Consider the following 57671-nt stretch of genomic DNA (forward strand, 5'->3'; position numbering starts at 1 on the left):
AGCCCCAGCCCCCGTGGCGGCCCCCGCCGTCGCCGTACCGGAGGCGCTGCCCGCCTCGCAGCCGATCGCCGAGCCGGCTGGGCCGGTCGACGTGTTCGAGCCCGTCGCCGAGACGATCGAGGTGTCCGGGCCGATGGAGGTGTCCGAGCCGATCGCCGCATGGCAGCCCGCCACCAGCGCTCTCGAGCCGGAGTCCGTCCCGTTACCGGAAGACGCCACCCACTTCGCCGTGGATTCGATTGGGCCGGAATCACTTTCGGCCAGTGTCGGGGTACCCCACCTGCCCGCCGCGGCGCCGGCCGCCGGACCCGTCGAGGCGCCGGTGACGGTCACCCCCCAGCCCGTCACCGCGCCGCAGCCGCTGCCGCCGCCGCTGTCCAACGTTTTCGGCGCCCTGCCCTGACCGCCACCCGGCCCGCTCGGATGGGGTAGTTCTACTCATCCGCGGGGCGCTGCCGCCGAGGCATGCTTGCCGTATGCCAACAACCCCACCCGGGCGCGACCGCGCCGTGGACGTCGCCCGGCTCGCCGCGCTGGTGGTCGTGATGTTCGGGCACTGCGCGCTGCTGCTCGCCACCATCGACAGCGGCGGTCTCCGCATCGGAAACCTGATCGGCCAGGTCCCCGCCGTCGCCGCGATCACGTGGATCGTGCAGGTGATGCCGCTGTTCTTCCTCGCGGGCGGGGCCGCCGGAGCCTACGGGCACCACGCGGGAGTGCCGTGGGGGTCGTGGTTGTTCGCCCGCGCGCAGCGGCTGTGCCGCCCGGTGTTCTGGTATCTCGCCGCCTGGTCCGTGGGCCTGGTCGTGGTGGCCCTGACGCTCGGCCCCGAATCTGCCGCCGGCCTCGGACGGGAGAGCGTGGCGCTGCTGTGGTTCCTCGGCGTCTACCTCGTCGCGCTGGCCTTCGTCCCGCCCCTCACGCGCCTGAGTTCCGGCCGGGCCGTCGCGATCCTGCTCGGCTGCCTTGTCGTCGCCGCCGCGGCGATCGACGGCATCCGCTTCGCCGTGGGCACACCCGGGGCGGGCGTCGCGAACTTCGTCGTCGTCTGGCTGATCCCCGTGGCGATCGGGGTCGCCTACGCACGCCGCCTGATCGCGGCCCGCGCCGCCCTCGCCGTCGCGGTGTCGGCGTTCGTCGCACAGGTGATACTCGTCGCGGCCGGCCCCTACGAGGTCTCGCTCGTCGTCACCGGCGCCGAACGGATCTCCAACGTCTCTCCGCCCACCCTGGTGCTGGCGCTGCACTGCACCTGGATGTCGTGTGCCTTCGTCCTGGCCGCAGGCGCGATCCGCAGATGGGCCCAGCGGCCGCGGGTCTGGCGCGTCGTCGCGACGGGCAACGGGGGAGCGATGACGCTCTACCTGTGGCACATCCCGGGATCGCGATCGCCGCGTTCAGCCTGCACGCCGTCGGGCTGGACGCCTACGACGTGCACGCCGCCGACTTCCGGGCCCTGCTCGCGCTCCGCGCGGTCGTCTTCGCGGTGGTGATGCTGGCCCTGTTCCACGCGCTCGCACCGCTGGAGCATCGGCCGTTGCCGTGGTGGGACGGCCCAGTCGGGTCCACCGGGTCCCGCACGACCGCTGCCGGTGTGCTCGTCTGCGCCGCCGGTGTCGCGCTGGTGATGACGGCGAAGTCCGGGCTCGGCGACGCACCCGGATGGTGCATCGCTCGGCTGCTTCCTCGGGGCGGCCGCCGCGGCGCGGCTCTGCGCGCATGCCCCCGCGGCCGCCCGGCGGGAACGCGCCGCGGTCTGCGCCGCGCAGCCCTGAAGGTCTGTTCGCCATCCTGACCGACTATCCACGAAACGAAGCGTGCTCTGCTGAACGGCAACATTTTTCGCCAGAAATCTTGATCATCTCCAGAAAGCGGGCCAGGATCGAGAAGATGGCCGACAACCCCGACTACGCGGACGCGCTGAAGTCAGCTGCCCTGCGCGTCACGCGGCCCCGCATGGCGGTGATGCACGCCGTCGAGCAGCATCCGCACGCCGACACGGAAATGATCATCGACGCTGCGCGCCAACGCCTTCCCGACGTTTCCCGCCAGACCGTCTACGACGCGCTCAACGCCCTCACCGGAGCCGGCCTGGTGCGCCGCATCCAGCCTGCCGGCTCGCTGGCGCGCTACGAATCCCGCGTGGGCGACAACCACCATCACATCGTGTGCCGCTCCTGCGGGGTCATCGCCGACGTCGACTGCGCCGTCGGCGAGGCGCCGTGCCTGACCGCCTCCGACGAGCAGGGACTGCTGGACGGCTTCGAGATCGACGAGGCCGAGGTCATCTACTGGGGCCTGTGCCCCGACTGCTCGATCCAGCACGCTTCCAGGTCGCACCCGTGACCACCGCCCAACCACCAAATGATGAATGAAATCCAGGAAGGTAACACCGTGTCCTCCGATACATCCGACAGCCGCCCACCCACCCCGGACGCCTCGACCGCCAGCAACAGCGAGAGCGAGAACCCGGTCATCGATTCCCCCAAGCCGAAGGCCAGCGCGCCGCTGACCAACCGCGACTGGTGGCCCGAGCAGGTCGACGTGTCTGTGCTGCACCGGCAGAACGAGAAGGGCAACCCGCTCGGCGGGGACTTCGACTACGCCGAGGAGTTCAAGAAGCTCGATCTCGAGGCGTTCAAGGCCGACGTCCAAGCGGTGGTCAGCACCTCCCAGGACTGGTGGCCCGCCGACTACGGCAGCTACGCCGGCCTGTTCATCCGGATGAGCTGGCACGCCGCGGGCACCTACCGCATCTTCGACGGCCGCGGCGGCGCGGGTCAGGGTGCCCAGCGCTTCGCCCCGCTCAACAGCTGGCCCGACAACGCGAACCTGGACAAGGCGCGCCGACTGCTGTGGCCGCTCAAACGCAAGTACGGCAACAAGATCTCCTGGGCCGACCTGATCGCGTACGCCGGAAACGCCGCCCTGGAATCCGCGGGCTTCAAGACGTTCGGCTTCGCGTTCGGCCGTGCGGACATCTGGGAGCCCGAGGAGATGCTGTGGGGCCAGGAGGACACCTGGCTGGGCACCGACGCGCGCTACGGCGGGACCAACGACAAGGACCGGAAGCTGGCAGAGCCCTTCGGCGCCACCACGATGGGCCTCATCTACGTCAACCCCGAAGGGCCCGAAGGCAAGCCGGATCCGCTGGCCGCCGCGCACGACATCCGCGAGACGTTCGGCCGGATGGCGATGAACGACGAGGAGACCGCCGCGCTGATCGTCGGCGGCCACACCCTCGGCAAGACGCACGGTGCCGGACCGGACGAGGGTATGGGGCCCGAGCCCGAGGGCGCTCCGATCGAGCAGCAGGGTCTCGGCTGGAAGTGCCCCTTCGGCTCCGGCAAGGCCGGCGACACTATCACCAGCGGCCTCGAGGTGGTCTGGACTGGCACGCCGACGCAGTGGAGCAACGGCTACCTGGAGATCCTCTACGGCAACGAGTGGGAGCTGACGAAGAGCCCGAGCGGCGCATGGCAGTTCGAGGCCAAGGACGCCGAGGCGAGCATCCCCGACCCGTTCGGCGGACCGCCTCGCAAGCCCACGATGCTCGTCACCGACGTCTCGATGCGGGTGGATCCGATCTACGGCCCGATCACCCGGCGCTGGCTCGATCACCCCGAGGAGATGAACGAGGCGTTCGCCAAGGCCTGGTTCAAGCTGATGCACCGCGACATGGGGCCGATCAGCCGCTACCTCGGCCCGTGGGTTCCGGAGCCCCAGCTGTGGCAGGACCCCGTTCCCGCCGTGGATCACGAGCTGATCGACGACCAGGACGCCGCACAGCTCAAGGCGAAGCTGCTGGACTCCGGCCTGACCGTGCAGCAGTTGGTGAAGACGGCCTGGTCGTCGGCGTCGAGCTTCCGCGGCACCGACAAGAGGGGCGGCGCCAACGGCGCGCGGGTTCGGCTGGAGCCGCAGCGCAACTGGGAGGCCAACGAGCCGTCCGAACTGGCTCAGGTGCTGCCGGTGCTCGAGCGCGTCCAGCAGGATTTCAACGCCTCCGCCTCGGGCGGCAAGAAGGTCTCGCTGGCCGACGTGATCGTGCTGGCCGGTTCCGCGGCGGTCGAAAAGGCCGCCCGCGACGCCGGTTTCGAGATCAACGTGCACTTCGCGCCGGGCCGCACCGACGCCTCCCAAGAGGACACCGATGCGGAGTCGTTCGCGGTGCTCGAACCGCGCGCGGACGGGTTCCGCAACTTCGTGCGCCCGGGTGAGAAGAATCCGCTGGAGCAGTTGCTGGTCGAGCGGGCCTACATGTTGGATCTGACCGCTCCCGAGATGACGGCCCTGATCGGCGGTCTGCGGGCGCTGAACGTCAACCACGGCGGCAGCAAGCACGGTGTTTTCACCGAAAAGCCGGGCGTGTTGAGCAACGACTTCTTCGTCAACCTGCTCGACATGAACACGGAGTGGAAGCCGTCGGAGTCGGCCGAGAACGTCTACGAGGGCCGTGACCGGTCGTCGGGCGCACTCAAGTGGACGGCGACCGCCAACGACCTGGTGTTCGGGTCGAACTCGGTGCTCCGTGGCATCGCCGAGGTGTACGCGCAGGACGACAGCAAGGACAGGTTCGTCGAGGACTTCGTCGCCGCGTGGGTCAAGGTGATGAACAACGACCGGTTCGAGCTGCGTTAGGCACCGCGCCGCCGGCCGGTTCACCGTCGACGGCGGTGCACCGGCCGGGGTGCGCGAATCCCGAGCGCCGCGGCCGTGTCAGGGCGATGTGTGTCGCACCCGTTCGGTAGGGTCCTGCGCGTGAAATCCGGCGCCGCTGCAAAGTCTGTGAATGCCCGTCTCGCCGAGGAACTGGCTGTCGGGGAAGGCCAGGTCGCCGCGGCGGTGCGGATGCTCGACGACGGCGCCACGGTGCCGTTCATCGCCCGCTACCGCAAGGAGGCGACCGGCAGCCTCGACGACGGCCAGCTCCGCACCCTGGAGGAGCGCCTCGGATACCTACGCGAACTCGACGACCGGCGGAACGCCGTCCTGACGTCGATCAAGGAGCAGGGCAAGCTCACCGCCGAGCTCACCGCGGCGTTGCTGGCCGCCGACACCAAGGCCCGGGTCGAAGACATCTACCTGCCCTACAAGCCCAAGCGGCGGACCAAGGCGCAGATCGCCAGGGAAGCCGGCCTTGAGCCGTTGGCCGACCGGCTGCTCGCGGACGCCGGGCTGGACCCGGTCGACGCGGCGTCCGGGTTCGTCGGGGAGAAGGTCGAGGACGCCGCCGCTGCGCTGGAGGGTGCGCGCCACATCGTCGTCGAACGTGCGGCCGAGGACGCCGAGCTCGTCGGCGCGCTTCGAGAACGGTTCTGGCAGAACGGTTCGCTGCGTTCCCGGCTGCACCCCGACCTGCCCGACAGCGGCCAGGCGGCGCAGAAGGCGCAGAAGTTTCGCGACTACTTCGACTTCTCCGAGTCGCTGGCCACGATGCCGTCGCACCGCGTGCTGGCCGTGCTGCGCGGCGAGAAGGAACAGGTTCTGGCGCTCGGCCTCGACGGCGGGGAAGACGCCGGGTACCAGGCCATGATCGCCGGCGCGCTCGGCATCGACCTGTCCGCGGCCGGTGCCGCGACGCCGTGGCTCACCGCCGCCGTGGGCTTCGCGTGGCGCACCAGGCTGTCGATCTCGGCGTCGGTGGACGCGCGCGTCCGGCTGCGGCTGCGCGCCGAGGAGGATGCCGTGGCGGTGTTCGCCAAGAACCTCAGGGATCTGCTGCTCGCCGCCCCCGCGGGAAACCGCGCCACCCTCGGCCTCGATCCCGGCTTCCGGACCGGCGTCAAGGTCGCCGTCGTCGACGGCACCGGCAAGGTGGTGGACACCTGCGCGGTCTTCCCGCATCAACCGCAGAAGCAGTGGGATTCGGCGAAGGCGACGCTGGCCGCGCTGGTGGCCCGGCACGGGGTCGAGCTGATCGCCGTCGGCAACGGCACCGCCTCCCGCGAGACCGACGCGCTGGCCGCCGAACTCATCGCGGACATCCGCGCGGCCGGGGCGAAGCCGCCGGCCAAGGCGATGGTGAGCGAGGCCGGCGCGTCGGTGTACTCCGCGTCGGCCTACGCGGCCCACGAACTGCCCGACCTCGACGTGACACTGCGCGGGGCCGTGTCGATCGCGCGGCGGCTGCAGGACCCGCTGGCGGAGTTGGTCAAGATCGAGCCGAAGTCGATCGGGGTGGGGCAGTACCAGCACGACGTGTCGCCGGGAATCCTGGCCCGCAGCCTCGGCGCGGTCGTCGAGGACGCGGTCAACGCCGTCGGCGTGGATCTCAACACCGCCTCGGTGCCGCTGCTGGCGCGTGTCTCGGGAATCACCGAGTCGCTGGCCGAGGCCATCGTCGCGCACCGGGACCGCGCCGGACGGTTCCAGAGCCGCCGCGCGCTGCTCGAGGTTCCGCGGTTGGGCTCCAAGGCTTTCGAACAGTGCGCTGGTTTCCTGCGGATCCGCGACGGTGACGATCCGCTCGATGCGTCCGGAGTCCACCCCGAGGCCTACCCGGTGGTCCGGCGCATCCTCGACCGCGCCGGGGTCACGCTCGCCGAGATCATCGGCGACGGGCGTGCGCTGCGGACGCTGCGTCCGTCCGAGTTCGCCGACGACCGCTTCGGCGTCCCGACGGTGACCGACATCCTGGCCGAACTCGAGAAGCCGGGGCGTGATCCGCGCCCGGCGTTCACGACGGCGACATTCGCCGCCGGGGTCGAGAAGGTGGCGGACCTCGAGGTCGGCATGGTGCTCGAGGGCGTGGTGACCAACGTGGCGGCGTTCGGCGCCTTCGTCGATGTCGGCGTGCATCAGGACGGCCTCGTCCATGTCTCGGCGATGGCGGACCGCTTCGTGTCCGATCCGCACGAGGTGGTGCGGTCCGGCCAGGTGGTGAAGGTGAAGGTCGTCGACGTCGATGTCGAGCGCCAGCGGATCGGGCTGACCCTGCGCCTGAACGACACCCCGCCCCGCGAGGCCGGTACCCGGCGACCGGAACGCTCGCGGGGACCGCGTCCCAATGCCAAGAAGGACCGGAAGCCGTTGCGTGGCAACAACTCCGGCCCGCGGCCAACGAACGCAACGGGAGGCTCGATGGCGCAGGCGCTGCGGGAGGCGGGCTTCGGAAGGTGAGCACGGCGGTGCGGCATCGTCCGATCACGGCGGCGGTCGTGACCGGTGTGGCCGTCGTGGTGGCCACCGGTTGCACGCAGACCGTCGAGGACGCGACCCCCACACCCGCCGCGCTGGCCGCCCCGATCACGGCGCTGCAGGTCGTCGATCTGCTGAGCCCCAAAGTCCTCGGCGAGGACGGCAATCTGTTCGTCACCGCCGAGCCGGAATCGTGCAGCGGGCTGGCGCGCGAGGTGGATCCGCCGTTCATCGACGCCCATCACCCACTGGCCACCGACGGCGGTCACTGGACCACCGCGGACGGCGCCGTGTACGTCGAGGAGATGGTGGCCGTCTACCGATTCGACTTCGATCCCGCCGCGGCGCTGGCCGACGCGCGAGCGGCCATCGAGTCCTGCCGCGGCACCCAGTTGACCGTCACCACGATGGGTGAGCGCACGTACCTGTTCGACGTGCTGCCTCCAGCCGGCGGCGGCCCACAGGGCAGCGTCGTGTGGTCGCTGCGCGCGGTCGACTGGAATTGCGACAACACGTTCGTCGCCGCGCACAACGCGGCGATCGAGATCACCGCCTGCGGTGCTGCCGGCGGATTCGACGTGGCGGCGCTGGCCGAGGACGCGCTGCGCCGCATCGATGCGCTGGCCAACACCACCGCGTAGCCGTTCCTCAGGCGGTGATCGGTTCGGGTCCTCCGGCGAGTTCCGCGCGGGAGGTGTCCTTGAGGTCCACCCCGGAGCGGCCCAACCGACGGGCCCCGGCAACCAGGGAAGCCGTGATGTGCGCCGCCCGCTGGTACCCGAGACCGTCGGGCGGGTGGATGTTGGAGATGCAGTTGCGGTCGGCGTCGGAGCGACCCGGTCGCGGCAGGTGGGTCAGGTAGATGCCCAGGCTGTCCGCCACCGACAACCCCGGGCGTTCTCCGATGATCACGATGAGGGTCGCGACGTCCAGTGCCGCACCGATGTGATCGCCGAGAGCCACCCGCGCCTGCGTGGCGATCACCGGCGGCGCCAGCCGGTAGTGGCCGGTGAACTCGGCCGCCAAGGCGGCCAGCAGCCCGGTTCCGTGGTCGGTCAGCGCGCGCGGCGAAAGCCCGTCGGCCAGCACGATCCCGATGTCGGCGCCGGAGCGTGGCAGCCCCGCCAGGTCCGCGGGGGTGCGGCCGAGGTCGGGTCGCCGCAGGTACTCGCTGCGGTCCGACGCCTGGCTGCGCACGTACAGCGGAACGCCGAGGCCCACGGTTTCCACGGCCCGGCCGAACCCGTCGGCGTCCAGCGGCTCGTGGACGGCGTCACGCGCGGCGGAGTGCGCGGCCTTGAACTCCAGAACCCGTTGCGACGGCAGCGAGTTGCCCGCCCGGCCCAGGCCGATGCGGGCCCGCGTGGTGCGGCGCAGCGGCGCCCACACGTCCTCCGCCGGCGACCTGTCCTGGGCGGTCACTGCCCGGCCGCCAATCCGAGCAGCGGCGAGCCTGCCGGGTCGACCGGCAGGACACGTCCGGCGTCGTCGGCCATCCCCAGCTGTGCCAGCCACGCCTCGAACTCCGGTGCGGGCCGCAGCTGTAATGCCTGGCGGACATACAGCGCATCGTGGAACGACAGGCTCTGATAGCCGAGCATCACGTCGTCCGCGCCGGGCACGGTGATGACGAACGCCGCCCCCGCGACGCCGAGCAGCGTCAGCAGGGTGTCCATGTCGTCCTGGTCGGCTTCGGCGTGATTGGTGTAGCAGACGTCGACACCCATCGGCAGGCCGAGCAGCTTGCCGCAGAAGTGGTCCTCCAGCCCCGCCCTGATGATCTGCTTGCCGTCGTAGAGATACTCCGGGCCGATGAAGCCGACCACGGTGTTGACCAGCAGCGGGTCCAGCGCACGCGCCACCGCGTAGGCCCGTGTCTCCAGCGTCTGCTGGTCCACCGGCCTGCCGCCGACGCCGAGATGGGCATGCGCCGACAACGCCGAACCCTGCCCGGTCTCGAGGTACATCACGTTGTCTCCGACGGTGCCGCGGCCCAGCGACCGCCCGGCCTCGTTGGCTTCCGCGAGCATCGGCAGGGTGATGCCGAAACTCGTGTTCGCACCCTGGGTGCCCGCGATCGACTGGAACACCAGATCGACCGGTGCGCCCCGCTCGATCAACTCCATCGTCGTCGTGACATGGCTGAGGACACACGACTGCATCGGGATGTCGAAGCGCTGCCTGATGTCGTCGAGCAGGTTCAGCAGGTCCGACGTGTGCTGCGGGGAATCGGTGGCCGGGTTGATGCCGATCACCGCGTCGCCGCAGCCCATCAGCAGCCCGTCGAGCGTGGCCGCGGCGATACCGCGCGGATCGTCGGTCGGATGGTTGGGCTGAAGCCGGGTCGCCAGGGTTCCCGGGATCCCGATCGAGGTGCGGAAGGCGGCGCTGACCGTGGTGGCCGCCGCCACCGCGATCAGATCCTGGTTGCGCATGATCTTCGACACCGCCGCAACCATTTCCGGCGTCAGGCCCGGCACCACCGCCGCGATGGCCTGCGCGGCGTGTGGCTGCGAAGACGCGTCGAGCAGCCAGTCGCGGAACCCGCCGACGGTCAGGTGCGAGACAGCCGCGAACGCGTCACGGTCGTGGGTGTCGATGATCAGGCGGGTGACGTCGTCGGTCTCGTACGGCACCACCACCTCGGTGAGGAACGTCGACAGCGGCAGGTCGGCCAGCACCCAAGCGGCGGCGGCCCGTTCGGCGTCGGAGGCCGCTGCGCAGCCGGCGAGCTCGTCACCGGAACGCAGCGGGGTCGCCTTCGCCATCAGTTCGACGAGCCCGTCGAACTGATAGGTGTGGCCCGAAACCTGCTGGCTGTACGTCATCTCATTTCATCTCAGCTCGTCCTCGGCGGCGGCCAGCGCGGCGAACTCCTCGTCGGGCGAATTGGCCACCAGACGGTGCCTGCTGTACAGCCCGAAGTAGGCCATGAACGCGGCGAAGACGATCAGGCAGCTCAACGCGGCGACGCTGTCGACCAGGAAGGTCGCGATGACCGCCAGCACCGCGATGACGAGGGCGAAGCCGGTTGTGACGACGCCTCCAGGGGTGCGGTACGGCCGGTGCATCTCAGGTGCGCGCCGGCGCAGCACGATGTGGCTGACCATCATCAGCACGTAGCTCAGTGCGGCCCCGAACACCGCCATGTTCAGCAACAGGGCGCCCTGACCGGTCAGCGACAGGATGAAGCCGATGACGCCGGGCACCACCAGCGCCAGGGTCGGCGCCTTGCGCGAATTCGTCACCGACAACAACGTCGGTAGGTAGCCGGCACGCGACAGCGCGAACAACTGCCGCGAGTAGGCGTAGATGATCGAGAAGAAGCTCGCGATCAGGCCTGCCAGCCCGATGTAGTTGACGACCTTGGCCATCGTGCCGTCGCCCAGCGCCTCGACCAGCGGGTTGCCCGACTCCGACATCGCGGCCGCGCCGCCGGCGCCGGTGGTCAGCACGAGGACCGTGACGCAGGTGCACAGCAGGACGGCCATCCCGGCGATGATGCCCCGCGGCACGTTGCGTTCCGGGTTGGCGGCCTCCTCGGCCGCCAGCGGGACCCCCTCGATCGCCAGGAAGAACCAGATCGCGAACGGGATCGCGGCCCAGATGCCGATGAAGCCGTAGGGCAGGAACGAAGAAGCTCCGGCGGCGTCGGTCACGGCGATGTCGGTCAGGTTGTTCGCGTCGAACTGGCCGATCGCGGCGATCGCGAAGATGACCAGGCCCACCAGCGCGATGCCGGTGATCACGAACATGACCTTGAGCGCCTCACCGACACCGGCGAGGTGGATGCCGATGAACACGGCGTACACGGCGAGGTAGACCCACCAGCCGTCGGTGATCCCGAAGATGTTCAGCGATTCGACGTAGGCGCCGATGAAGGTGGCGATGGCGGCGGGCGCGATCGCGTATTCGATGAGGATCGCGGTGCCGGTCGCGAACCCGCCCCACGGGCCCAGCGCGCGGCGCGCGAAGGTGTAGCCGCCGCCTGCCGCGGGAAGTGCCGACGACATCTCGGCCATGCCGAGCACCAGCGCCAGGTACATGCAGGCGATGATGACGGCGGCGATCGCGAGGCCGCCGAAACCGCCTTCGCCCAGTCCGAAGTTCCAGCCGGAGTAGTCACCGGAGATGACGTAACCGACGCCGAGACTGGCCAACAGCAACCAGCCTGCGGTTCCTCGCTTCAGTTGGCGCTTCTGCAGATACTCGTCCGATTCCCGATGTTCTTCGACACCGCGCCCGGTGTGGATGGGATGACTGTCGCTACTCATGACATGAGACTCCATTCGATGGTGTGAGCTAACACACTATGCCCCACATGGTTGCGTCGACGTTGCATAATCACACCAAAAGCATTGGCGCGCAACGTAATTTAAGTAGCAAAACGGACAGCACGGCCCGGCGCGACGACGTCGTCGCGGTCGGCGGCGCGCGCGACGCGCGACTCGGCGTTACGCTCCTGCCGATCTGCCGAGCACCCGGGCCAGGGTTTAAAGGTCTCCGTACCAACCTTTAAAGCGGGAGCTTATGGGCTGGTCCGAGCGTTGTCCAGTCCTCACTTCTGTAACAGCACCGCAGGCGCGCTCGATAGATCGCACACACCGGTTCGAGGGAAGGGATCGCCGTGAGCGCAGTGCTGGGCCTGTCCCTGACCGCCGACGATGTCGTCTGGGCGCTCGTGGACGCCGACGGCGCGCTGCTCGACCACGACGCACTCGACGTGGACCCCGCAGGCGAGACCGCCTGCGCAGCGGCGCGCGGCGCCTGCGCCATCGCCCGGGCGATCGGTGTGGAGATCGGGGGCGTCCGGCTGACGTGGAAGACCGACGCCGCGCACGACGGTCTCGGGCTGCGAACGCGATTGGAGCATCTCGGCTTCGACCACGTCGAGGCGGTGCCCACGGCGGCTGCGATGGCGGCCCCCGTTCACCCCGACGCGATGGACATGGCACCGCGGCTGGCATTGGCCTATGGCGCCGCACGAGCCGAGGTCGATCCCGGCGACACGCAGACGGTGGCGGTTCCGGAGCCGCGACGAGGACGAGCGCGGCGCCGGGTCGTCACCGCCGTGCTCAGCGCGGCCGTCGCGGCGGGCCTGGGAGTGCTGCTGCTCTCCGCGGAACCGGCGCCACGGATCGAGCCGGCCACGGCGATCGTCACCGCCGAACAGGCCACGCCGGCCGATCCCGGTTGGGTGGCCGTCGCGGCCCCGTCGGCCACCGCGGCGACGGACCGCAAGGTCGTCGTCACCCCGGTCCCGGTCCAGGAGCCGGCCGTCGTCTCGCCACAGTTCTACGAGCCCGTGCAGCAACCGGTCGCCGCGATCGGCGCCGACCCGGCCCCCGAAGTCGCCGCCGTCGCTGCCGAACCTGCGCCCGCCGCGCTCCTCGAGGCGGCCCCCGACCCGGGCCAGGCATCGAGCCCGGCGTCGGCCGAACTGCCGCACCTGCCCGAAACTCACCTGTCAGAAACGCATCTGGCGGCCGCCACCGACCCCGCGGCGGCGCCGCTGCCCGGACCCGACATGACAGAAATGGTGAATGTGTTCACTGCGTTGCCCTGACCGCGTACGGTCGACCCGTGACGCCGGTATCCCAGGTTGCCCACGCCCCTGACCACGTCGTCGGACTGGCCCGCGAGATGCGCGATCTGGTCTTCGCCGAGGCTGCCGAATCCGAACGAAACCGCACGCTGACGGCGGCGATCGTCGAATCGATGTGGTCCACCGGCCTGATGTCCGCCTTCAACCCTTCCGCCGCGGGGGGGATGGAGCCCTCGTTCGCGGAGATGATCGAGACCTGGATCGAAATGGCTTGGCAGGACGGGTCATTCGGCTGGGTGGGGATCGCCAACCTGCCGTCGGCATTCGCCGCGGCAACGTATCTGCCCGACGACGGCTTCGTCGAGGTGTTCACCGCGAACGAAAACCACGTCACGATGGGCGGGCAGTTCTTCCCCAACGGTCAGGGTACCGCCGTCGACGGCGGTTACCGGCTGACCGGATCGTGGAGCTTCGGGTCGGGCACCGGCCACGCCGAGTACGTGGCGGCGGGGTTCCTGCCGATGGTCGACGGCGAGATCCGCTGGATCAGCGAGGGCGTGCCCGACATGCAGGTGGCCGTGGTGCCGCGTGACGAGGTCGAGTTCAAGGACGGCTGGCATGTGCAGGGGCTCAAGGGAACCGGCTCCTACGACTACGCCCTCGACGACGTGTTCGTCCCGCACCGCCGCACCTTCGCGCTGTTCAGCCGCGAGCCCCGGCGGGGGAGTTCACCGGCCACCCGGATGGGGATGATGCCGGTGACCGCTGCGGGCCATGCCGCGTGGGCGCTCGGGGTCGCCAAGAGCATGCTCGACGACGTGGCCGAACTGGCGGCGACGAAGTTCCGGATGAGCGACATGGCGGCGCTGGCCAGCCGACCCACGTTCCAGAAGGGCCTGGCCCACCACGTGGCGGCCTGGCGGGCGGCGCGTCTGCTGGTGCTCGACGCGTTCGGCACCGCGGAGGCGGCCGTCGCCGCCGGTGGCGAGCTCACGCCGACGCTGCGCGCCGACATGCGGGTGGCCGCGGTGTTCGCCACCGACACCGCCCGCGGGTGCGCGGAATGGGCGCACCTGGTGGCCGGCACCAGCGCGATCCGGGAGGGCAGCCGCCTCGAGCGGGCGTTCCGCGATGTCTACACCGGGACCCAGCACGCCTTCATCAGTGAGAAGGTGGCCATCGACGCGGCGCAGGTGTGGTTGGGCGTCATCGAGGACCAGTTCGGTCTCTGATCAACGCTGGACGGCGGCCTGGGGATCCACCACGATTCCCCGGATGAACAGTCGGCTCGCGACCAGGTAGCTCGCGATCGCCGCCAGGTGCATCACCGGCACGACGACCAGCAGGGCGCGTTGCAGTGACATGTTGCCCAGGTCGGCCTTGAGGGCGTCGCTGATCAGCCCGGTGACGAACGGCCCCGCGGAACCGACGATGGCGCTGAAGAACAGGAAGATCGCCGAGGCTGTCGCGCGCTGCTCGGCGGGCACCAACCGCTGGATCGCGGCGATCGACGGCGCCATGTAGGCCGTGCCGACGACATAGCTCAACGCGATGAAACAGACCGCGAGCCCGCTGCTTCCCACCACGAACCCCAGCGTGGAGAACGGCAGCAGCGCGGCCGTCATCGCGGCGACCAGCCACAGCAGCCAGCGTGGGTCGACACCCGACAACCGGTCGGCCACCCGCCCGACGACGAGCAGGCCGAGGATGCCGGTGACGCCGCTGGCGATGCCGTACTGCAGGCCCACCTCGCCCAGCGACATACCGCGGGCCCGCATCAGGAAGGCCGGCGCGAACGTCGTCAACGCGTAACCGGCCACCGAGACGCACGCCGCCCCGGTGACGATCGCCAGATAGCTCGGCTTGCGCAGGATCTCCCACCACGGCCCGGCCTGTCGGGGTGAAGGGGACGGGTCGGGGAGGGGGCTCTGCCGCCGGCCCATCACCGCCAGCACGACCGGGACGAACGCCACGCTGAGTGCGCCCATCACCACGAAAGCGGTGCGCCAGCCCAGCGCCTGGGCCAGGAGCCCGCCGCCGATAAGGCTGGCCGCGCTGGCCAGCGGGATGGCCAGCGTGATGACCGCCAGTGGCGCGGCGCGACGCTCGGGCGCGAAGTTGCGGGCCACGTAGGCGTGCGCGGCGGGCGTCGACCCGGCTTCGCCGATGGCGACCCCCACGCGGGTCAGCGCGAGTTGGAGGCCGGACTGCACGGCTCCGCCCAGCATCGTCATCACGCCCCACAACGACAGGCACCCCGAGATCACCAGCCCGTACGCACCCCGGTCGGAGATGCGGGCGATGGGTATGCCGACCAACGCGTAGACGGCGAGGAACCCGAACCCGTTGATGACACCGATGGCGGTGTCGGACAACGAGAGATCTTCCCTGATGGGTTCGGCCAGGACCGCGGGCAGGAAGCGGTCGGCGTAGTTCAGTGTGCCGACGACCGCCAGGGCAGACACGGCCGCCCACGCCCGGCGGGGACGGTGGGTCCCATCCGCGGGGTCGGCGGTGTGTACCGGCGACGGTGTGGACATCCCGGACTCCTTCGCGACAGACGCCGTCGAGCGTTACAGACGACGATCAGAATGTCACGCGTTCGAGGGTGTCGCGGCCGAATGACACGGCTTCGCCGAAGACACCGAATCGAACCCGGGCGGTGACGCAGTTATCGCGCGACGGGCCAGTGCCACACCGACATGTCGCCGCGCGGATAGTTCATGCACACGTCGGTGGCGTGGGCCACGACGCCCTTGTTGTTGAAGAAGATCTTCGCCCAGTTGCCCCAGCGCGTGGCCACCTGCTCGTAGAAGACGTTGGTCGCGGTGTTCTCGGAGTACTGGCGGCGTCCCACCGCATCGAGAGAGAAGAACCAGTGGATACGGTCGAACGCGGCCTGCTGGACGTCGGCGGGCCGGTTGGCCCGGTCCATCATGTACCGCTCGTAGTACACCGGGCTGGTGTCCCGCACCGCCGCCAGATACTGCTCGACGTCGCAGGTCGTGTGGATGATCCGCCTCGGGATCGGATAGTCCTCGGTGGAATCGGCGGCCGCCGGGCCGGTGAGGCTCAGACAGACCGCCGCCGCTCCGAGGAAACCGAGACCCACCCGCGCGACGCGACTCACCAGTCCAGTCATCATTCCTCCTGCCTCATCGTTCGGTTGGCGATGCCTCATCGGATCAGCCGCCGCCCGTCACCGGATTCGACGTCAGTGAGATGAAGCCGCCGTTGATCCACACGCCCCACCGTCCACCCCAGGCCGAGTTCCACACGACGGGTTGGCCATTCCAGTGCTCGGCGGGCTTCGGCGGCGCCCAGGCGGGTGGCTGCTCACCCTGGACGGGCGCCGGCGGCGGAGGTGGTTGTGCGCTCGCCACGCCCGAATGCAGGCTGCCGACGGCCAGCCCGCACGCGACCGCTGCGGCACACGCCGCGGACTTGATCGAGGTCATCGCGTCCCGCGTCACTGTCGCGGTGCTTGATCGAGGACGTAGAGCTTGTCCGGGCAGTACGTGCGCAACCCCGCGGCCAGGAACTGCCATGCCTGCTCGGTGGTGGCGTCCTTGTCCAGCTGGTTGTGCACGAAGTGCGCCGCCTCGAAGGCGTTCGCGTCGAGGTTGGTGGCCAGGCGCTTGCACGTGATCTTGCCGATCCAGGCGTTGTAGTCCTTCTGACCGTAGATGCCGTAGGTGTGCAGTTCGTTGGAGAAGGCGGTGTCGGGGTCGGCCGCCGCGGGCGCGGCGAACCCGAGCCCCACGGCCAGCGCGGCGATTCCTACCAGGACCCGCTTCATGGCCTCACTCCCTCTGCTGGATCTGTCTGCAGCCGTTCAGGTTTCGGCCAGGGCGAGGGGACCGGTCTGGTGCGCACCCGTTGCGGCCACCAGAACCACGGTCCCATCAACGCGGCAATGGCCGGGGTCATGAACGCGCGGATCACGAGTGTGTCGAACAGCAGACCCAGACCGATCGTCGTACCGACCTGGGCGATCACGGTCAACTCGCTGACCGCCATCGACATCATTGTAAAGGCGAAGACGAGTCCGGCGGCGGTTACCACCGTGCCGCTGCCACCCATCGCGCGGATGATGCCCGTGCCGACCCCGGCGTGAATCTCCTCCTTGAGGCGCGAGACCAGCAGCAGGTTGTAGTCGGCGCCCACGCCCAACAGGATGATCACGGCCATGGCGAACACCATCCAGTGCAGTTCGATGCCCAGGATGTGCTGCCAGAACAGGATCGACAGCCCGAACGACGCGGCGAGGGACACCACGACCGTGCCGACGATGACCGCGGCGGCGACCACGGCGCGCGTGATGATCAGCATGATGATGAAGATCAGGCCCAGCGCCGAGATGCCGGCGATCAACAGGTCGTAGTTGTTGCCGTCCTGCATGTCCTTGAAGGTTGCCGCCGAACCGCCGAGGTAGACCTTCGACCCCTCCAGCGGAGTGCCCTTGATGGCCTCCTTCGCAGCGGTCTTGATCGCGTCGATCTTCCTGATGCCCTCGGGGGTCAACGGATCACCCTCGTGGGCGATGATGAAACGCACCGCGTGGCCGTCGGGGGACAGGAACTGCTCCAGCCCGCGCTGGAAGTCCTTGTTCTCGAAGATCTCCGGCGGCAGGTAGAACGAGTCATCGTTCATCGAGTCGTCGAACGCCTCGCCCATGGCATCGGCGTCCTCGGACATCGCCGCCATCTGATCCTGCATTCCCTTCTGGGACTGGTACATCGTCAGCATCATCGTACGCATGGTCTTCATCGTCTCGATCATCTCGGGCATGAGCGCGACCATCTGCGGCATCAACGTGTCCAGGCGCTTCATGTCGGGCAGGATCTCCCGGAAGTCATCGGTCATCACGTTGATGCCGTCGAGGGTGTCGAACACCGACCTCATCGCCCAGCACACCGGGATGTTATAGCAGTGCGGTTCCCAGTAGAAGTAGTTGCGGATCGGGCGGAAGAAGTCATCGAAGTTCGCGATGCTGTCGCGCAGATCCTCGATGTCGGTCAGCATGTTCTCCATCTTCGAGACCATGCTGTGGGTGATCTCGGACATCTGCTGGGTCAGGTCCGACATCTTCTCCATCGTGGCGATGGTGTTGCTCATCTCGTCGGCCTGCACCAGCATGTCGGCCATCCGGTCCTGCATGTACTTCTCGTTGAGCCGCTGGGTCGTGCCCTGCATGCTCATCTGGAACGGAATCGACGTGTGCTTGATCGGTTTGCCGTCCGGGCGGGTGATCGCCTGAACCCGGGCGATGCCCTCGACCCGAAAGAGCGCTTTGGCAATCTTGTCGATCACCAGGAAATCGGCCGAGTTGCGCAGATCGTGGTCACTTTCGACCATCAGCAGTTCAGGGTTCATCCGGGCCTGCGAGAAGTGGCGGTCTGCGGCAGCGTAGCCCTCGTTGGCGGGCAGATCGGCAGGCAGATAATTGCGGTCGTTGTAGTTGGTCTCGTAGCCGGGCAGGGCGAGCAGTCCGACCAGCGACAGCGCGACCGTCGCCACGAGGATCGGGCCCGGCCAGCGGACCACCGCCGCACCGATCTTGCGCCACCCCCGAACCCGCATCGTGCGCTTGGGCTCCAGAATCCTGCCGAAGCGGGTGACGACGCTGATGATGGCGGTCATCAGCACGACGCCGGCCATCACCACCACGAACATGCCGATCGCCAACGGAATGCCCATGGTCTGGAAGTACGGCAACCGAGTGAAGCTCAGGCAGAACGTCGCACCGGCGATGGTCAGACCCGAGCCGAGAACCACGTGCGCGGTGGTGTCGAACATCGTGTAGAAGGCGGTCTCTTTGTCTTCGCCGGCCTCGCGCGCTTCCTGATAGCGCCCTGTCAGGAAGATGGCGTAGTCGGTCGCCGCGGCTATCGCGAGCGTCACCAACAGGTTCGTCGCGAACGTCGACAGGCCGATGATCTCGTGATAACCGAGGAACGCCACCACCCCGCGCGCGGTGGTCAACGACAGCACGACCATCACCAGCGTGATCAGCACGGTGACGATCGACCGATAAACCAGCAGCAACATGATGATGATGACGGTGAACGTCGTCGCCTCGATCAACCGCATGCTGCGGTCGCCGGCGATGTGCTGATCGGCGGCCAGCGCCGCAGGGCCGGTGACATAGGCCTTCACGCCCGGCGGCGGTTCGAGGCTGTCCACGATGTTCTGGACAGCCTCCACCGATTCGTTGGCCAGCGCCTCGCCCTGGTTACCGGCCAGCTTCACCTGGACGTAGGCGGCCTTGCCGTCGGTGCTCTGCGAGCCCGAGGCGGTCAGCGGGTCGCTCCAGAAATCCTGCACGGACTGCACGTGGGCGGTGTCCGCTTCGAGCCGGTCGACCATCTCGTCGTACCAGGCGTGCGCCTCGTCGCCCAGGGGTTCCTGGCCCTCGAACACGATCATCACCGAGCTGTCCGAGTCGCCTTCCTCGAACAGCTCGCCGACCTTCTTCATCGAGATCATCGACGGCGCATCGCCGGGGCTCATCGAGACGGCCTGCATCTGGCCGACCGTCTCCAGCTGGGGCACAACGACATTGACCACGACGATGAGCGCGATCCAGCCCAGGACGATGGGCACGGCGAACGCGCGGATCATCCGGGGAATGAACGGGCGCGACGGCTTACGGGCGGGCGGGAACGCGTCGGTCGGCGTGTCGGTGACCGGAGTGCTCATGCGGACTTCACAAAGCAGAAGGTCTGGGCGTTCAAGCCGTCCGTCGTCCTCTCGTCCTTGAGTTCATCGTCGACGAAGATGCGGCAGGTGATGGTGCTGCCGTCACCCTGGGCGACGATGTTGGGCGCGGCCGACGGTTCGGTGGTGCTCAGCATGAGCGACCACGGCAACGCCGCGCCGTCGACGCGCTGCGGTTTGGCGTCGAGATCCAGATAGTTGATGTCGGCGTAGGACCCGCTCCCGGAGATCTCGTAGCGGACCTCTTTGGGGTCGTAGGGCTCGGGCAGATCGGCGAAGTTGCGCGGCGTCTCGATGATGCCCTCGGAGCCGAAGAACGTCCGGATACGCGAGACGGTGAGGCCGGCGACCACCACCACGAACACGATGAGCAACGGAAGCCACACCCGCTTGGCGATGCCGATCACGTCGCCTGACCCTGACCCTTGCCGCGCAATTCTCAACCCTCTGATTTCGTTCCGGATGTTCTGCCGATCGTAACTTAGCCCGTATAAGTTCTCATCCGACCCGCAGATTGGCCAAGTAACTGTGTCGCTGCTAACTGCTTACACGTCGGTGCGGGCCAGGTCACCCCGCGCGGGCCCGGTCGCCGTGCGATCCGCGCCGATTCGGCCCTTGACCGCCGGTCGAGCCCGCTGCTAGACATAGCCACAGCAGAATGCTGAGCGATCGCCCAACAGCGCTTGTGCGGTTGCCGCCGAGGAGGAGCGTGCCGATGGCGGACCCGAGGGGAGCCACGACCGCGCCCGCAGACTCGGCGACAGTTTATTACGACCCGTACGACGTGCGGATCACCGCCGACCCGTATCCCACCTATGCGCGTCTCCGCGACGAAGCGCCGCTGTACTACAACGAGCGCTACGACTTCTGGGCGCTGTCGCGGCACGCCGACGTCGAGAAAGCGCTCTCGGATTGGGAGACGTTCTCCAACAGCCGCAGCGACATCCTGGAGCTGGTCAAATCGCAATTCGACATGCCCAAGGGCGTGATGATGTTCGAGGACCCGCCCGAGCACACGATGCTGCGCGGTCTGATGTCGCGGGTGTTCACGCCGCGGCGGATGGCCGAGATCGAAGACCAGATCCGCCGGTACTGCGTGAGATGTCTCGACCCGCTGGTGGGCTCCGACGGGTTCGACATCATCGCCGAACTGGCCTCGATGATGCCGATGCGGGTGATCGGCATGCTGCTGGGAATCCCCGAGTCCGAGCAGGTCTCGGTCCGCGACGCCAACGACGCCAACCTGCGCACCAAACCGGGTGCGCCGATGAAGGTGATGAACGCCGACAAGATCGCCGACGGCAGCATCTACGCCGACTACGTCGAATGGCGATCGGACAACCCTTCCGACGACCTGATGACCGCCCTGCTCAACGTCGAGTTCGACGACGAACACGGCGTGCGGCGAAAACTGACCCGCAAAGAGGTACTGCACTACACGCAGGTGGTCGCCGGGGCGGGGAACGAGACGACCGGCCGGCTGATCGGTTGGCTGGCCAAGGTGCTCGCCGAGCACCCCGACCAGCGCCGCGAGATCGTCGCCGACCGGTCGCTGTTGCTGCGCGCTGTCGACGAGACGTTGCGATTCGAGCCCACCGGTCCGCACGTGGCCCGCTACATGGCGCGGGATTTCCAGTGCTACGGGCAGACCGTTCCGGCCGGGTCGGCCATGCTGCTGTTGTTCGGCGCGGCCAACCGCGACGAGCGCCGATACCGGCAGCCCGACACCTTCGACATCCACCGGGACAACATCAGCCACCTCACCTTCGGCAAGGGTGTGCACTACTGCCTAGGTGCCAACCTCGCCCGACTGGAAGGCCGGGTGGCGCTCGACGAGTTGCTCAACCGCTGGCCCGAGTGGGACATCGACTACGGCACCGCGAGGCTGGCGCCCACCTCGACGGTCCGCGGCTGGGAGCACCTGCGTGTGGTGGTGGCCTGACCGGCAGGTCAAACCTAGTCTCCCGGTGACTCCACGCCCTCGGTGGCCTCGGGTCCGTCGGTGGGACCGTCGAGGACGCTGACCGCGATGCCGTAGGGCAGGAACCGGACCCGCCGGGTGGGGTCGGTGTTGTTCTTGTTCGCCCTCAGGGCATCCAATTCGGTGGGATACACCTGCTCGATGTGGGCGCCGCCGCCGTCGTCGACGGTGTAGATGGCCCACACCCCGTCGCCGGTCTCGCCGGTGGTCTCCGGCCGGGTGCGGGCTCGGGTGCCGCGGGTGAACTCGTCGAACAACACCGACCATCCCGCGCGCTCACCCGAGGTGTTCACGAACCGGCCAAGACCGTCGAACGCCTCACGCAGCCCTTCGCCCGCCTCCCGCACGACGCGGTCGAAATCCTCGGGGTCGAAGCCGAACGGCCCCCCGGAAGAACTGTTGCCCATGGTGGTCCTCCTGACGGCTGTGCCCGCAGCACAGCGGATAGTGACCAGTGTGCCCGCGTCAGCACAACTAGTCGACTGTCGCGAGACGGAAGTGGTAGGCAACCTATATGCCCATGACACGAGCGGACCTGCTGGCCACTGCGCAGCGGTCGCTGACCGCGGCCGCAGCACACGACCGCGAGGGCTGGATCGGCCTGTTCACCGCCGACGGCAGGGTCGAGGATCCGGTGGGCTCCCGGCCGCACCGGGGGCGCGTGGCCATCGGTCACTTCTATGACACGTTCATCGGCCCGCGTGCCATCACCCACCATCCGGGCGTGGACCTCGTCGTCGGCACCACGGTGCTTCGCGACCTCGAACTCGAGATCCAGATGGCGTCGGCGCTGACGATGCGGGTGCCCACCTTCATTCGCTATGACCTCAAGACCGAGAACGACGAGCTGCGAGTCGCCGCGCTGTCGGCCTACTGGGAGCTGCCCGCGATGATCGGGCAGTTCGCGCGCGGCGGGCTCGCCGCCGTGCCCGCCGGGATGTCGCTCGGCAGAACCATGTTCGCCAACCAGGGGCTGTCCGGCAGCCTCGGGTTCCTCAGCGGATTCCAGGGCCTCGGCACAGGTGGCAAGGGATTGTTCGCGCGGTTCCTCGACGAGGCGTGCGGCGGGGACGAGATAGGCGTGCGCCGGCTGGCCGCCGACGGCCCGATCACCCTCGGCGACACCGAGGCGTTGACCACCTCCGACTTGGTCAAGCACCTCTCCGGCGGGACCTGGGGCAAACTGATCCGGTCGGGGCGTGCCGTGGCTGCGCGGATCGACCGCGACGGCCGCCGCAGCGTGCTCATCGCCGACCTCGGCGCCGACCGGGTGGCCCTGTCCCGGATCCGGCTGTTCGGCGAGATGCGGTGATCGTGTCGAATCGGCCACGTCGCTTCGATCGGCGCCGCGGACGTGAGAACGTAGCAACACCATGACAGACGGCTTACCCACCGATTACGTCACCTACGAGGAGTTCGGCCGCCGGTTCTTCGAGATCGCCGTGACCGAAGACCGCGTGGGCGGCGCGATCGCCGCGATTGCCGGAGACGCGTTCGAGATCGGGCCCATCGCCCAGGGGCCGGGCAAGATCGCCAAGGTGACGGCAAAGGTGCAGATCCTGGAACCCCGGGTCCGCCGCCACGTCGGCGATGCGATCACCTTCGCCATCCGCATTCCGCTGGAGATCGACATGGTCGTCGACCTGCGGATCGACAAGCCGAAGTTCATGGTGTTCGGCGAGATCTCGTTGCGCGCCACCGCGAAAGCCGCAGAACCGCTGCTGCTGATCCTCGACGTCGAGAAGCCGCGGCCCTCCGACATCGCCATCCACGTGACGTCCAAGTCGTTGCGTGCCGAGGTGGTGCGCATCGTCGGCGGGGTGGACGCCGAGATCAGACGCTTCATCGCCGCACACGTCGCAGGTGAGATCGACAGCCCGGAGTCGGTGCAGGCCAAGATCATCGACGTCGCCGAACAGGTCGCCGAATCCTGGGGCACCTAGTCCGTCAACTGCTGCAGCGCCGGTCGCCGCGGAGCCCGGCCCTCACCGCTCGACCGGCCGCGCAGGTGTCGCCACAGCCACGGCATCAGCATGTTCCGCGTCCACAGCACCTGCGAGTAGGTGCGTGACCGCAACGAGGGTGGCGCCGCGGCGGGATCGGGTCGCGCCCAGTCGTGACTGCTGCCGGGCAGCCCGAGCGCCTCGGCGGCGGCGGCGAACAGCATGTGGCCCCTGGCCGAACCGTGCACCCTGTCGGGACTCCAGGTGTCGGGCTGGGTCATCGACGGTGCGTGATAGAGGTCGACGAGGCGGAAGCCGTGCCGGTGCGCGGCGCCGCGGATCTGGTCGTTGATCCGCACCACGCGCGTGGCCAGGACCCGCCCGATGGGCAGGATCCTGGTCAGGTCGGGAAACGTCGTCGTCACCACCGTCGCGCCCGTCCCGGCCAGGTGCTCGTAGAGTTCGTCGAGTTGGGTCAGCGCGTCGTCGAAGCCGGGGCCGGGCCGCGTCACGTCGTTCATCCCGATGCACACCGTGATCAGGTCCGCCCGCATCGCGACCGCCAGCGGTAGTTGCTCGGAGAGCACATCGCGGATCTGTTTGCCCCGCACCGCCAGGTTCGCGTACCGCAGTCCCGGATGGTGGGTGTCCACCAGCGCGGCCAGCCGGTCGGCGAAACCGGTCAGCCCGGCCGCGTCGTCGCCGTCCCACAGTCCCTCGGTCTGACTGTCGCCCAACGCGACATATCGGGTGTAGCCGAGCACAGAGGGGACTCTAGGACACCGCGTCACCGCAGCAGGCCCAGCCTGGTCAGATTGAGCGCGACGCCTGCGACGCCGAGTTGGGTGACGATGTCCTCCAAGCGTTTCCGTGGCAGCTCGGTGCGCCACTGCGGCAGGGTCCCCGTCAGCCGCACCACACCTGGGGCGAAGGTGATGCCGGTCAGCGCCAGCCCGTGGGTGAACTCGGGCAGGCGCACCGGATAGGCCGGAGTCCGCGCGGGCAATCGCCAGCGCGAACCGCCGATCGTCACCCCGCGGGGCCGCAACCACAGCGTCGAACCGTCCAGCGTGGCCTCCACGTCAGCGTGACCGATCCGCGGCCGCCGGGCCATCCGCAGTCGCGCCACCCCGTCGGGCCCGATCTCACCACGCAACCGGGGGGCCACCCAGGTGAAGAGGTCGTCAAGGGCGGCGGCGGGCACCTCGAGGGTCAGCTCCACCGGTGCGGCCACCAGCACAGGGGGAGCGCTCGGCTTTACCTGCACGTTGTGCAGCACCACGGTGGCTCTCTCGAAAGAGCTTGTCCGCCAATTGATGTCGTTGACCGCCAGGGTGACGTCGCTGAGCTGGCCGACCGAGAGCCCCCGCACGTCCAGGCGAGAGTCGAACGCCGTGACGGTCATCGTCAGGTCACCGTCGTCGAGGCGCACGGTGAACCGCCGCCCGACGACCAGCCTGCGCATCGTCATGAAGAGCGTGCGGTAGGCGGCCGCGGCACCGCTGTTCACCGGCACCATGGCGGTGGCCGACCACAGTGACGTGAGAGTGTCCAGCGACCGGAGGGGATCGAACCGGCGGGTCATGATGACCTCATCCTCCCACGGCCACCCCACGCGTCCGGATCGCCGGGTTATCGTCCACCCGTGCCCAAGCTCAGCGCCGCTCTGCTGCTGTACCGGGTGACCGACGGGACCCTCGAGGTGCTGATCGGGCACCCCGGAGGTCCGTTCTGGGCACGCAGGGACGACGGAGCATGGTCGATTCCCAAGGGCGAGTACGCCGAAGGGGAGGATCCGTGGACCGTCGCCCGGCGTGAGTTCACCGAAGAGATCGGGAAACCACCGCCCACCGGGCACCGGATCGACCTCACGCCGGTGCGCCAACCCGGCGGCAAGGTCGTCACCGCCTTCGCCGTGCGTGGCGACCTCGATCTGGAGGGCACGTTCAGCAACACCTTCACGTTGGAATGGCCAAAGGGCTCAGGCACTCTCAGGGAGTACCCGGAGATCGACCGGGTGGCGTGGTTCGACGTGACGACCGCCCGGTCGAAGCTGTTGAAGGGTCAGCGCCCACTGCTCGACCAGCTCGAGGACGCGCTCGGACACCGCGGAACGTAGAGGAGCACTCGGATACCGCGGAACGTAGAGGAGCACTCGGATACCGCGGAACGTAGAGGAGCGCTCGGACACCGCGGAACGTAGAGGATGCGCTCTGACACAGGGCCAGGTACACCTCGCCCGTGCCGCTAGAGATCCAGGGTCAGTCCGGATTCCCCGGCAGCCCGGGACACGCAGGTCAGCATCATTCCTGCGGCGCGTTCGGGTTCGGTCAGCAGCGTGTCGCGATGGTCGACCTCGCCGGCGAGCACCTTGGTGCGGCAGGTCCCGCAGAACCCCTGCTGACAGGAGTACGGTGCGTGCACCCCGGCGCGCTGCAGCGCGCCGAGCAGCGTCTCCTCGGCGGAAACGCCGACCGTCTCGCCGCTGGAGGCCACCGTGGCACGGAACGGCCGGCCGTCCACGACCGGCGCTGCCGCGAAACGTTCGAAGTGCAGTTCGACATCGTCACGGTCGGCCAGCGCCGCGCGGATCGAGGTCAGCATCGGAGCGGGACCGCACGCGTACACCGCCGTGCCGTCGGGGCAGTCGCCGAGCAGCTCGTCCGCCGAGGGCAGACCGAAGCGGTCGTCGGTGCGAACCTCGACCGCTGCGCCGAACGCCTCCACCTCCTCGACGAACGGGAGGCTGTCGCGAGTGCGTCCGGTGTAGATCATCGACCAGTCGACGCCCCGGTCCCGGGCCAGATCCAGCATCGGGAGGATCGGCGTGATCCCGATGCCGCCGGCGATGAACCGCAACCGTCGCGCCGGGGATCCATATCCGGGCACCGTGAGGGGAAACGCGTTGCGTGGGCCGTGGGTGTGGACGGTCGCGCCTTCGGCCAGCGCGTCGTGGATCTCGACGGACCCGCCGCCGCCGCCGGGAATGCGGCGCACCGCGATGCGGTAGTGCCCCGTCGACGCCGGGTCCCCGCAGAGGGAGTATTGCCTCACCAGTCCGCTGGGCAGGTGCACGTCGAGGTGCGCGCCCGGATACCACCGCGGCAGCGGGCCACCGCCCGGCGACACCAACGTCAACTCGATCACGTCCTGATCGCGGGCCACCACGCGGCGTCGTTCGACGACCAGTGCGAGGGTGTCGGCCCCGCCGCGCGGCGGCCGGACCCGCCGCACCGCCACCGAGGTGGCCAGCATGCCCGAGATCGCCGCGCCCGCCAGGCTCAGCGTCAGATCGTGCCTGGTGCGCCCAGAAGCGCTGGGCGGTGTTTGCCGGTAGTGGTCGAAAAGCCGCATCACAGGTGTGCGGCGCGGGCCGCGGGGGAGGCGGCGAGGTAGGCGACGGCCTGAGCGGTCGAACCGAACTGCTCGGGAGTGAAGCCCGGCCGGAAGTAGGCCAGCGTGCTCGAACCGAACAACGTGCGGTAGCGGGGCAGCAGACCGAGCTTGGAGTCGCGCATCCGCAGCCGGTTGAACCTCCACCAGCCGGCGGTGACGTCGGGATCGGTCCTGACCAGGTACCACGCGGCACGCTGGAAGAACACGAAAAGCATGGCCGCCGCCACGGACATGGCACGGATGCGGCTGAGATAGCTGTCGTTGAAGTAGACGGCGACGTCATGGGCGACGCTGCGGTGTTCGACCTCCTCGCTGCCGTGCCAGCGGAACAGATCGACCAGCGTCGGGTCGGCGCCGTGGTCGTCCCACGAGCAGTTGAGCGCGAAATCGCCCATGACCGCGGTGTAATGCTCGATCGCGGCGATCAGCCACAGGCGCTCGCAGAGGTGGTTCATGCGCCGAACCGGGTCGGCGGTGTCCAGTGGGCCGAGCACCGCGGTGAAGACATGCTCGACCTGGCTGAGGATCGGTGCCGGGTCGACGCCGTGCTCGATCATGAACTCGTGCAGCACCTTGTCGTGCACGTCGGCGTGGGTGGCTTCCTGGCCGATGAAGCCGCGGATGTCGTCGGCCAGCTTGGCGTCCTTCACCAGGGGCAGCGCTTCGTTGAACGTCTCCACGAACCAGCGTTCCCCCGCAGGCAACACGATGTTGAGCAGGCTGACCACGTGTGAGGCCACCGGATGACCCGGGATCCAGTGCAACGGGCTGTCCGCCACGTCGAAATGCACCTTGCGGGCCTGGATCTGTACCGGACCTGGGTCGATCTCGTCGGTGAATCGGCGCGGTCGCAACATCTGCGGGCTCCTGCTCGTCGGGAACACCCGCGAGTCTAGAACGACAGGGCCGAGTAGGTGGGAACGCGGGTCCCGGATAGCTGCGCGCGTCAGGCGGGCGGCGGCGTTCCCGCTCCCGGCGCGCCGGCGATCGGCACCAACGGGGTCGGGGTCACGGTCGTGACGCCGTTGGCGCCGACGGTCGGGCCACCGCGGGGGCCCATGGACTTGATGACGTCGGCTGCCGCCTGGGTGCAGTCCAGCGTCAACAGCATGCGCCCGCCGCTGGTGACCTTCTGCTGGTCGACCAGGCATGCCGACTGGGGCAGAACGCTGCCGGTGGACCCACCGAAATACGCCTTGACGCCCTGGCTCTTGAGGATGGCCAACGCCCGGCCGTACTGCTCACCGGTGACGTTGTAGGGCGATTCCTGCGCAGGCTGGGAAATCGCCACGCCTGCGCCGATCAGGGCGGCGGTTCCGGCGGCGACGAGACCGCCGCTGAGTACAACGAGCTTTCTCACGGCAACAATCTCCTCGACTCGGCGGTGCGGTGCGAACATATCGCAGATGTGACACCGCTGCAGACACGCGCAGCGTTACATGCACCGATGCCGCCGTGGCATCCCGGCTCACACCGGCGGCTTGACCGCCGCCCGCATCGCCTCGCACAGCGCGATGGCGCGCGGATCGGTGAACACATCCTCGAGCAGCACCTGCCGTCCCCCGGGATCACCGAGCGGGACGCGCCAGTTCGGATATTCGTCGGTGGTGCCCGGCTGGTTCTGGGTGCGCACCTCGCCGACGGCGTCGGCCAGCGACAGCGACAACAGCCGTGACGGCGTCCGTCCGAGGTAGCGGTGCAGCGCCAGCACCACCTCGTCGACGTCCACACCGGCGCCGTCAGCGTCGTGACCGTCACCGCCGAGCAGTCCCACCCTGCGCAGTTCGGCCAGCCAGGCCCGCTGCTGGGCGCGGTCACTGGCCAGTTCCTCCTCGGCGGGCCGGGTCAGCAGGCCGAGTTCGTCGCGCAGCCGGACATGCTCGCCGGCCAGGTATCCGGCCGTCGGGGGCAGATCGTGGGTCGTGACCGCCGAAAGGCAGTACTCCCGCCACTGCTCGGCGGGCAGCGGCCCGCCAGTGGCATTCGGGCCGTCGCGGTCCAGTTCGAACCACAGGATCGAGGTGCCGAACAGGCCGCGGTCGCGCAGGTAGTCGCGCACCCACGGCTCGACCGTCCCCAGGTCCTCACCCACGACGACCGCCCCGGCGCGCTGCGCCTCCAACGCCACGACGCCGATCATCGCGTCGTGGTCGTAACGCACATACGTGCCTTCGGTCGGGCGCGCGCCCTTCGGTATCCACCAGAGCCGGAACAACCCGATGATGTGGTCGATCCGGACGCCGCCCGCGTGCCGCAGCACGGCGGCGACGAGCGCGCGGAACGGCTCGTAGGCCTCCTCGGCGAGGCGGTCGGGCCGCCAGGGCGGCTGCGACCAGTCCTGCCCGAGCTGGTTGAACTCGTCCGGCGGCGCGCCTGCGGTGACCCCCAGGGCCAGAACGTCCTGCAGTGCCCAGGCGTCGGCGCCGTCGGGATCCACCCCGACCGCGAGGTCGTGCATGATGCCCAGCTCCATCCCGGCCTGCACGGCGGCGGCCTGCGCGGCGGTGAGTTGCTCGTCGACCAGCCACTGAAGCCAGCGATGGAAGTCCACCTCGGCGGGGTGGGCCTCCACGAAGGCGGCGACGGCCCCGGACTGCGGGTGCCGCAGCTCCTCCGGCCACCGGTGCCAGTCACCGCCGTGACTCTCGGCCAGCGCGCACCAGGTGGCGAAGTCGTCGAGGCTGCGACCCTGCCGCGCCCGGAACGCCGCGTAGGCGATCTCGCGGCCCGCGGACAGCCCGATCGGGTAGATGCTCGCCAATGCCTGCCGCTTGACCTTCCATACGGCGTCGCGGTCGATCTGATCCGCGCGATCGGCCCGCGACTGCAGGTGCTGCTTCGCCTTCCGGATACGGCCGCGGTGCCGCAACTCGGCGAACTCGGGGACGGCCTCCACCCTCAGGTACATCGGGTTGACGAAACGGCGGGAGGTCGGCAGATACGGCGACGGCTCCATCGGCGCGGTCGGCGCCGCCGCGTGCAGGGGGTTCACCAGCACGAACCCGGCGCCGTGACAGGCCGCCGACCAGACCGCCAGGTCGGTGAGGTCGGTCAAATCCCCGATGCCCCAGGACTTCCGGGATCGCACGCTGTAGAGCTGGGTGGCCAGGCCCCAGGTGCGGCGCGAGCCGGGCCGCGACGGCGGCTCCAGCGTGGCCGGCGACACGATCACGGTGGTGCCGATGTCGGAGGAACCGACCTGCAGGTGCAGCCGGTGGTAGCCGACCGGCAGATCGGCGGGCAGCTCGAAGCTGGCCTCACCGATCAACCTGCCGTCGAGATCGAAAGGGTCCCTGTTGTTCTCGAGCTGCCGCAGGCCGGTGCGCACACTGCCGTCCTCGAGCCGCAGCCACAGCCTCGCCGGGTCACCGTGGGTGACGTGCACCCAGAACGGGGTCGCGGAGCCGCTGCGGCCGACGATCACCGGAGGCAACGGCCGGGCCCAGTGGCCCCGGTCGTGTGCCTCGATCGCCGCGACGCGGTGCTCCTCGGTGGCGGCGGAAACGCCGAGAGCGTCCAGAACGGCGATCAGCGTCGCGGCGCCTACCGTCACCGCCCTGCCGGTCCAGTCCGCGTACCCGGTGGCCACCCCGTACCGGTGCGCGAGCTCGATCAGCGAGGCGGGCGGATCAGTGTCATCGGACATGGCGCCAATCTTGCCCCGTCAGCGGGATTCGCAAACGTCGAAGGTGCCCGCCGGCGGCCTCGCACGGTCGGTGACCCCGTCACACATTTCGGTAGGGTCGCAATTCATGCCGCCCGAACCGATCGACGGCGCCGTGACGCGCGACCGGCGGGCGCGGATCGCGGTCGCGGCGCTGTTCCTGACCAACGGCGCGCTCTTCGCCAACATGCTGCCCCGGTTCCCGGAGATCAAGTCCGATCTGGCGATGTCCAACGCGGCCTACGGCGGTGCGGTCGCGGCCTTCTCCGCCGGTGCCCTGATGGCCGGGCTGACCGCGGCTGCGCTGATCCGAAGGTTTCAGTCCGCACGCGTCGCGCTGGTCACCACCGTGTTCCTCGCCGCGTTCATCCTGGTGGCCAGTGTGGCGCCGTCGCCGCTGGTCTTCGCCGCCGCACTGTTCGTCGCGGGCGCCAGCGATGCCATCACCGATGTGGCGCAGAACGTCAACGGCTTACGGCTGCAACGCAACTACGGGCGATCGATCATCAACTCGCTGCATGCCGTGTGGGCCGTCGGCGCCATCCTCGGCGGCCTGATGGGGGCCGCCGCCATCGCGCTGCACGTCCCGCGCCCCGTGCACCTGGGGGTCGGGGGTGTGGTGTTCTGCGCAGTGGTCGCCGTCGCCTACCCGTACCTGCTGCACGGCCCCGACCACGACGACCACCCGTCGGCGCGGAACAACGGCGGGCGAGACGTCAGCGCGGTGGTGTACCTGTGGCTGCTCGCCCTGGTGGGTATCGCGGTCGCGGGCGCCACCGTCGAGGACGCCGGAAGCTCATGGGCCGCGCTGTATCTGCGTGACAGCCTCGGCGCACCGGGAGCGGTGGCTCCGCTCGGATACGTCGCGTTGGTCGGCTGCATGTTCCTCGGGCGCATGGTCGGCGACAGGCTCGTCGACCGTTTCGGGGAACGCGCTGTCGCGCGGGCGGGCGGGCTGATCACGGCGGCGGGCATGGGCCTTGCGCTGGCGCTGCCGTCGGTGCCGGGAACCATCGCCGGGTTCGCGGCCGCCGGCCTGGGGGTGGCGACCGTGATCCCCGCCGCGATGCGCGCCGCCGACGAACTGCCGGGCCTTCGCGCGGGCACCGGGCTGACGATGTTGACCTGGCTGATGCGGGTCGGATTCCTCGGCGCCCCACTGGTCGTCGGCGTGATCGCCGACGCGACGAGCCTGCGGATGGGACTGCTCACCGTCCCGGCCGCCGGTGTCACGCTGATCCTGCTCGCCGGCGTGCTCAGTGGGCGAGCGCGTTCCTGACCATCGGCGTCAGCACCGCATGCGCGAAGCGGCGCAGTTCCCGGTCGTCGCCGAAGTCGGGATCCGACGGCGGCATCGACAGATAGGTGAAGAACAGGCGCGCGAAGACATCCGCAACCCAGCGCACGGGTTGTGACGGCGGGCCGGGCGCATCGCCGTGGATGTAGTTGGCGATGAACGCCGACCCCATGTCGATCAGATCGGCGGATTCCGCGGGCGGCGCCGGGTCGGTGTGCGGGGCGCGCCGCAGGATCGGATGACCCCGGGCGAACGTGACCGCCGCGATGAAGGCGTTCGCGACCCCTTCGCCGGCACGGTCAGGGTCGGCGGTGCCCTCGACGGCATCGGCGACCGCGGCCAGAAACCGCTGCGTCTCCCGGCGGATCAGCGCCGCGACCAGATCGTCGCGGCGCGGATAGCGCCGGTAGGCGGTCATCCGGGAGACACCGGCCTTGCGCACCACCTCCTCGACGGTGAGGCGGTGCAGGCCCACCGATGCCGCCTCCTTCAGCGCCGCATCCAGCAGCCGCTGGCTGGTCCGGTCGGCGGAGTCGTCCATCCCGTCATCCCGGAAGAGCCTGGCCGCACCGCCGACGATGACGACGAGCTCGGGGTCGATCACCGGGTGAGTGCCTCGGCCACCGGAGCGCCCGCCGCCCTGGCGCGGGCGAGCTGGACGTAGCGGGGGGTGCCGAACGCCCACCGGTGCAGCCGCGCGTCGAGCGCCAGCGCCGGCGCGTAGAGCCTGCGGGTGAGCGCAGCCGGACGGTCGTAGCCGGACAGTTCCCGAGCCCACCGCGGGGCCCGGATCATGCCGGCGTGCACCGCGAACCGGCCAACCGGGCGCTGGATCACCCCCGGTAGATCGGACAGGAACGGCGAGCAGACCAGGAAGTCGAGGAAGGCCCGGGTCTGGGCGGTCACGCTCAGCACCGGGCGCATCCGGGTGACGAAGTCGTCGAGCTCGGCGACGCTGGCGGGCACCCCCTCGCCGCCACCCATCCGGCCGATCACCGCCTGCTCGGCGAGGTAACGGTCGCGTTCGTCGGGCGTCAGCGCCCTGTTGGTGGCCTCGAACGTCCGCATGATCATCCACGGAATGCAGGTGTGCACCCAAGCGATCAGCTCCGGATCCAGCGCGCGGTAGGGGACCCCGTCCGGCCGGGTGCCGTTGACGAACGAATGCATGTGGCGGACATGATCGATGAGAGCCGTTGCCGCAGTGGTGTTTCCGAAGGTGGTCGCCAGCACGTAGCCGAGGGTGGCGCGCGCCCGTTGGAAAGGGTCCTGACGGTAGTCCGATAGGTCCTCGACTCCGGCCACCACCGAGGGGTGCAGCACCTCGAGCACGATCGCCGCCAGGCCCGCCTGCGTCACGGCCGCCAGGTCCGCGTGCACCTCCCAGGACACGCTGTCGGGCCCGATCAGGCCCGGGTCACCCGGCGGGCCGCCGTAGACCGCGGGGTCGTCGTGCCTGCCGACCTGGCGTTCGAAGTCGGCGACGATGCGGTGGCGCAGTGGTTCCATCGTGTCCCTCCGGTGGTATAGATGTGACAGTCAGACCCCTATCTATACCATCGCGGGTCGGACCTGGCCAGGTCGCGACGGCTTTCGGCAATTCGGGCGGACTCGGCGGCCTACGCTGAAATCTGCAGGTCGGGGAGCGATTGCCCGGCAACGCCCGCCCGCCGGCTGGTACAGTTGCGTACCAATAGCGGTCACGTACCAGAACCGACCGAAGGAGTTCGGCATGACGGCCGAGGCCAGTACCCGCGACACCGCAGGCGAGCGGCCCGTGGTGGACACCACCTACGGCCCGGTCCGAGGCGTGGACGACGGCACCGTCAAGGCGTGGAAGGCGATCCGCTACGCCGCCGCCCCGGTCGGCGAGCTGCGCTGGCGGGCACCCCAGCCGCCTGCCGCCTGGTCGGAGCCCGCCGACGCGGGACGGGTCGGGCCGGTATGCCCTCAGCCGACGGATCCGAGGATCCCGATCGACCTCGGCGCACCACAGGGCGAGGACTTTTTGTCACTCAACGTGTGGGCGCCGCCGGACACGAAGCCCGGCGACGGCAAACCGGTGATGGTGTGGGTTCACGGCGGTGCATACATCCTCGGTTCAGCCAGCCAGCCGCTCTACCACGGGCGCAGGCTGGCCGCCGACGGCGACGTCGTGGTCGTGACCGTCAACTACCGACTCGGCGCCTTCGGGTTCCTCGAACTGTCGACACTGGGCGCCGACCCCGAGCGGTTCGCGACCAACCTCGGGCTGCGCGACGTGTTGGCCGCACTCGGGTGGGTGCGCGACAACATCGCGGCGTTCGGCGGGGACCCCGACAAGGTCACCCTGTTCGGCGAGTCGGCCGGTGGGGGCGTGGTCACCACGCTGCTCGGCAGCCCCGCGGCGGCCGGACTGTTCAGCGCGGCGATCGCCCAGAGTTCGCCGGTCACGTCGTCGTACGAGGCCGACCGGGCCGGCCGGGTGGCACAACGCTTCCTTGACGTGCTCGACATCGGACCGCGGGATCTCGGGCGCCTGGCCGAGTTACCGACCGCGGCCATCGTGGCGGCGTCGCGGACGGTGTTCGACGAGGTGCCGGTGCGCACGCCGGGCCGGCTGGCGTTCGCCCCGATCGTCGACGGGGACGTCGTGCCGGACTACCCGGTGAACCTCGCCAGGAAGGGCTTGACGCATCCGGTGCCGCTGATCATCGGCACCAACAAGAACGAGGCCGCACTCTTCCGCTGGATGAAGTCGCCGCTGATGCCCATCAAGCCGGAATCCATCAGGGCGATGTTCGCCGAGATCGCCGCCGAGCAGCCGAGCCTGCAACTGCCCGACCAGACCCGCCTCGGTGGCGCCTACCGGGGCCGCGAGACGATCAAGGGCCTCGGATTGGCCAGCGACCTCGGTTTCCGGATGCCCTCGATCTGGTTCGCCGACGGTCACCGCGCCGTCGCGCCGGTCTACCTGTACCGCTTCGACTTCGCCACCGCGATGCTCCGCCTGCTTCGCCTGCACGCCGCCCACGCCACCGAGCTTCCCTTCGTGTGGGGCAATCTCGGCGCCGTGCGCAAGGACCCGATGTTCGCACTCGGTGGCCGCAAGGTCGGCGCGGCGGTCTCCCAACGGGTGCGCACCAGGTGGACGAGCTTCGCGGCACACGGTGAACCCCGCGGACAGGCCGGTGAACCGACCTGGCGTCCCTACGGTGCCGACGACCGCGCCACCATGGTCATCGACAAGCAGGACTCGGTGGTCGACGACCTCGACGCCGACGTGCGGCGCGCCTGGGGTGACGACGTCCTGAGCTTCCTGTAGAGATCCAGACTTCCCCGGAGGTGCCGCCATGGAGTTCCTCGACATACTGCCGCCGCAGATGCGCGACCCGGTGCTGTTCGCCGTCCCGTTCTTCCTGCTGCTGCTGATCATCGAGTGGACGGCCGCCCGCAAGCTCGAGCACCTGCGGGACCCCGCCGATTCGGCCCGTCCGGGCACCGGGGCCTACCTCACGCGCGACTCCTGGGCCAGCATCTCGATGGGGCTGGTGTCGATCTTCACGATGGGCGCATGGAAGTTCCTGGCGCTGTTGGGTTATGCGGCGATCTACGCCTACCTCGCCCCGTGGCAGCTGCCCGCCACCCAGTGGTACACGTGGGTCATCGCGATCGTCGGTGTCGACGTGCTGTTCTACGCCTACCACCGCACCGCGCACCGGGTGAGGTTGATCTGGGCCACCCACCAGGCCCACCACTCGAGCCAGTACTTCAACTTCGCGACCGCGCTGCGGCAGAAGTGGAACAACAGCGGGGAGATCCTGATGTGGATTCCGTTGCCGCTGTTGGGGGTTCCACCGTGGATGGTGTTCGTGAGTTTCTCGATCAGCCTGATCTACCAGTTCTGGATCCACACCGAGCGCATCGGCACACTCTGGCGGCCAATCGAATTCGTCTTCAACACCCCGTCACACCACCGGGTGCACCACGGCATGGATCCGGAGTACCTCGACAAGAACTACGGCGGGATCCTGATCATCTGGGATCGGCTTTTCGGCACATTCCAGCCCGAGCTGTTCCGGCCGCATTACGGGCTGACCAAGCCGGTCGACACGTTCAACATCTGGACGCTGCAGACGCGCGAGTACGCCGCGATCGGCCGCGACGTGCGCGCCGCCCGGGGAATCCACGACAAGCTCGGCTACATCTTCGGGCCGCCCGGGTGGCTGCCCGAGGGTGCGCGCCGTGCCGGGGACCAGCCGCGGACCTATGTCCCCCGATAGCGTGGCTGAACGACGAGCAGGCCGTAGGGTCCGCGGTGTGGAGACGGTCTTCGATGCGCACGTCGACCCCGCGCTGGTGGACAGATCGCTGGCGGACAGCACCCTCGGGTCGATGTGGCTGGACACGGCGCGTCCCGACCACCCGGCGCCGTCCGGGCCGGTCACCTGCGACCTGCTGGTCATCGGCGGCGGCTACGCAGGCCTGTGGAGCGCACTGCACGCCGCGCGCCGCCACCCCGACCGGCGCATCGTGCTCATCGAGGCGGACCGCATCGGATGGGCAGCCTCGGGACGCAACGGCGGTTTCGTCGACGCCAGCCTGACCCACGGATTCGACAACGGAAAGTCCCGCTGGCCCAACGAGATTGACACCCTCGAGGCGATGGGCATGGAGAACCTCGACGGGATGCAGGCCGAGATCGCCGAACTCGGACTGGACGCCGAGTGGCAGCGCACCGGCATGCTGTCGGTGGCCACCGAGCCGCACCAGGTGCAGTGGCTGGAGCAGGCCGCGGCCGAGGGCCAGGGGCAGCTGCTCGACCGGGAGCAGATCCGCGACGAGGTGCGCTCGCCCACCTACCTGGCGGGCCTGTACAGCCCCGACACGTGCGCGGTCGTCAACCCCGCCAAGCTGGCGCTGGAACTGGCGCGGGCCTGCCGTGACATCGGCGTCGAGATCTACGAACACACCACCGCCACCCGGATCGATTCCGGCGGCGCCGCGCTGCGCGTGCTCACCGACGGGCAGGCGATCACCTGCCGGCAGGTGGTGCTGGCCACCAACGTGTTTCCGAGCCTGCTGACGCGCAACCGCCTCTTCACGGTGCCCGTGTATGACTACGTGCTGGCCACCGAGCCGCTGACCGACGCCCAGCTAGACCGCATCGGGTGGCAGCGCCGGCAGGGAATCGGTGACTCCGCCAACCAGTTTCACTACTACCGCCTGTCGATGGACAACCGGATCGTCTGGGGCGGGTACGACGCCGTCTACCATTTCGGTCGGCGCGTCGACTCCGCCTACGAGGCCCGCCAACAGACCTACCGCCGGCTGGCCGCGCATTTCTTCATCACCTTTCCGCAGCTGGACGACGTGCGATTCACCCATCGGTGGGCCGGCGCCATCGACACCAACACCCGGTTCTGCGCGCACTGGGGTCTGGCCCGCGAAGGCCGGGTGGCCTACGTCAACGGGTTCACCGGCCTCGGCGTGGGCGCCGCGCGGTTCGCCGCCGACGTGTGTCTGGACCTGTTGGACGGCGCCCGGACACCGCGCACCCGGTTGGAGATGGTGCGCAAGAAGCCGCTGCCGTTCCCGCCCGAGCCGCTGGCCAGCGTCGGCATTCAGGCCACGCGATGGTCGCTGGATCGCGCCGATCACTGCGCGGGGCGCCGCAACCTGCTGTTGCGGGGGCTCGACGCGCTCGGTCTCGGCTTCGACTCCTGAGCTGCGGTCGGCTTCGGCTCCTGAGCCCGCGCGTGAGCCCGCGCGGGCATGCGCGAATGTAACGCCCCTTTTCCCAACCGCGATGAGCCTGTTACGCAAGCCGTGAGCGGGTATCTCCGGCGGGAAAGAAGCGAGGGGGCGCTATGTCTGATCGGTCGGCACCACGATCGCCACGTCGAGGGCTGCGACTGCTGCTCGCGGTCGTCGCTCCCGTCGTCGCGCTGCTGTTGCCGTCGGCACCGGCTCACGCCCAGCCGGGGGTGGTGGTCTACCCGGGCATGGAGATCCATCAGGACTCGGTGCTGTGCACCCTCGGCTATGTCGACCCACAGACGCGGCTCGCGTTCACCGCCGGCCACTGCCGCGCGTCGGGGACGGTCTCGGACAAACAGGGCAACGTGATCGGCACCCAGGGTTCGTTCCGGGACAACACCCCCGACGGCACCACGGTCGACACCAACCACCAGATCACCGACTGGGAGGTGATCCATCTGACGCCCGAGGTCGTGATCAACAACGTGCTGCCCGTCGGCGGCCGCGCCCTGGTCACCGATCCCGCGGTGCTTCCGGTCGTCGGCATGCCCGTCTGCCACTTCGGCGTGGTGACCGGGGAGAGCTGCGGGACGGTCGAGGCCGTCAACAACGGCTGGTTCACGATGGCCAACGGCGTGGTGAGCAAGAAGGGCGACTCGGGCGGGCCGGTGTACACGCCGACGCCGGACGGGCGCACCGTGCTCATCGGCATGTTCAACAGCACCTGGGGCACGCTGCCCGCCGCGGTGTCGTGGCAGGTCGCCAGCCAGCAGGCCCGGCAGGACACCGTCTCCGCGGCTTCGGCCAGCCTTCCCGCCGCACCCACCGCTCCTTGATCCGCGCCTAACGGACCAGCTCGAACACCGGGATCGACGGGGCCGCCGCGCGCCGCTCGGCCACCGTGGAGGCCGGGCTCAGCCCGCCCACGTGACCCTTGACCTGCCAGTACCACCGATCGATGTAGCGCTCCAGAAGTGCGGGCTTGGCGTCGTCGGGAATCTCGACGACGCGGCGCTCGGTACGCCGCCTTCGCGGCCCGACCTCCACCACACCCGCGGCGCGCACGTTGCGCGCCCACTGGGTGTTGCCGCGCGGCGACACCAGGTACTGGCTGCCGTCCACCGACAACAGGTTCACCACCCCCCCGCGGGGTTCGCCGGTGGCGCGGCCGCGGACCCGCAGGGCGGTGGTGCCCGAGATGCTCACGCCCAGTTCGGCGAGCCTGCGGATCGCGGAGTTGAACAGCCGGGCACCGAGCCCGGGAACGTCGTAGCGCTGTGTCATGGATTCTTCCCTTTCAAAACGTGAGCGGTGCTCTCGACTCACGATCCCACGACACGCATCAAAATTCAAGAGCACTGATCTCGTTTCGTGCGAGACTTGGCGCGTGGGCAAGCGACAGGACTCCCGGGACCGGATCGAACGCCGCATCGTCGAACTCGGCCGCCGCCAACTGGTGACCGAGGGCGCGGCGGGCCTCTCCCTACGCGCGATCGCGCGTGACCTCGGCATGGTCTCGTCTGCGGTGTACCGCTACGTCGCCAGCCGCGACGACCTGCTGACCCTGCTGCTCGTCGACGCCTACACCGACCTCGCCGACTCCGTCGAGCGGGCCCGCGACGCCGCGGGGCACTCGTGGCGCGGCCGGCTCGCCGAGATGGCCCGGGCGGCCAGGGCCTGGGCGGTGCACCAGCCCGCCAGCTGGGCACTGCTGTACGGCAGCCCGGTGCCCGGCTACCACGCCCCCCGCGACCAGACCGTCGGGCCGGGCACCCGCGTGGTCGGCGCCCTGTTCGGCGTCGTCGCGGCCGGTGCCGCAGCGGGAGACATCAGCGCCGCCGAAATTGTTGTGCCCCAGTCGTTGTCATCGGACTTCGACGGGATACGCACCGAATTCGGCTTCGCCGCCGACGACGCGGTGGTGGCCAAGAGCCTCGTCCTGTGGGCCGCCCTGGTCGGAGCCATCAGCCTCGAGGTGTTCGGCCAGTACGGCGCCGACACGCTGACCGATCCCGCGGTCGCGTTCGACGCCCAGGTGGAGCTGCTGACGGCCTTCCTGGCCCCGAACTAGAACACGTTCTAGCCAGCGCGCTCCGCTGGCGATATTCTCGAAGAGATGCTTGACCAGACACCTGTCCAGATTGCGTGGGTCACCACGGACCTCGCGGCCACCGAGACCGCGCTGACCTCGCTGTTGGGCGCCAAGAAGTGGGTACGCATGCCCGGAGTCCACTTCGGCCCGGACGCCTGCACCTACCGCGGCCGACCGGCCGACTTCACCGCCGACATCTCCTTCAGCTACGCCGGCGACACCCAACTGGAACTGATCAGCCCGATACAAGGGGAGAGCATCTACTCCGAATTCCTCGACCGATGCGGGCCGGGCCTGCACCACATCTGCATCGAGGCCGCCGATGTCGGGCGATTCGACACCGCGGTCGGCGATGCCGAACGCAACGGCACACCTGTGGTGATGGCAGGCACGATGCCGGGCGGGATGAAGTTCGCCTACGCGTCGGCCGAGAGTTCAGGCGTTCCCTACATCGAATTCGCCTACATCCCGCCCGAGATCCACGCGTTCTTCGACCATGTAAAGCGGGAAACCACGTGACACAGGAGCAGAATTGACCATGCAGCACATCCCGGAAACCGTGAGCGCGGGCGACGTCACGTCCTGGTCCGACGAGGCCGACGTGGTGGTGCTCGGATTCGGCATCGCCGGCGGCTGCGCGGCCGTCAGCGCCGCCGCGGCCGGCGCCCGGGTGCTGGTCCTGGAGAAAGCCGCGGCCGTAGGCGGAACGACATCGATGGCGGGCGGCCACTTCTATCTCGGCGGCGGCACCGCCGTCCAGCAGGCCACCGGGCACGAGGATTCCCCCGACGAGATGTACGCCTACCTGGTGTCACAGTCCCGTGAGCCCGAGCTCGACAAGATCCGCGCCTACTGCGACGGCAGCGTGGAACACTTCAATTGGCTTGAGGCGCTTGGCTTTCAATTCGAGCGCAGTTTCTACCCAGGTAAGGTCGTGGTGCCGCCGGGCACCGAGGGTCTCTCCTACACCGGCAACGAGAAGGTGTGGCCGTTCTGCGAGCAGGCCAAGCCGGCCCCGCGCGGGCACTCGGTGCCCGTCCCCGGTGAACTGGGCGGCGCCGCGATGGTGATCGATCTGCTGCTCAAGCGCGCCGCCGAACTCGGCGTGCAGATCCGCTACGAAACGGGAGCGACCGGGCTCGTCGTGGACGACGACGGCGCGGTGGTCGGGGTGCGGTGGAAGCACTTCACCGAGACCGGCGAGGTGCGGGCCGGCTCCGTCGTCATCGCCGCGGGCGGTTTCGCGATGAACGCCGAGATGGTGGCCGAGTACACGCCCGCGCTCGGCCAGGAACGCAAGACCAAGCACCACGGGACGGTGGCCCCCTACATCCTGGGCAACCCCAACGACGACGGCCTGGGCATCCGTCTGGGCGTCTCGGCGGGTGGCGTCGCCACGAACATGGATCAGCTGTTCATCACCGCCGCCGCCTACCCACCCGAGATCCTGATCACCGGCGTCATCGTCAACTCCGACGGGAAGCGGTTCGTCGCCGAGGACTCCTACCATGCGCGCACTTCGGCTTTCGTGCTCGAGCAGCCCGACCAGGTCGCCTACCTGATCGTCGACGAGGCGCACATGCAGATGCCCGAGATGCCGTTGATCAAGTTCATCGACGGCTGGGAGACGGTCGCCGAGATGGAGGCCGCGCTCGAGATCCCGGCGGGCAACCTCGCCGCGACACTGGACCGCTACAACGCCGACGCCGCCGACGGCCACGACCCCGACTTCCACAAGCAGCCGGAATACGTTGCCGCCCAAGACCATGGGCCCTGGGCGGCATTCGACCTGTCGCTGGGCCGGGCGATGTACTCCGGTTTCACGATGGGCGGGCTGAAGGTGTCCATCGACAGTGAGGTGCTGCGCGAGGACGGCAGCGCGGTCCGCGGTCTGTACGCGGCGGGCGCGTGCGCGTTCAACATCGCCCAGGACGGCAAGGGCTACGCCAGCGGGACCCAGCTAGGCGAGGGCTCGTTCTTCGGGCGGCGGGCGGGAGAACACGCGGCGCGGCGGGCGGGAGAACACGCGGCGCGGCGGGCGGGAGAGGACGCGGCACGGGCCTGACCCGGCATCTCAGGTCCGGACGGGCTCGTCGCCGACGTCCCCGAGATACCACCTGCCGTCGCCGAGCAGCTGCAGCTCCTTGGTGTGGTGCTGCTCGACGGTGCTGCGGTGGCTCACGCTGACCAGGATGGTGTCCGGGAGCTCGCTGCGCACCAGCCGGTAGAGCATCAACTCCAGACCCTCGTCGAGCGCAGACGTCGATTCGTCCAGGAAGACCGCCTGCGGCTTGGTCAGGAGTATCCGGGCGAACGCGATGCGCTGTTGCTCACCGGGGGAGAGCACCTTGGCCCAGTCCTGCTCCTCGTCGAGCCGATCGGCCAGGTGCGGCAACGCAACCCGCTCGAGGACGGCGCGCAGGTCGTCATCGGTGATCGAACCGGTCGCGTTCGGGTAGGACACGACGGCGCGCAGATCGCCCAACGGCACGTAGGGTAGCTGCGAGAGGAACAGCGTCTCGTTCTCGTCGATCGGGTACTTGAGGGAACCCGAGGCGAACGGCCACAGCCGTCCGAGACTGCGCAGCAGCGTGGTCTTCCCGCTGCCCGACGCCCCGGTGATCACCAGCGCCTCACCGCGCCGCAGGGACAGGTCGAGTGGCTCGATCAGCTGGCGCCCATCCGGGGTCCGCACCTCGACGTCGTCCAGTTCGACACCGCCGTCGGGGGAATCCTCCGCGGCGAGAGACGGCAGCGCCCGGCCCTCCTCGTTGGCGATGACCAGTCCGTGGAGACGGATGATTGCCGCGCGGTAGCCGGCGAAGTTGTCGTAGGCGTTTCGGAAGAAGGACAGCCCGCTGAGGATCTCGCGGAAGGCACTGGCGGTCTGCGACAGCTGCCCCAGGGTGATGTCGCCGTTGTAGAACCGGGAGAACTGCACGATGTAGGGGATGAGTTCCTGGGCCTGGGTGATCGACAGGTTCCAGCCCAGGAAGCCGGCCAGCCTGTTGATGTACTTCTTGTAGTTCTCGACGATCGGGGCGAAGCGGCGCCGCAGCCCGGTCCGCTCGGCGATCTCACCGCGGTAGAACGCCACCGCCTCCGCCGCGTCGCGCAGTCGCACCAGCGCGTACCGGAACACGGCGTTGAACTTCTCGTTGTTGAACGACAGCGTGATGATCGGCCGGCCGATCCAGAACGCGACGATGGTCGCGAACAGGATGTAGACGATGCCGATCCAGAACATCGCCTTGGGAAGCTCGACGCCGACGAACGGCAGGGTCACCGGTCCCGAGAGATTCCACAGGATCGCGGTGAAGGAGATCATCGCGGCGATAGAGGAGATGGCGCCGAACAGCAGCGTGGAGCCCGACGTGTTGTTGGGCGTGTTGGGCAGGGCGCCGACCCCGGCGGTGAAGATGTCGATGTCGGCCTGGATGCGCTGGTCGGGGTTGTCGATGGTGTCGTCGATGAAACGCGACCGGTAGTAGGCCTTGCCGTCGAGCCAGTCGCCGGTGAGCTGATCGGTGAGCCAGGTACGCCACCGCAGCATGAACCGCTGGGTGACGAAGAGGTCGAGCATGATCGTGGCCACGTTGATGACGGCCAGCACCGCGAAGACGCCCATCGACAGCCAGAAGCCGTCCCTGCCGGATTCCCGGACCGTGTCGTCGCCGGCGCCGACCCCGGACGCGATGACCTGGAAGCTGGTCATCATGTCGTTGCCCTGGAAGCTGAAGAGCACCGACAGCCGCACGCTCGCGATGACCAGCAGCAGGATGCCGGCGAGCCAGAGCCACACGACGACGCTCTCCGGGCCCGTGAAGTACCCCCGGGTGATGCGCCAGAACTGCCGTCCCCACGTGGTGAACCGGGCGATCAGCGTCAGCGCCACCATGGTGGCCACCGCGGCATATCCCCAGCCCTTGGCGATCCACACCAGCGAGGTCCAGACCTCACTGCTCCAGTCGAGGGTTGGGGTGAACAGTTCCATCCGGGCAAGGTACCGCGACAGTCGAGCTTCAGCGTGTTGGCGGGGCTATCCCGACGAGGCGAGTCGGTCCAGCCGCCATTGCCCGTCGGCGACGAGTTCCAGGCACCGACCGTGGAACTGGCGCACCGTCGCCCGGTGGCTCACGCTCACGACGACGGTGTCGGGCAACTTCTCCCGCAGCGTGGAGTAGAGCAGCGCCTCGAGGGCCTCGTCCATCGCCGAGGTCGTCTCGTCGAGGAACACCGCCGAGGGCCGGCTCAGCAGGATGCGGGCGAAGGCGATGCGCTGCTGCTCACCGACCGACAGCACCTTCGCCCACTCCTGGACATCGTTGAGCCGGATCATCAGCTGCGGCAACCCGACATCGAGGAGGGCCTGCTGGATGTCGCGGTCGCGAACCGCGCCAGGCTGCCGCGGATAGCACACCACGGTGCGCAGGTCACCGATCGGTAGATAGGGCAGCTGCGGGACGAACATCGCCGCGTCGCGGCCGTGCGGGAAGCGCACCCGCCCCGACGCGAACGGCCACAGTCCCGCCACGCTCTGCAGCAGCACCGACTTGCCCACCCCCGACGGACCGGTGATCAGCAGTGTGTCGCCGGGTGCCAGATGCACGTCGAGAGTGCGCACCAGCGCGGTTCCGTCCGGCCTGCGCACCTCCACGCCCGTGACATCCAGGCCGTCGTCGTCCGAGACCTCGGCGTGCACCCCCTCGAAGCTCGCAGCCGAGACGTTCTGATCGGCCAGGCCGTCGAGGCGGATGATCGCCGCGCGATAGCTTGCGAACTGGTCGTAGGCGTTGCGGAAGAACGACAACGAGTCGTGGATCGCGCCGAACGCGGTGGAGGACTGCCACACGTCGCCGAACGAGATGCGCTGCGCGAACAGCCCCTGCGCCTGGACCAGCCACGGCAGCGGGTTGATCGCCTGGCTCACCGACACGTTCCAGCCGAAGAACAGCATCATCCGGTTGAGCCAGCCGCGGTAGTTGGCCATCACAGCGTCCAGCCGGTCCTTGAGCAGCGACCGCTCGGCAGGCTCGCCGCGGTAGAGCCCGATCGCGGCGGCAGCGTCACGGACCCGCACCAGCCCGTAGCGGAAACCGGCGTTGCGCAGCTCGTTGAGGTAACTGAGCCGGATCAGCGGCCGTCCGATCACGAACGCGACGATGGTGACGACCAGCACGTAGACCACCACGATCCAGAACAGCGCCCTGGGCAGGGTGAGGCCGCCGAGCGTCACGGACTCCGACAGGCGCCACAGGATCGTGCCGAACGACAGCACCGACAGCACCGCCTCGACTGCCCCGAACAGCAGGGTGTTGCCCGAGTTGTAGATCGGGTTGTTCGGGTCGCCCCCGACACCGGTGGTGAACACGTCGACGTCCTGCTGGATCCGCTGGTCCGGATTGTCGATCGGCCTACCGCAGAACTGCGCGCGGAAGTACGCCAGATCTGTCAGCCAGCCGTCGATGAACCGGTGGCTCAACCAGATCCGCCACCGCATGATGAACCGCTGGGTCAGGTACATGTCCAGCAGGAGCCGCACGATGTAGCAGCCGGCGAGCACGGCGAACACCGCCATGGTCGCCCAGAAACCGGCGATACCGCTGGCCCTGCCGGCGTCCCCGTCCGCGCCCTGGAAGGCGACCTGCAGCGCGGTGAACAGATCATTGACGTAGTAAGTCAGCAGCACGTTGATGCGGACCGAGACGACCACCGACAGCAGCAGGACCGCGAACAGCGCCCACACCGTCACGCTCTGGCGGCCGGTGAAGTAGTCGCCTGTGACACGCCAGAACTGACGTCCCCACTCGGTGAACCGGCCGATCGCCGCGAGAATCACCAGCAGGCAGATCGCCGTCAGCACGAACGTCGCGGCGACCCACAGCGCCGAGTTGGGCAGCTCCCGGCTCCAATCGACCGACGGCTCGAACGTCCCTGTGTCCACGGTGTCTGCCCGCCCGTCAGGCGAATGTCGTGCGCAGGGCCGACACCAGGGCGTCGGCATCCAGCGCCTCGCCCCGGTGCGTGTAGGCCACATAGCCGTCGGGCCGCACCAGGAACGCCGCCGCACCGGTGGCGCCGTACGCGCGACGGAAATCGTCGTCGTCGTCGACGATGAGCGGCAGGACCGTCGCCGTCGCATCGACTCCGGTGGCGGCGACCAGGTAGACGTCCAACGCGCCGTGCGCCGCCCGGACCGCCGCCGCAGCGGCGTGCTCGTATTCCGCGACGTCGACGCCGCCCGCGATGTCACCGGCGTAGAGCAGCAGCGTGTGGTCGCGGGCGCTCAACAGGGAGAACAGCCGAATCGGCGCGGTGACCGCGGCACGGGTCAACCCGCGGGCATCGGGCGCACGCTTGCCGGCGGCTCCGGATCCTGATGTCGCCGCCGGGGCGGCTCCGGGTCCTGATGTCGCCGCCGGGGCGGCTCCGGATCCCGACGTCACCAGCGGACTGCCCGCGAAATCGATCAGCAGCTGCGCCTCGCGCCGGATCACGTAGTCGGGGTCGGCGGAATCGGCGCCGATGCCGTCGCGCGCACTGCGCACCGTTCGCGCGACGATCTCTTCGCCGACGGGGCGCCGTTCGGCGTCGTAACTGTCGAGCAGCCCCGGCGCGGCCACACCCGACACCGCAAGCGCCAGCTTCCATGCCAGGTTGTGCGCGTCCTGGATTCCGGTATTCATGCCCTGCGCGCCGGTCGGTGGGTGGATGTGTGCGGCGTCGCCGGCGACGAACACCCTGCCCCAGCCGTAGCTGTCGACGATCCGGTGGCTGATCTTGAACACCGACGACCACCGCAGGTCGCGGGCGACGGCCGGTTCGGGGGCGAGCCGGTCCACGACCGCCTGGATGTGACGCAGCTCCGGAGCGCGGCCGCCCGTGAAGCCATGCTCGACACCGTCTCTCGGTTTGCCGTCAGGCCCGTGAGCGGCCAGCTCGTCGGGCACCAGCATCGACATCCGGTAGCGGCCCCGGCCTGGGAGCGGAATACACACCAGCAGGTCGTCGGTCGTGCCGTCGGTCTGGTGCATCGACCGGATGCCGTAGCCGCGCGGCATCGACCAGTCCACCTCGACGTCGCCGAGCATGTACTGCTCCTCGAACGCCGCACCCTCGAACGTCAGCCCGAGCGTCTTGCGCACGATGCTGTGCGCACCGTCGGCCCCGATGAGGTAGTCGGCGCGCACCCTGCGCTCGCGGCCGTCGGAGGTCAGCGTCGCGGTCACCCCGTCAGCGTCTTGTTCGAAACCCGTCACTCGGCACCCGCGCTGCACCCGCACACCGTGTAGCGCCAATTCCTCGCGCAGGATGCGTTCGGTCTCGTACTGCGGGATCGAGAAGAACGCGAACGGGACGTCGGCGGGCACCGGGAACTCCATCCGCGCGACCTCTTGGCCGTTGACGTAGACGAGCTGCCCGTTCATCTCGATGCCCGCGTCCCGGATGCGCCGCAACACGCCCATCCCCTCGAAGATCTCCAATGTGCGCGGTTGCACCCCAACAGCTTTGGCGTAGCGCGGGGGATCGAGCAGCGGATCGACGATCGTGAAGTCGATGCCGCGGCGGGCCAGCTCGATGGCCGCGGTCAGGCCGACGGGGCCCGCGCCGGCGATGAGGACGGACGTGTCGGCGGTGGTGGCGGTCACCCCGGAGAGTATGGCGGCGGTCCCAGCTCGGCGGGCGGATACGTGGCCAACACGCCCGCTCGGCCTCCGGGCGAGCGCCCGACGCCGGCCGCGTACCGTAAACATGTGGCTCGGACCTCTTCGAATACTTCGCCGAACCCCAAGACTGGGCCGAATCCCAAGACGGGGCGGCTGTCCAACCGATTCTGGAAGCTGCTCGGCGCCAGCACCGAGAAGGACCAGACGCAGTCGATGGGACTCGTCGAACGGTCCGCCGAATACGCCCCCAAGGCGGCCGAACTCGACGACGAGCAGCTGCGCAAGGCCGCACAGCTGCTCGAACTCGAGGACCTCGTCGACGCCGCCGACATCCCCCAGTTCCTGGCCATCGCCCGCGAGGCGGCCGAGCGCACCACCACGTTGCGTCCCTTCGACGTACAGCTGCAGGCCGCGTTGCGGATGCTGGCCGGCGACGTCGTCGAGATGGCCACCGGTGAGGGCAAGACGCTGTCCGGGGCGATCGCCGCGGCAGGCTACGCGCTGGCGGGCCGCAGCGTCCACGTCATCACGATCAACGACTACCTGGCCCGCCGCGACGCCGAGTGGATGGGGCCGCTGATCGAGGCGCTGGGATTGACGGTGGGCTGGATCACCGCCGACTCCACCGCCGCCGAGCGCCGCGCGGCCTACCGGTGCGACGTCACCTACGCCTCGGTCAACGAGATCGGCTTCGACGTGCTGCGCGACCAGCTGGTGACCGACGTAAAGGACCTGGTGTCCCCGAATCCGGATGTGGCGCTGATCGACGAAGCCGACTCCGTCCTCGTCGACGAGGCGCTGGTGCCGCTGGTGCTGGCGGGCACCAGCCACCGGGAGACGCCCCGCGTCGAGCTCATCCGACTCGTCGGCGACCTCGTCGAGGGCAAGGACTACGCCACCGACACCGACAACCGCAACGTGCACCTCACCGAAGCGGGTGCCCTCAAGGTGGAGGCGGCACTCGGAGGTATCGACCTCTACTCCGAGGAGCACGTGGTCAGCACGCTGACGGAGATCAACGTCGCGCTGCACGCGCATGTGCTGCTGCAGCGCGACGTCCACTACATCGTGCGCGACGACAAGGTGCACCTGATCAACGCGTCCCGCGGCCGCATCGCCACCCTGCAGCGCTGGCCCGACGGCCTGCAGGCGGCGGTGGAGGCCAAGGAGGGCATCGAGACGACCGAGACCGGCGAGGTGCTCGACACCATCACCGTGCAGGCGCTGATCAACCGGTACCCGCGGGTCTGCGGGATGACCGGCACCGCGCTCGCCGCCGGCGAACAGCTCCGACAGTTCTACAAGCTGGGCGTCTCCCTGATCCCGCCCAACACCCCCAACATCCGCGAGGACCAGACCGACCGGGTGTACGTCACCGTGGCCGCCAAGATCGACGGGATTCTCGAGTACATCGCGGCCGTGCACGGAACCGGCCAGCCGGTGTTGGTGGGCACCCGGGACGTCGCCGAGTCCGAGGAGCTGCACGCACGCCTGGTCAAAGCCGGTGTTCCCGCGGTGGTCCTGAACGCCAAGAACGACGCCGAGGAGGCCGCGGTCATCGCCGAGGCCGGCAAGCTGGGTGCGGTCACGGTGTCCACGCAGATGGCCGGCCGCGGCACCGACATCAGGCTCGGCGGATCCGACAGAAACGACCGTGCCGCAGCAGAACGGGTTGCCGAACTCGGCGGACTGCACGTCATCGGCACCGGCCGCCACCACACCGAGCGCCTCGACAACCAGCTGCGCGGCCGCGCCGGGCGCCAGGGTGACCCCGGATCGTCGATCTTCTTCTCCAGCTGGGAGGACGACGTCGTCGTCGCGCATCTCGAGCCGAACAAACTGCCGCTGGAGTGCGACGAGGACGGCCGCGTGCTGAGCCCGAAAGCGGCCAGCCTGCTGGAGAACGCGCAGCGGATCGCCGAGGGCCGCCTCCTCGAGGTGCACGCCACCACCTGGCGCTACAACCAGCTGATCGCCCAGCAGCGGGCGATCCTCGTCGAACGGCGCAACACGCTGCTGCGCACCGCGGCCGCCCGCGAGGAACTGGCCGAGCTGTCGCCGCAGCGCTACGAGGAGCTCAGCGAGCAACTCGGCCCGGACAGCGAGGAGAAGCTGGAGCGGATCTGCCGGCTGATCATGCTGTACCACCTCGACCGCAGCTGGACCGAGCACCTGGCCTACCTCGCCGACATCCGGGAGAGCATCCATCTGCGCGCTCTCGGCAGGCAGAATCCGCTCGACGAATTCCACCGGATGGCCGTCGACGCGTTCGCCTCGTTGGCCGCAGGCGCCATCGAAGCTGCCCAACAGACCTTCGACACGGCGCCGTCCATCGATCTGGAGGAAGGACGACCTGGCCTAGACCTCTCCAAGCTGGCACGTCCCACCTCGACGTGGACGTACATGGTGCACGACAACCCGCTGGCCGACGACTCGATGTCCGCGCTGAGCCTGCCCGGGGTGTTCCGCTAGGTTCTACTGCATGGCCGAGGCCTCGGGCGGGAACGCTGCGACCCCGAACGCGGCACCGCAGGATCGGGTGCTGACGGTGCCCAACGTGCTGTCGGTCGTCCGCCTGGTGCTGGTCCCGGTCTTCCTGTATCTGCTGCTGGTGGCCGACGCGACCGGTTGGGCGGTCGGCGTGCTGATGTTCAGCGGGGCGTCCGACTGGGCCGACGGCAAGATCGCGCGCCTGTTCGACAACCAGTCCTCCCGGCTGGGCGCACTCCTCGATCCCGCGGTGGACCGGATCTACATGGTCGTCGTCCCGGTGGCGCTGGCGCTGGCGGAGGTGATCCCGTGGTGGCTCGTCGCGGCGCTGCTGGGCCGTGACCTGGTGCTGGCCGCGACGCTGCCGGTGCTGCGCGGCCGCGGGCTGACAGCTCTTCCTGTCACCTACATCGGCAAGGCGGCGACGTTCGCGTTGATGTCGGGCCTGCCGCTGGTGCTGCTCGGCCAGTACGACGCGCTGTGGGCACGGGTCGTGCTGGCGTGGGGGTGGGGCTTTCTCATCTGGGGCCTGGCCATGTACCTGTGGTCGGGAGTCCTCTATCTGATCCAGGTGGCCATGGTGGTGCGCACGATGCCGCCCAGAGTGCAGGCCGCATGAGCCGATGAGCACGCTGGGGGGGTACGACCCCGCCTCGGGGCACAACGCCCACGAGGCGGGCAGGCCGACGCGCATCCCCGTGCCGTCGTTGCTGGCCTCGCTGCTCACCGACCACCTCGACCCCGGCTACGCCGCGGCGGCGGAATCGGGCCGAACGCGTGCGAAACCAGCCGAGTGGACCTGGCAGATCCTCGCGGCGGTGGTGGTGGCGGCCGTGTTCGCGCTGGCCTGGGCGCAGGCGCAGGCCACCGCGCCGGGGGTGCGTGAGTCGCAGCAGGTGCTGGTGGGCAGCGTGCGCGCCGCCGAGACGAACACCGAGGACATCGCAGACCGCAGGGACCGGCTGGCCACAGAGGTGGACGCCGAGCGGCGCAGCCGCCTCGAGGGCGACACCACCGGCAGACAGTTGCTCGCCGACCTCGACCTGGCGGACTCCGCCGCGGCCGCCACGGCGGTGATCGGTCCCGGCCTGACCATCACCGTCACCGATCCGGGGCTGTCGCGCGACCTCACCGATGTGTCCGGAGGGCGCGTGGCGGGCAGCAAGCAGGTGATCCTCGACCGCGACCTCCAGCTGGTCGTCAACTCGCTGTGGGTCAGCGGCGCCGAGGCGATCTCGGTCGGGGGCGTACGCGTCGGGCCGAACGTGACGATTCGGCAGGCCGGCGGCGGCATCCTCGTCGACAATCAGCCGATCACCAGTCCCTACGTCATCCTCGCGGTCGGCCCCCCACGCGCGATGCAGGACACGTTCGACCGCAGCACCGGCCTGCAACGTCTCCGGTTGCTGGAGAAGTCCTACGGCGTCGGCGTCGCCGTGAGCGCCGGCGACGGGCTGGCGCTGCCTGCGGGGTCGGTCCGAGAAATCAACTTCGCCAAACAGATTGGGCCCAATTGATCGGAATCGTCGCCCTCGTCGTCGGCATCGTTCTCGGTGTCGTCTTCCATCCCAGCGTGCCGGAGTTCGTCCAGCCCTACCTGCCGATCGCGGTCGTCGCGGCACTCGACGCCGTGTTCGGGGGACTGCGGGCGTACCTGGAACGGATCTTCGACTCGAAGGTCTTCGTCGTGTCGTTCGTGTTCAACGTCCTGGTGGCCGCGTTGATCGTCTACGTCGGTGACCAACTCGGCGTCGGCACCCAGCTGTCCACCGCGATCATCGTCGTGCTCGGCATCCGGATCTTCGGAAACGCTGCGGCGCTGCGACGCAGGTTGTTCGGGGCATGACGGCATGAGCGACCACCCGCACCACCACGCCGCCGGACCCCACCACGGACGGCACGAACTGCCGCCCGACCAGCCGCCGCCGGAGATCGGCGACCTGCACGCCGGCGGTGTCACCGGGGTGGTCTCCCGCGGACGGTCCCAGGTCGTATTCGGGGTGCTGGGTGTCCTGCTGTGCCTGCTGCTGGGCGTCGCGATCGCCACCCAGGTCCGCCAGACCGAGTCGGGCGACTCGCTGGAGACCGCGCGACCCGCCGACCTGTTGGTGCTGCTCGACTCGCTGCAGCAACGTGAGGCGGCGCTGAACACCGAGGTCGCCGAGCTGCAACGGACGCTGGCCCAACTCCAGGCCTCCGGCAGCAGCGATCAGGCGGCGATCGAGAACGCCAGAGCACGGCTGGCGGCCCTGTCGATACTGATCGGCGCCGTGCCTGCCACCGGACCCGGGGTGACGCTGACCATCGAGGACCCCGCGAAGGGGGTCTCGCCGGAGGCGATGCTCGACGTGATCAACGAGTTGCGCGCGGCGGGCGCCGAGGCGATGGAGATCCGGGGCCGGCAAGGCGGTGAGCAGGTGGCGGTGCGGGTCGGGGTGGACACCTGGGTCGTCGGCGTCCCCGGTGCGCTGATCGCCGACTCCACCACCTTGAATCCGGTGTATTCAGTTCTCGCGATTGGGGATCCGCCGACCCTCGCCGCGGCGATGAACATTCCGGGCGGCGCGATGGACAGCATCGAACGCGTCGGCGGCACGATGGTGGTACAACAATCCGACCGGGTCGACGTCACCGCCTTGCGGCAACCGAAACCCCGCCAATACGCTCAGCCCGTCAAGTGAGCGACCGCAAGGCCGCCGAGAAATGCAAGGAGCGCCGTGAGCGAGATTCCCGCCGACCTGTCCTACACCGTCGAACACGAGTGGGTGCAGCGGACCGGCGACGACACGGTGCGTGTCGGCATCACCGACTTCGCGCAGTCCGCGCTGGGAGACGTGGTGTTCGTCCAGCTTCCCGACGTCGGAGCAGACCTGACGGCGGGAGAGTCGTTCGGCGAGGTGGAGTCGACGAAATCGGTCTCCGACCTGTACGCGCCGCTGACCGCCAAAGTCGTTGCGGTCAACGGTGATCTGGAGGGCGACCCACAGCTGGTCAACTCCGATCCCTACGGCGGGGGCTGGCTGGTCGAACTGCAGGCCGATGGGGGCGCGCTGGAGGCCGGTGTCTCCGAACTGCTCGACGCGGAGGCCTACCGCAGCCACGTGACGGACTGAGGTGTTGTTAGGGTCGAGCAGACCGGAGCGCAATCGGCGGATCCGGCTGTGGTGGACACAACTGAGTCCACTGCGCGGTACGGTCGACACCAGCGGCGCGACGGCTGGGCCTTCCGGCCGGATATCGCCACAGCAGCCAGTGAGGAGCAGCGGGTGACGGACAAGGACTTCAACTCTGGGGCTGACTCTGACGAGGTCACCGTGGAGACGACATCGGTGTTCCGCGCAGACTTCCTCAACGAACTGGACGCCCCGCCGGCTCCGGGTGGCGAGAGCGCGGTTTCCGGGGTCGAAGGCCTTCCGGCCGGCTCGGCGCTGCTCGTCGTCAAGCGCGGGCCGAACGCGGGTTCGCGGTTCCTGCTCGATCAGCCGACGACCTCGGCAGGCCGCCATCCCGACAGCGACATCTTCCTCGACGACGTCACCGTGAGTCGTCGGCACGCCGAGTTCCGACTCGAGAGCGGCGAGTTCCAGGTCGTCGACGTGGGCAGCCTCAACGGCACGTACGTCAATCGCGAACCGGTCGATTCCGCGGTGCTCGCCAACGGCGACGAGGTTCAGATCGGCAAGTTCCGCCTCGTGTTCCTCACCGGGCCGAAGGGCCCCGACCTTGCTGACGGCGCCGCGGGCTGAGTGACGCCGCCGAGTAGCCGACACCGCCGAGTGCCTCCGCGAGCGACGAGATGACACAACCCGACGCAGCTGGGCTCAACGGGATGTCGATCGGCGTCGTCCTGGATCTGCTGCGGGGCGACTTCCCCGACGTGACCATCTCCAAGATCCGTTTCCTGGAGGCGGAGGGGCTGGTCACCCCCGAGCGCACCGCATCCGGATACCGGCGGTTCACGGCCTATGACTGTGCGCGACTGCGGTTCATCCTCACCGCGCAGCGCGATCAGTACCTTCCGCTCAAGGTCATCAAGGCCCAGCTCGACGCCCAGCCCGACGGTGAGCTGCCGCAGACCGGATCCGCGTACGGGACACCGCGCCTGATGACGGTGACCGAAGGGCAGGCCGACCGGGCGGGCGGGCCGCCGCCGGCGCCACCGACGCAGGTGCGGTTGAGCCGTGACGACCTGCTCGAGCGCTCCGGCGTCGACGACGAACTTCTCACCTCGCTGATCAAGGCGGGGGTCATCACGCCGATCTTCAAAGGTGGCGGCACGGTGCTTTTCGACGAGCACTCCGTCGTCATCGCCCAATGTGCCCGCGCCCTGGCCGACTACGGGGTCGAACCGCGGCACCTGCGGGCTTTCCGGTCCGCCGCGGACCGGCAATCCGACCTGATCGCCCAGATCGCGGGCCCGGTGGTCAAGGCGGGCAAGGCCGGAGCGCGCGACCGTGCCGACGACCTGGCCCGCGAAGTGGCGGCCCTGGCAATCACGTTGCACACGTCGTTGATCAAGTCGGCCGTACGCGACGTTCTGGATCGCTGAGGACTAGACTCGGCCTGACGAAATTTCCAGCGGAGGGCAGGCACAAATGGGTGAGGTCCGCGTGGTCGGCATTCGAGTCGAGCAGCCGCAGAACCAGCCCGTCCTGTTGCTGCGGGAGTCCAACGGCGACCGTTATCTGCCGATCTGGATCGGCCAGTCCGAGGCGGCCGCCATCGCGCTGGAGCAGCAGGGCGTGGAGCCGGCGCGGCCGATGACTCACGACCTGATCCGAGATCTCATTGCCGCGCTTGGCCATTCACTCAAAGAGGTGCGCATCGTCGACCTGCAGGAAGGCACCTTCTACGCCGATCTGGTGTTCGACCGCGACATCACGGTGTCGGCGCGGCCCTCGGACTCGGTGGCCATCGCGTTGCGTGTGGGTGTGCCGATCTACGTCGAGGAGGCGGTGCTCGCCGAGGCCGGGCTGCTGATCCCCGACGAGAGCGACGACGAGCCCACCGGCGCGGTGCGCGAGGACGAGGTCGAGAAGTTCAAGGAGTTCCTCGACAGCGTGTCGCCCGACGATTTCAAGGCCACCTGACGCCGAAGACCGGCCGGTGCGGGCCCTCCGTGGCACCGCAGGTCTTGGTCACGGATGCGTCTCGTCGCGTTCGACACGCGGTGCGCGTTTCTCCCGGCGCGGAAACGGGCAGCCATACTTGGTCGCGACGGGCAGTCACGGCAGGCCCTCAAGCGTATGCTCGACACAGTTCGAGCCGGGGCGAACGTGCGCCATGTAGGCCGCGGACGCGGGTTCGAAGGCGCTTCAAGGCGAAGGGATTCGACAAGTGGGAGACACGCCACGCCAGGAGGAACTGGACCTGACTACCGGTGCGTCGCACACGGACGGTCTTCCCCGGGTGGCCACCGAGCCCGTCCAGGCCGGTCTGTTCCCCGACGATTCGGTTCCCGACGAACTCGTCGGCTACCGGGGGCCCAGCGCCTGCCAGATCGCCGGGATCACCTACCGCCAACTCGACTACTGGGCCCGCACCTCGCTTGTGGTGCCGTCGATCCGGGGCGCGGCGGGTTCGGGCAGCCAGCGGCTGTACTCGTTCAAGGACATCCTGGTTCTCAAGATCGTCAAGCGGCTGCTCGACACCGGTATCTCGCTGCACAACATCCGGGTGGCGGTCGACCACTTGCGCCAGCGCGGCGTCCAGGATCTGGCCAACATCACGTTGTTCTCCGACGGCACCACCGTCTATGAGTGCACCTCGGCGGAGGAGGTCGTCGACCTGCTGCAGGGTGGGCAGGGCGTCTTCGGGATCGCGGTGTCCGGAGCGATGCGGGAACTCACCGGGGCGATCGCCGACTTCCCGGGGGAGCGCGCCGACGGTGGCGAGTCGATCTCGGCTCCGGAGGACGAACTGGCGTCCCGCCGCAAGCACCGCGACCGCAAGATCGGCTGAGCCGGGCAACCCGTCCGCCGACTGAACCGCCGCCGGCTCCCACGTCCCGGTAGACTCGGGCGCGCATCGCCCTCACGCGGGAGAGTTCCGTGACCGCCAGCCACGGACGCCGAAGGAGCAACACCTCTCCGTCAACCTCTCAGGCACCCAGGACCGCGCGAAGCCACGATGCCTCTGGAAAGCGGTGCGCTCGCCCTCGGGGTTCCTGTGGGCAGGCCCACCCGCCCATGGGGAAAGGCCCTGCCGTCCGCTCGCGCGGTTGCTGCCGGCCGAATCTCTCAGGCACCCGGTCCGGGTCGACGACAGAGGGGGAGGAGCCGGTTCGCATGCGCTCCTCGCGCCCGCGGCAATCGTCGGGAGATGTCTGTCAGTGTCAGATAACAAGTCCGATTCAACGTCCGGACACCCCACCTCCGAACTCCGCTTCGTCGACCGGCACATCGGGCCGGATGCGCAGGCCGTCGCCACGCTGCTGAGGACGATCGGCGTCGAGTCGCTCGACGAGCTGGCCGCCAAGGCAGTGCCTGCCGCGATCTTCGACCCGGTGACCGACGACGGCATCGCGCCGGGGCTCGGGCATCTGCCGCCTGCCGCCTCGGAGACCGAGGCGCTGGCCGAGCTGCGGGCACTGGCGGACTCCAACACCGTCGCGGTGTCGATGATCGGTCAAGGGTATTTCGACACCCTCACCCCACCTGTGCTGCGGCGCAACATCCTCGAGAACCCGGCCTGGTACACCGCCTACACGCCGTACCAGCCCGAGATCAGCCAGGGCCGGCTCGAGGCGCTGCTGAACTTCCAGACGATGGTCACCGACCTCACCGGCCTGGAGGTCGCCAATGCCTCGATGCTCGACGAAGGCACCGCTGCCGCCGAGGCGATGACGCTCATGCAGCGCGCGGTGCGCGGGTCGGCCCATCGGCTGGTTGTTGACAGCGACGTCTACGCGCAGACGGCCGCCGTGCTGGCGACCCGCGCGGAACCGCTGGGAATCGAGATCGTCACCGCGGACCTGCGTGAGGGGCTGCCCGAGGGTGAGTTCTTCGGCGTGATCGTCCAGCTGCCGGGAGCCGGCGGCGCCGTCGTGGACTGGAGCGCACTGGTCTCGCAGGCCCACGAGCGCGGCGCCCTGGTGGCCGTCGGCGCCGACCTGTTGGCGCTGACGATGATCACCCCTCCCGGTGAGATCGGTGCCGACGTCGCCTTCGGCACCACCCAACGCTTCGGTGTGCCAATGGGTTTCGGTGGCCCGCATGCGGGCTACCTGGCGGTGCACTCCAAGCACGCCAGGCAACTCCCGGGACGGCTGGTCGGCGTGTCCAGGGATGCCGACGGGTCACCGGCGTACCGGTTGGCGCTGCAGACCCGCGAACAGCACATCCGCCGCGACAAGGCCACCAGCAACATCTGCACCGCGCAGGTGCTGCTGGCCGTGATGGCGGCGATGTACGCGAGCTATCACGGCGCGGACGGCCTGCGCGCCATCGCCCATCGGGTCCACGGGCACACGCGCGCGCTCGCCGCCGGCCTGGCCGCCGCCGGGGTGGAGGTTGTCCACGACGCGTTCTTCGACACGGTGCTGGCGCGGGTGCCCGGTCGGGCGCCCGAGGTGCGGGCGGCGGCCAAGGAGCGCGGCATCAACGTCTGGCTGGTCGACGACGACCACGTGTCGGTGAGTTGTGACGAGGCGACGACCGACGGACACGTCGCCGCGGTGCTCGAGGGATTCGGGGCGACAACCGGTTCCACGGATTTCGCCGGCCCCGGCATCGGCACCAGGACGTCGGAGTTCCTCACCCATCCGGCGTTCTCGAAGTACCGCACCGAGACCGAGATGATGCGCTACCTGCGGTCGCTCGCGGACAAGGACATCGCGTTGGACCGCAGCATGATCCCGCTCGGATCCTGCACGATGAAGCTCAACGCGGCCTCGGAGATGGAACCCATCACCTGGCCCGAGTTCGCCCGTCAGCATCCGTTCGCCCCGGCGTCGGACACCCCCGGCCTGCGCAGGTTGATCGCCGATCTGCAGTCGT

The 57671-nt window shown here is 69.1% G+C and carries 51 protein-coding genes, 2 pseudogenes and 1 riboswitch (1 of these 54 running past the window's edge); of the genes and pseudogenes, 31 read left to right on the forward strand and 22 right to left on the reverse strand.

The genetic code is table 11. The features are described 5' to 3' along the window. The 6 genes and pseudogenes from H7I57_RS12035 to H7I57_RS12060 form a co-directional block, all read left to right on the forward strand. Positions 1-403 (forward strand): annotated as a pseudogene (locus tag H7I57_RS12035) (hypothetical protein); the annotation flags it as partial. A 73-nt stretch (positions 404-476) separates the two neighbouring features. After that, a pseudogene (locus tag H7I57_RS12040) lies at positions 477-1775 on the forward strand (acyltransferase family protein). Between the two features lie 115 nt (positions 1776-1890). Next, positions 1891-2346, forward strand: a complete 456-nt coding sequence (locus H7I57_RS12045; RefSeq protein ID WP_264023726.1) for a Fur family transcriptional regulator — start codon at positions 1891-1893, stop codon at positions 2344-2346. 48 nt (positions 2347-2394) lie between these two features. Continuing rightward, entirely contained in the window at positions 2395-4641 is a 2247-nt protein-coding gene (gene katG / locus H7I57_RS12050; RefSeq protein ID WP_264023727.1) for a catalase/peroxidase HPI, read from the forward strand. Positions 4642-4761: 120 nt separating this feature from the next. Beyond that, complete coding sequence (locus H7I57_RS12055) at positions 4762-7122, forward strand: Tex family protein (RefSeq protein ID WP_308204349.1); 2361 nt, start codon at positions 4762-4764, stop codon at positions 7120-7122. Positions 7123-7130: 8 nt separating this feature from the next. After that, positions 7131-7781 (forward strand): sensor domain-containing protein, encoded by a 651-nt coding sequence (locus tag H7I57_RS12060; RefSeq protein WP_264023728.1) that lies wholly within the window; start codon positions 7131-7133, stop codon positions 7779-7781. Between the two features lie 7 nt (positions 7782-7788). On the opposite strand, the gene eutC is transcribed toward H7I57_RS12060, so the two are convergent. From eutC to eat, 3 genes are read right to left on the reverse strand one after another with little or no spacing between them, the layout of a single operon-like run. Then, positions 7789-8562, reverse strand: coding sequence for an ethanolamine ammonia-lyase subunit EutC (gene eutC, locus H7I57_RS12065; protein ID WP_264023729.1), 774 nt, complete (start codon positions 8560-8562; stop codon positions 7789-7791). Further along, positions 8559-9968 carry an ethanolamine ammonia-lyase subunit EutB gene (locus H7I57_RS12070; protein WP_264023730.1) on the reverse strand — a complete coding sequence of 470 codons (1410 nt, stop codon included), beginning with the start codon at positions 9966-9968 and terminating at the stop codon, positions 8559-8561. The genes eutC and H7I57_RS12070 overlap by 4 nt, the downstream gene beginning before the upstream one ends. Positions 9969-9974: 6 nt before the next feature. Continuing rightward, positions 9975-11414, reverse strand: a complete 1440-nt coding sequence (gene eat, locus H7I57_RS12075) for an ethanolamine permease (protein ID WP_264023731.1) — start codon at positions 11412-11414, stop codon at positions 9975-9977. A gap of 353 nt (positions 11415-11767) precedes the next feature. On the opposite strand from eat, the gene H7I57_RS12080 reads away from it, so the two are divergent. Both H7I57_RS12080 and H7I57_RS12085 read left to right on the forward strand, forming a co-directional pair. Continuing rightward, the gene (locus tag H7I57_RS12080) at positions 11768-12706 is read left to right on the forward strand and encodes a DUF7159 family protein (RefSeq protein WP_264023732.1); all 939 of its coding nucleotides are present in this window, start codon (positions 11768-11770) and stop codon (positions 12704-12706) included. Between the two features lie 77 nt (positions 12707-12783). Further along, complete coding sequence (locus H7I57_RS12085; RefSeq protein WP_264023838.1) at positions 12784-13917, forward strand: acyl-CoA dehydrogenase family protein; 1134 nt, start codon at positions 12784-12786, stop codon at positions 13915-13917. Here the strand turns inward: H7I57_RS12085 and H7I57_RS12090 are convergent, their stop codons facing one another. The 6 genes from H7I57_RS12090 to H7I57_RS12115 all read right to left on the reverse strand — a co-directional run bounded on the left by H7I57_RS12090 (position 13918) and on the right by H7I57_RS12115 (position 19812). Then, complete coding sequence (locus tag H7I57_RS12090) at positions 13918-15225, reverse strand: spinster family MFS transporter (RefSeq protein WP_264023733.1); 1308 nt, start codon at positions 15223-15225, stop codon at positions 13918-13920. A 131-nt stretch (positions 15226-15356) separates the two neighbouring features. Beyond that, positions 15357-15827, reverse strand: a complete 471-nt coding sequence (locus H7I57_RS12095) for a DUF5078 domain-containing protein (protein ID WP_264023734.1) — start codon at positions 15825-15827, stop codon at positions 15357-15359. A 43-nt stretch (positions 15828-15870) separates the two neighbouring features. Continuing rightward, positions 15871-16143: a hypothetical protein gene (locus tag H7I57_RS12100; RefSeq protein ID WP_264023839.1), complete on the reverse strand. Its 273-nt coding sequence runs from the start codon at positions 16141-16143 to the stop codon at positions 15871-15873. A gap of 11 nt (positions 16144-16154) precedes the next feature. Beyond that, complete coding sequence (locus H7I57_RS12105; protein WP_264023735.1) at positions 16155-16484, reverse strand: DUF732 domain-containing protein; 330 nt, start codon at positions 16482-16484, stop codon at positions 16155-16157. After that, positions 16481-19387, reverse strand: coding sequence for an MMPL/RND family transporter (locus H7I57_RS12110; protein ID WP_264023736.1), 2907 nt, complete (start codon positions 19385-19387; stop codon positions 16481-16483). The genes H7I57_RS12105 and H7I57_RS12110 overlap by 4 nt, the downstream gene beginning before the upstream one ends. Then, positions 19384-19812 carry an MmpS family transport accessory protein gene (locus H7I57_RS12115; protein WP_264023737.1) on the reverse strand — a complete coding sequence of 143 codons (429 nt, stop codon included), beginning with the start codon at positions 19810-19812 and terminating at the stop codon, positions 19384-19386. The genes H7I57_RS12110 and H7I57_RS12115 overlap by 4 nt, the downstream gene beginning before the upstream one ends. Before the next feature lie 308 nt (positions 19813-20120). Here H7I57_RS12115 and H7I57_RS12120 point away from each other — a divergent pair, with 308 nt between their 5' ends. Next, positions 20121-21347: a cytochrome P450 gene (locus H7I57_RS12120; RefSeq protein ID WP_264023739.1), complete on the forward strand. Its 1227-nt coding sequence runs from the start codon at positions 20121-20123 to the stop codon at positions 21345-21347. Positions 21348-21361: 14 nt separating this feature from the next. On the opposite strand, the gene H7I57_RS12125 is transcribed toward H7I57_RS12120, so the two are convergent. After that, positions 21362-21793: an Rv0313 family protein gene (locus tag H7I57_RS12125; protein WP_264023741.1), complete on the reverse strand. Its 432-nt coding sequence runs from the start codon at positions 21791-21793 to the stop codon at positions 21362-21364. Between the two features lie 107 nt (positions 21794-21900). Between H7I57_RS12125 and H7I57_RS12130 the strand changes: the two genes are divergently transcribed. Next, a complete protein-coding gene (locus H7I57_RS12130; RefSeq protein ID WP_264023742.1) occupies positions 21901-22698 on the forward strand; it encodes a ketosteroid isomerase family protein in 798 nt (265 codons plus the stop codon). A 61-nt stretch (positions 22699-22759) separates the two neighbouring features. Next, on the forward strand, positions 22760-23329 hold the full coding sequence (locus H7I57_RS12135) for a hypothetical protein (RefSeq protein ID WP_264023743.1): 570 nt from the start codon (positions 22760-22762) through the stop codon (positions 23327-23329). On the opposite strand, the gene H7I57_RS12140 is transcribed toward H7I57_RS12135, so the two are convergent. After that, positions 23326-24093 carry an SGNH/GDSL hydrolase family protein gene (locus tag H7I57_RS12140; RefSeq protein ID WP_264023745.1) on the reverse strand — a complete coding sequence of 256 codons (768 nt, stop codon included), beginning with the start codon at positions 24091-24093 and terminating at the stop codon, positions 23326-23328. The two genes, H7I57_RS12135 and H7I57_RS12140, sit on opposite strands and share 4 nt — an antisense overlap. 23 nt (positions 24094-24116) lie before the next feature. Then, positions 24117-24914, reverse strand: a complete 798-nt coding sequence (locus H7I57_RS12145; protein ID WP_264023746.1) for a hypothetical protein — start codon at positions 24912-24914, stop codon at positions 24117-24119. Between the two features lie 60 nt (positions 24915-24974). Between H7I57_RS12145 and H7I57_RS12150 the strand changes: the two genes are divergently transcribed. Next, positions 24975-25448, forward strand: a complete 474-nt coding sequence (locus H7I57_RS12150) for an NUDIX hydrolase (protein ID WP_264023747.1) — start codon at positions 24975-24977, stop codon at positions 25446-25448. 128 nt (positions 25449-25576) lie between these two features. Here H7I57_RS12150 and H7I57_RS12155 read toward each other — a convergent pair whose 3' ends face one another. From H7I57_RS12155 to malQ, 4 genes are all read right to left on the reverse strand, one after another. Next, on the reverse strand, positions 25577-26683 hold the full coding sequence (locus H7I57_RS12155) for a PDR/VanB family oxidoreductase (RefSeq protein WP_264023749.1): 1107 nt from the start codon (positions 26681-26683) through the stop codon (positions 25577-25579). Then, positions 26683-27582, reverse strand: a complete 900-nt coding sequence (locus H7I57_RS12160) for a metal-dependent hydrolase (protein ID WP_264023750.1) — start codon at positions 27580-27582, stop codon at positions 26683-26685. Before H7I57_RS12160 ends, H7I57_RS12155 begins: the two co-directional genes overlap by 1 nt. Before the next feature lie 89 nt (positions 27583-27671). Continuing rightward, the gene (locus tag H7I57_RS12165) at positions 27672-28085 is read right to left on the reverse strand and encodes a hypothetical protein (RefSeq protein WP_264023751.1); all 414 of its coding nucleotides are present in this window, start codon (positions 28083-28085) and stop codon (positions 27672-27674) included. Between the two features lie 108 nt (positions 28086-28193). Beyond that, positions 28194-30371, reverse strand: a complete 2178-nt coding sequence (gene malQ, locus H7I57_RS12170; protein ID WP_264023752.1) for a 4-alpha-glucanotransferase — start codon at positions 30369-30371, stop codon at positions 28194-28196. A gap of 106 nt (positions 30372-30477) precedes the next feature. Between malQ and H7I57_RS12175 the strand changes: the two genes are divergently transcribed. Next, positions 30478-31668, forward strand: a complete 1191-nt coding sequence (locus H7I57_RS12175; protein WP_264023753.1) for an MFS transporter — start codon at positions 30478-30480, stop codon at positions 31666-31668. Here the strand turns inward: H7I57_RS12175 and H7I57_RS12180 are convergent. Both H7I57_RS12180 and H7I57_RS12185 read right to left on the reverse strand, forming a co-directional pair. Next, positions 31646-32290 carry a TetR/AcrR family transcriptional regulator gene (locus H7I57_RS12180; protein ID WP_264023754.1) on the reverse strand — a complete coding sequence of 215 codons (645 nt, stop codon included), beginning with the start codon at positions 32288-32290 and terminating at the stop codon, positions 31646-31648. The two genes, H7I57_RS12175 and H7I57_RS12180, sit on opposite strands and share 23 nt — an antisense overlap. Beyond that, entirely contained in the window at positions 32287-33195 is a 909-nt protein-coding gene (locus tag H7I57_RS12185; protein WP_264023755.1) for an oxygenase MpaB family protein, read from the reverse strand. Before H7I57_RS12185 ends, H7I57_RS12180 begins: the two co-directional genes overlap by 4 nt. A 223-nt stretch (positions 33196-33418) precedes the next feature. Here H7I57_RS12185 and H7I57_RS12190 point away from each other — a divergent pair, with 223 nt between their 5' ends. The 4 genes from H7I57_RS12190 to H7I57_RS12205 all read left to right on the forward strand — a co-directional run bounded on the left by H7I57_RS12190 (position 33419) and on the right by H7I57_RS12205 (position 38261). Then, positions 33419-34990, forward strand: a complete 1572-nt coding sequence (locus H7I57_RS12190; RefSeq protein ID WP_264023756.1) for a carboxylesterase/lipase family protein — start codon at positions 33419-33421, stop codon at positions 34988-34990. Between the two features lie 28 nt (positions 34991-35018). Beyond that, the gene (locus H7I57_RS12195; RefSeq protein ID WP_264023757.1) at positions 35019-35948 is read left to right on the forward strand and encodes a sterol desaturase family protein; all 930 of its coding nucleotides are present in this window, start codon (positions 35019-35021) and stop codon (positions 35946-35948) included. Between the two features lie 37 nt (positions 35949-35985). Continuing rightward, positions 35986-37392, forward strand: coding sequence for an NAD(P)/FAD-dependent oxidoreductase (locus tag H7I57_RS12200; protein WP_264023758.1), 1407 nt, complete (start codon positions 35986-35988; stop codon positions 37390-37392). A 143-nt stretch (positions 37393-37535) separates the two neighbouring features. Beyond that, positions 37536-38261, forward strand: coding sequence for an Rv1815 family serine proteinase (locus tag H7I57_RS12205; RefSeq protein ID WP_264023759.1), 726 nt, complete (start codon positions 37536-37538; stop codon positions 38259-38261). A gap of 7 nt (positions 38262-38268) precedes the next feature. On the opposite strand, the gene H7I57_RS12210 is transcribed toward H7I57_RS12205, so the two are convergent. Then, positions 38269-38709, reverse strand: a complete 441-nt coding sequence (locus H7I57_RS12210; protein ID WP_264023760.1) for a nitroreductase/quinone reductase family protein — start codon at positions 38707-38709, stop codon at positions 38269-38271. A 103-nt stretch (positions 38710-38812) separates the two neighbouring features. On the opposite strand from H7I57_RS12210, the gene H7I57_RS12215 reads away from it, so the two are divergent. From H7I57_RS12215 to H7I57_RS12225, 3 genes are read left to right on the forward strand one after another with little or no spacing between them, the layout of a single operon-like run. After that, on the forward strand, positions 38813-39496 hold the full coding sequence (locus H7I57_RS12215; RefSeq protein ID WP_264023761.1) for a TetR/AcrR family transcriptional regulator: 684 nt from the start codon (positions 38813-38815) through the stop codon (positions 39494-39496). A 45-nt stretch (positions 39497-39541) separates the two neighbouring features. After that, positions 39542-40036: a VOC family protein gene (locus H7I57_RS12220; RefSeq protein ID WP_264023762.1), complete on the forward strand. Its 495-nt coding sequence runs from the start codon at positions 39542-39544 to the stop codon at positions 40034-40036. Between the two features lie 19 nt (positions 40037-40055). Then, positions 40056-41582 carry an FAD-binding protein gene (locus H7I57_RS12225; protein WP_264023840.1) on the forward strand — a complete coding sequence of 509 codons (1527 nt, stop codon included), beginning with the start codon at positions 40056-40058 and terminating at the stop codon, positions 41580-41582. A 9-nt stretch (positions 41583-41591) separates the two neighbouring features. Here the strand turns inward: H7I57_RS12225 and H7I57_RS12230 are convergent, their stop codons facing one another. Genes H7I57_RS12230 through H7I57_RS12240 form a run of 3 tightly spaced genes read right to left on the reverse strand, consistent with a single transcriptional unit; the run spans position 41592 to position 47166 of the window. Then, positions 41592-43511, reverse strand: a complete 1920-nt coding sequence (locus H7I57_RS12230) for an ABC transporter ATP-binding protein/permease (protein ID WP_264023763.1) — start codon at positions 43509-43511, stop codon at positions 41592-41594. A 45-nt stretch (positions 43512-43556) separates the two neighbouring features. Then, positions 43557-45461, reverse strand: a complete 1905-nt coding sequence (locus tag H7I57_RS12235; RefSeq protein ID WP_264023764.1) for an ABC transporter ATP-binding protein/permease — start codon at positions 45459-45461, stop codon at positions 43557-43559. A gap of 16 nt (positions 45462-45477) precedes the next feature. Next, positions 45478-47166 carry an FAD-dependent monooxygenase gene (locus H7I57_RS12240; protein ID WP_264023765.1) on the reverse strand — a complete coding sequence of 563 codons (1689 nt, stop codon included), beginning with the start codon at positions 47164-47166 and terminating at the stop codon, positions 45478-45480. A gap of 105 nt (positions 47167-47271) precedes the next feature. On the opposite strand from H7I57_RS12240, the gene secA2 reads away from it, so the two are divergent. From secA2 to gcvP, 11 genes are all read left to right on the forward strand, one after another. Further along, the gene (gene secA2, locus H7I57_RS12245; protein ID WP_264023766.1) at positions 47272-49656 is read left to right on the forward strand and encodes an accessory Sec system translocase SecA2; all 2385 of its coding nucleotides are present in this window, start codon (positions 47272-47274) and stop codon (positions 49654-49656) included. 10 nt (positions 49657-49666) lie between these two features. Further along, a complete protein-coding gene (locus tag H7I57_RS12250) occupies positions 49667-50293 on the forward strand; it encodes a CDP-alcohol phosphatidyltransferase family protein (RefSeq protein WP_264023767.1) in 627 nt (208 codons plus the stop codon). Positions 50294-50297: 4 nt separating this feature from the next. Next, entirely contained in the window at positions 50298-51191 is an 894-nt protein-coding gene (locus H7I57_RS12255; protein ID WP_264023768.1) for a DUF881 domain-containing protein, read from the forward strand. Continuing rightward, the gene (locus H7I57_RS12260) at positions 51188-51520 is read left to right on the forward strand and encodes a small basic family protein (protein WP_264023769.1); all 333 of its coding nucleotides are present in this window, start codon (positions 51188-51190) and stop codon (positions 51518-51520) included. Before H7I57_RS12255 ends, H7I57_RS12260 begins: the two co-directional genes overlap by 4 nt. Positions 51521-51524: 4 nt before the next feature. Further along, positions 51525-52355, forward strand: a complete 831-nt coding sequence (locus H7I57_RS12265; RefSeq protein WP_264023770.1) for a DUF881 domain-containing protein — start codon at positions 51525-51527, stop codon at positions 52353-52355. Between the two features lie 36 nt (positions 52356-52391). Further along, on the forward strand, positions 52392-52787 hold the full coding sequence (gene gcvH, locus H7I57_RS12270; protein WP_264023771.1) for a glycine cleavage system protein GcvH: 396 nt from the start codon (positions 52392-52394) through the stop codon (positions 52785-52787). Positions 52788-52940: 153 nt separating this feature from the next. Further along, the gene (garA, locus tag H7I57_RS12275) at positions 52941-53420 is read left to right on the forward strand and encodes a glycogen accumulation regulator GarA (protein WP_264023772.1); all 480 of its coding nucleotides are present in this window, start codon (positions 52941-52943) and stop codon (positions 53418-53420) included. A 50-nt stretch (positions 53421-53470) separates the two neighbouring features. Then, complete coding sequence (ftsR, locus tag H7I57_RS12280; RefSeq protein ID WP_264023773.1) at positions 53471-54223, forward strand: transcriptional regulator FtsR; 753 nt, start codon at positions 53471-53473, stop codon at positions 54221-54223. A gap of 46 nt (positions 54224-54269) precedes the next feature. Further along, on the forward strand, positions 54270-54764 hold the full coding sequence (locus H7I57_RS12285; protein ID WP_264023774.1) for a bifunctional nuclease family protein: 495 nt from the start codon (positions 54270-54272) through the stop codon (positions 54762-54764). Between the two features lie 247 nt (positions 54765-55011). Continuing rightward, positions 55012-55635 carry a MerR family transcriptional regulator gene (locus tag H7I57_RS12290; protein WP_264023775.1) on the forward strand — a complete coding sequence of 208 codons (624 nt, stop codon included), beginning with the start codon at positions 55012-55014 and terminating at the stop codon, positions 55633-55635. A 67-nt stretch (positions 55636-55702) separates the two neighbouring features. Further along, positions 55703-55801, forward strand: a riboswitch (glycine riboswitch). Between the two features lie 204 nt (positions 55802-56005). Continuing rightward, a protein-coding gene (gene gcvP / locus H7I57_RS12295; RefSeq protein WP_264023776.1) for an aminomethyl-transferring glycine dehydrogenase crosses the window boundary here: on the forward strand, positions 56006-57671 show its 5' portion. It continues 1211 nt past the right edge of the window; only the first 1666 of its 2877 coding nucleotides appear in the window; it begins with the start codon at positions 56006-56008; its stop codon lies off the right edge, out of view.

Origin of the sequence: Mycolicibacterium pyrenivorans (assembly GCF_025821625.1) — a bacterium.
Taxonomy (GTDB): Bacteria; Actinomycetota; Actinomycetes; order Mycobacteriales; family Mycobacteriaceae; genus Mycobacterium; species Mycobacterium pyrenivorans.

Excerpts from the sequence above, each read along its gene's own strand:
- H7I57_RS12045 (WP_264023726.1), top strand. The coding sequence starts at position 1,891 with ATGGCCGACAACCCCGACTACGCGGACGCGCTGAAGTCAGCTGCCCTG.
- H7I57_RS12070 (WP_264023730.1), bottom strand. The coding sequence starts at position 9,968 with ATGACGTACAGCCAGCAGGTTTCGGGCCACACCTATCAGTTCGACGGG.
- eat (WP_264023731.1), bottom strand. The coding sequence starts at position 11,414 with ATGAGTAGCGACAGTCATCCCATCCACACCGGGCGCGGTGTCGAAGAA.
- H7I57_RS12085 (WP_264023838.1), top strand. The coding sequence starts at position 12,784 with ATGCGCGATCTGGTCTTCGCCGAGGCTGCCGAATCCGAACGAAACCGC.
- H7I57_RS12090 (WP_264023733.1), bottom strand. The coding sequence starts at position 15,225 with ATGTCCACACCGTCGCCGGTACACACCGCCGACCCCGCGGATGGGACC.
- H7I57_RS12095 (WP_264023734.1), bottom strand. The coding sequence starts at position 15,827 with ATGACTGGACTGGTGAGTCGCGTCGCGCGGGTGGGTCTCGGTTTCCTC.
- H7I57_RS12100 (WP_264023839.1), bottom strand. The coding sequence starts at position 16,143 with ATGACCTCGATCAAGTCCGCGGCGTGTGCCGCAGCGGTCGCGTGCGGG.
- H7I57_RS12105 (WP_264023735.1), bottom strand. The coding sequence starts at position 16,484 with ATGAAGCGGGTCCTGGTAGGAATCGCCGCGCTGGCCGTGGGGCTCGGG.
- H7I57_RS12110 (WP_264023736.1), bottom strand. The coding sequence starts at position 19,387 with ATGAGCACTCCGGTCACCGACACGCCGACCGACGCGTTCCCGCCCGCC.
- H7I57_RS12120 (WP_264023739.1), top strand. The coding sequence starts at position 20,121 with ATGGCGGACCCGAGGGGAGCCACGACCGCGCCCGCAGACTCGGCGACA.
- H7I57_RS12125 (WP_264023741.1), bottom strand. The coding sequence starts at position 21,793 with ATGGGCAACAGTTCTTCCGGGGGGCCGTTCGGCTTCGACCCCGAGGAT.
- H7I57_RS12130 (WP_264023742.1), top strand. The coding sequence starts at position 21,901 with ATGCCCATGACACGAGCGGACCTGCTGGCCACTGCGCAGCGGTCGCTG.
- H7I57_RS12135 (WP_264023743.1), top strand. The coding sequence starts at position 22,760 with ATGACAGACGGCTTACCCACCGATTACGTCACCTACGAGGAGTTCGGC.
- H7I57_RS12145 (WP_264023746.1), bottom strand. The coding sequence starts at position 24,914 with ATGACCCGCCGGTTCGATCCCCTCCGGTCGCTGGACACTCTCACGTCA.
- H7I57_RS12155 (WP_264023749.1), bottom strand. The coding sequence starts at position 26,683 with ATGCGGCTTTTCGACCACTACCGGCAAACACCGCCCAGCGCTTCTGGG.
- H7I57_RS12160 (WP_264023750.1), bottom strand. The coding sequence starts at position 27,582 with ATGTTGCGACCGCGCCGATTCACCGACGAGATCGACCCAGGTCCGGTA.
- malQ (WP_264023752.1), bottom strand. The coding sequence starts at position 30,371 with ATGTCCGATGACACTGATCCGCCCGCCTCGCTGATCGAGCTCGCGCAC.
- H7I57_RS12175 (WP_264023753.1), top strand. The coding sequence starts at position 30,478 with ATGCCGCCCGAACCGATCGACGGCGCCGTGACGCGCGACCGGCGGGCG.
- H7I57_RS12185 (WP_264023755.1), bottom strand. The coding sequence starts at position 33,195 with ATGGAACCACTGCGCCACCGCATCGTCGCCGACTTCGAACGCCAGGTC.
- H7I57_RS12190 (WP_264023756.1), top strand. The coding sequence starts at position 33,419 with ATGACGGCCGAGGCCAGTACCCGCGACACCGCAGGCGAGCGGCCCGTG.
- H7I57_RS12195 (WP_264023757.1), top strand. The coding sequence starts at position 35,019 with ATGGAGTTCCTCGACATACTGCCGCCGCAGATGCGCGACCCGGTGCTG.
- H7I57_RS12205 (WP_264023759.1), top strand. The coding sequence starts at position 37,536 with ATGTCTGATCGGTCGGCACCACGATCGCCACGTCGAGGGCTGCGACTG.
- H7I57_RS12210 (WP_264023760.1), bottom strand. The coding sequence starts at position 38,709 with ATGACACAGCGCTACGACGTTCCCGGGCTCGGTGCCCGGCTGTTCAAC.
- H7I57_RS12220 (WP_264023762.1), top strand. The coding sequence starts at position 39,542 with ATGCTTGACCAGACACCTGTCCAGATTGCGTGGGTCACCACGGACCTC.
- H7I57_RS12225 (WP_264023840.1), top strand. The coding sequence starts at position 40,056 with ATGCAGCACATCCCGGAAACCGTGAGCGCGGGCGACGTCACGTCCTGG.
- H7I57_RS12230 (WP_264023763.1), bottom strand. The coding sequence starts at position 43,511 with ATGGAACTGTTCACCCCAACCCTCGACTGGAGCAGTGAGGTCTGGACC.
- H7I57_RS12250 (WP_264023767.1), top strand. The coding sequence starts at position 49,667 with ATGGCCGAGGCCTCGGGCGGGAACGCTGCGACCCCGAACGCGGCACCG.
- H7I57_RS12255 (WP_264023768.1), top strand. The coding sequence starts at position 50,298 with ATGAGCACGCTGGGGGGGTACGACCCCGCCTCGGGGCACAACGCCCAC.
- H7I57_RS12265 (WP_264023770.1), top strand. The coding sequence starts at position 51,525 with ATGAGCGACCACCCGCACCACCACGCCGCCGGACCCCACCACGGACGG.
- ftsR (WP_264023773.1), top strand. The coding sequence starts at position 53,471 with ATGACACAACCCGACGCAGCTGGGCTCAACGGGATGTCGATCGGCGTC.
- H7I57_RS12285 (WP_264023774.1), top strand. The coding sequence starts at position 54,270 with ATGGGTGAGGTCCGCGTGGTCGGCATTCGAGTCGAGCAGCCGCAGAAC.